Source organism: Bifidobacterium sp. W8114 (assembly GCF_016101165.1).
In the GTDB taxonomy this organism is placed as follows: domain Bacteria; phylum Actinomycetota; class Actinomycetes; order Actinomycetales; family Bifidobacteriaceae; genus Bombiscardovia; species Bombiscardovia asteroides.
The window spans coordinates 1-57,671 of the sequence record NZ_JACFRA010000005.1 but is presented as its reverse complement, the minus strand read 5'-3'; the positions used below and the strand labels follow the sequence as shown (position 1 = coordinate 57,671).

Sequence of the window (57,671 nt, the reverse complement as noted above, 5' to 3'; positions counted from 1 at the left end):
ACCTGGCCAAGGACTTGGACTCAGCTAAGAATATCTTCAATGACAAGAAGTCTGTCTTTAAGGCTTTCGCCAACGTCAAGGCCGATTTGGATGCCAAGGTCAAGTCGGTGAATGACGCAGTCTCAGCCAAAGCCCAGGCGGATGCCAAGGCTGTTGCAAGCGCTCCCTCTATGGTTGATAGCGGTTACGGCGCTACTGCGCGCCGGGGCGGCAACGGCTATCGAGCCCCCTCCCAGAACGGCGGCAGCAACTATTGTGCACCCTCCGGAGGAGGCGACACAACTGCCCCCAAGGGCGGCAACGGTGACAGCAGTGTTAATCGTCACCCTGCTTGGGTTGGCACAACCGATGGTTCAGATGGAGAAGCTCATTGGGAAGGTGATCATCTGATTGGCCATCAGGATTTCTAATATTCCTAATTCCTATTAAAATATCTGGTTCTCTCATAAAGCGATGGTGTTGAAACTTGTATTGAACCAAAAACTGCTTCCACAAGTAGCTTCGCTGGAAATTTTATAAAACGGCTTGGTGAGGGTGGGTATGCATTCAGTGGCACGGAGATAATAGCGAAGTCGTATCTTGCCGCATGAGCTTCGGCTTCTGACTTGCTCACTTCGCGGCATCATTACCAGCCACCCACGGTCAACGTCGATACGGTTTTCAAGAGACCTAAAAATTTACCGGTGGAGCTAGCCGGATTCGAACCGGCGACCCTCTGCTTGCAAAGCAGATGCGCTACCAGCTGCGCCATAGCCCCGTGAATGTGTAAAGAACTTCAACAGCGCAAGAATGCGTGGGCCTGGGAGGACTTGAACCTCCGACCTCATCCTTATCAGGGATGCGCTCTAACCAGCTGAGCTACAGGCCCATGCCGTGTGACCGAAGAATCACACAAATGGATAGCTTACCATAGTGTCCCCTCAAGTCAATCTCGGCGGCGTCGCGTCGCGTCTTGGCGGAAGAATGGAGGTCATGAGGCGGAAACGGCGTGCGGAACCAGTCAGGTCGGAGCAGCTGGAGGTCAGTGGTGAGACGGTTTTGGTCATCAGGAAGCGGATCGCCAACGTCTATCTGCGGGTCAAGCCGCCTGACGGCCATCTGGAAGTGACGGCGCCTCTAAAGCTGGACGATGACCAGATTCGTGCCTTTATCGACGGCAAGCGCCGCTGGATCGCAACCACTAGAGAACGTCTGGCCCGTTCGCGTGATGTCTATGCCCAACCCGGAGCCGATGGTCAGTTGCAGTCAGGACGATCCGAGGCCGAAGCCAAAAGAATTCTCCACGAGAGGCTGCCGACTCTGCTTGATCGGTGGGTCCCCGTGGTGGGTCGTCGGCCCGAGCGCATCAGTCTGCGGAAGATGAAAACCCGCTGGGGCTCCTGCACCCCCGCCACTGCCAGCATCCGGCTCAACACCGACCTGGCTTGGCTGGATCCGGATCTGCTGGAGTATGTGCTGGTTCACGAGCTGACCCACCTCTACGAGCATGGTCACGGTCCCGGCTTCCGTGCGAGGATGGATCGCTATATGCCCGACTGGACTGAGCGCCGTCGTCGACTCAGCCGCTACCTGGCTCTGTGACTACAGAAGCTTAGATATCGGCAGCTATGACTTCGAGAGCCATGAATTCCGGAGCAATCAACTCCACGTGATTTCTGAATTTGTGCAATGCAAGCTTGTAAATTACGAACCTGTGGCATAATCCGTGCGGATGATTTCGCGTCCGAACCTCTGCTGTGTCTTTTGGAGCGAAGTCGGATTGGTTTTTGATGCGTTCTGTCTGTGCAGATCTAGCCTGCCTATGCGGTCTGATTCAGACCGAACTGACTGTGAGCTGTTCTGACTCAGCTGATCTGCATTTGATTCGTGCTGACTCTACCCGAGGCTGGTTTAACGCACCACATTTGTCATCGAAGACCGACGGGAGACTGCCGCAGTCTATGATGGTGCGCTAGCGTTGAGGAAGAAGGGCGATCCTGCAGCAGCTAGGCAGGCTCCCTGCGAACCGGAGGCAAGCGTGGAGTCAATCCGGGGGAATAGATCATGAAGGAGCGGATGAGATGGCGGAATCCAAGAAAACAATCAAGCGTGCCGTGGTGACCGGCGCCTCCAGCGGCATCGGCCAGGCCAGTGCTCGGGCCTTGGTGGACAAGGGCTGGAAGGTGGTCGGCCTGGCCCGGCGCGAGGACAAGCTCAAGGCTCTGGCCGACCAGCTGGGTCAGAACTTCACCTATGAGGTCTGCGATGTGACCGACGAGGACTCCACCCAGGCGGCCGTCGATGCCGTGCTCAAGGACGGTCCAGTCAAAGCTCTGGTCAATTGCGCCGGTGCGGCCTTCGGCAAGGACTCGGTGGCTACCTCCAGCTTGGACGATTGGCGCGGCATGTACGAGCTGAACGTCATCGGCACTCTGCGGGTCATCCAGAAGCTGCTTCCGGCCCTGAAGGAGTCGGAGGGCACGGTCCTGGTCATCTCCTCGACGGCAGGCATCGAGCCCTACGAGGGCGGTGGCGGATACTGCGCCTCCAAGGCGGCGGAACGGGTCATGGCCCGTATTCTGCGGCTGGAGCTGATTGGCCAGCCGGTGCGCGTGGTAGACATCGCCCCGGGACTGGTTCACACTGATGAGTTCTCCCTGAAGCGGTTCGGCGGGGATAGCGACAGGGCCGATGCGGTCTACGCCGGAGTGCCCGACCCGCTGACAGCCGATGACATCGCCGGATGCGTCACCTGGGCTCTGGAGCAGCCCGACACTGTGGACATCGACCAAATCGTGGTCCGTCCCCGTGCCGAGGGCTCCTACACCAAGCTTTACCGTCGCAGCTGAGCCTGGTAAGGGATTGATTCTGTCAAAACTGATTTTGTCAAAACCGAGTTTGGCAGGTTGGTTCCGGCGGGAACCGGGTCTGGCAGAGGTTGGGTCTTGGCAGCTAAGCCTATGCGTGCCTGGCGGAACGTAGTCGACCGGGGATAGTGCCCACGGCCACGACGAGCACGGACAGGACCGACCCTGCCAGCACGCCCAGTAGGGCTGACTCCAGATGCGGGGAACCAGCGAAGGCCAAGTTGGCGATCAGGAAGGACATGGTGAAGCCGATTCCGCAGAGCTGGCAGAGGCCAATCATGTTTCCGGTCGTGGAGCCGGCAGGCCGCTGCAGCCCCAGATGACTTGCCAGGTTCACCATGGTCATAATTCCCAAGGGTTTGCCCAAGGCCAGACCAAGCGTGGCCCCCCAAAAGACCCGGTCCGTCAGCAGTCCGGGTCCCAGCTGATCCAGGGAGATGGACAGCGAGAAGAAGGCGAACACGGGCAGGACCACCAGGGCGCTCAAGGGTGTCAGCAGGCGATCCAACAGTTCAGCAGGCGATGATGCTTGGATGTGGCTCGGTCCAATCCCTGTTGTCTCGGTTCCAGCTGGATTGGCCCCAGTAGATTCTGTTCCGGATGGTTCAGCCTCGCGTGACCTGGTGACAGGGGTCAATAGGCCCATCGCCACTCCCGCCAACACCGGGTGGATCCCAGCCTTGAAGAGGCCGTACCAGGCCAGCAGTCCGCCGGTAAGGGCACCCAGCAGGAACAGCGGCATCAAAGGTCGCCAGAGCCGTGAGGAACGGCTCCCCGCTCGGATCAGCAGGGCCCAGACCACAAGGCCGGCCAGGCAGACAAGTAGCCAGTTCGGTTGTCCCAAGCTGGAGTAGCCAAGTGCGATCAGCAGGACGCCGATCAGATCGTCGAAGATGGCCAGGGTCATCAAAAACGCCTGCAGGGCGGGTCCGGCCTTGGGCAGGAGCAGTTGCAGAGCCGCTAGGGAGAAAGCTACATCGGTGGCCGTTGGGACAGCCCAGCCACGCAAACCGGCAGGGGAGCCGAGGTTGAACAGGCAGTAGATCAGAATCGGAACGGCTACGCCGCCCAAAGCGGCCAGCATGGGCAGCAGGACCTGTTTGTGGTTGCGCAGAGTGCCCGTGGCAGCCTCCTGGCGCAGGTCAAGACCCATGGTCAGGAAGAATATGGTCAGCAGCCCGTCCTGTATCCAGTCCTTGAGAGACAGGTTCAGTCCACCGGGTAGATCCAGAGGAATCCAAGCGGCAAGAGCATTCAGCCCCGGCCCGGTCTCTGGCAGATTGGCCAGGATCAGCCCGGCCAAGGCACAGGCCATCATGAATAGCCCGGTGATTCGATCGTTTTCAGTCAGCGACGACAGGGCAGTGAAGAAGTTTGAAAGATGGAGTCGTCTGTGCCGGTCCCTGTCAGATCCGCCCTGCCCACGCTGAGGATTTGATGGTTGGGCATTCGATGGCCTGGAATCTGACGGTCCGGAATTCAGTTGGGGGTCTGAGGGTTGGGGGCCCGACTGCCTTGGATTGAACAGTTTAGGATTCTGTTGCGAATTCGAATCGTCGTAAACTTGACGCCGTGGATTAACTGGGAATGCTGGGAATGTGGACGTGGGCGGCATGATGCTCCTGGTCGGGCGGATAGGGTTCGGTCTTCCTTGGCCGACCAGTCTTCCCGGCGTGAGGCGGCGCCCGGCCGTCTCCCAATCGTCAATTCTATCCTGAAGCGCAGAGTCTATCTCGGTCAGAGAAAATGCCAGCGGCCCCGCACCTTTCACGATGCAGTGCCGCTGGCATATCGCCTATCGGAGCGGCGATGAGCTCTCAGAACTCAGAAACCGAGTAACTCAGTAATTCAGAACAGGTGGCTGCGCATGAACCACTGGAAGTGCTCCAGCTCCTGCACATGGTCCTGCACGATGTTGGAGCTGATGGCGTCCAGGTCGTCCAGCTCCTTGATGGCCTCACGGTCGCGCTTGATGAAGGTGGTGTAGTAGGTGTCCAGGGCCTTCAGGTAGTCCAGGGCATCCTGACGCCCGGTCATGGTGATGCCATCCCAGTCGCGGTTCTTCATGATGTCGTCAGGGCGCCCGGCGGGGGAGCCGCCCAGGGTGGCGATGCGCTCGGCGGTCTCGTCGGCCATGTTCAGCACCGAATCGACCTCGGGGTCCATCATCTCATGAATGCCGATGAATTCCTTGCCCTTCATGTTCCAATGGGCGTGCTTGAGGATCAGGGCAGTCTCCTGTTCCTGGCTCAGACGGCTCTGCAGGATGGCGACGACCTTCTCGCTGGTCGCTTCGTCGAGTCCCGGTACGGTAAAGTTCAATGCCATAATCGCTCCTTAAATATGAAATTATGCCTGCGGTCGGGTCAGTCCGGCCTTGTATCTCCAGACTAGAGGAAAAAGCAAGGAAACGCTTGGATTTTGCGGGAATCAACCAGTGAAATCATTCACGGACCATCGGCTACGCTGATAGTCATTTTTTCTTGACTGGCGTCAGAGCGGTCACCGGCTGACTACCAGCCCAGCACTGGCTAGAGGATAGAAGGGATTCAGTTAGACGATAGCTAGGCTCTGGTCGCAGTATCGTCTCGGCCCGCCTTGGATTGTCGTCTTCCTTCCTGGCTTCGACCAACCTAGGTCGGGTTAGAGCCGGCAAAGCTATCCTCGGTCAAGTCAGTCTTGCTCAGATTAGATCCGGTCCGGTTATCCTCGGTCCGCTCCTGCTTCGGAATTCGACCTGTCTTCACCCTTGCCATCCGCGTCGGCCTCGTCATCATCGGCGACCTGGTCCTCGTCCTGCCGGCGCCTGACCTCGATGGTCTCGATGCGCCGCCCGTCCACCTTGGTCACCACCATGTCATACCCGTCGTCGGAGTGGATCACGTCGCCGACCTGCCCCATCCGCCCGGTCTGGGCCAGGAAGTAGCCGGCCAGGGTCTCGTAGGGGCCATCCTCCAGCTCGATTCCGGTCAGGTCCGCGAAGTCCTCGATGGTCATGCCGCCGTCGACCGTGGCAACCCCGTTGACGAAGGCGGTTGCCTGGGGATGGGCAGGGTTCTGCTCCTCGGGCAGGTCGTACTCGTCGCGGATGTCGCCCACCAGCTCCTCGGTCATGTCCTCCAGGGTGACGATGCCGTCGGTGCCCCCGTACTCGTCGATGACCACGGCCAGGTGGATGCCCTTCTTGCGCAGCTTCTCCAGGCTGGGCAGGAGCCTGGAGGTGCCGGGCAGGGCGATGCCGGGCCTGGTCACGTCGGCCACGGTCCTGGCCTGGGGATTGCGCACGTCCATCAGGTCGCGCACGTGGACGAAGCCCAGCACATCGTCAAAGTCGCGTCCGGTCACCGGGTAGCGCGAGTAGGGCTCGTCGTGCACGAATTCGACCGCCTCCTGCAGCGGCATGTCCCCGGCGATGAAGACCACGTCGGCCCTGGGGCGCATGACCTCGGCCACACTGGTCTCTGAGGCATCGAAGACGTCGCCTAGGATCATCCGCTCGTCCTTGCTCAGGTTGGTGTTGGAGGAGACCAGCATCCGCAGCTCGTCGTCGCTGACCTCGGTGTCGGTCTGCTGGGGGTCGAAGCCCAGGATGCGCACGATGAGGTCGGTGTTCTTGCCGATCAGCCAGATCAGTGGCCTGCACAGGGTGGTGAAGACGTCGATGGCTGGAACAACAGCCCTGGCGATGGCTTCGGTGCGCTGCATGGCGATCCGCTTGGGCACCAGCTCGGAGATGACGATTGAGCAGTAGGAGATGATCAGGGTCAGGATCACCGTGGTCAGGGTGCTGGCCAGGCCCTCATGCACGCCCCACCTGGTCAGGACGGGCACCACGTAGGGGGCGATTGATGAAGCGCCGAAGGAGGCCGAGAGGAAGCCGGTCAGCGTCACGCCGATCTGTACGGCGGAAAGAAAGGTATTGGGGTCGCGGGCGATGCGGGCCACCCGGGCGCCTCGCGCGTCCTGCTGCTCCATCTGCTCCAGCTGCGAGCCTCGCAGGGAGACCAGCGCCAGTTCAGTCCCAGAGAAGACGGAACCGAGCAGGAGGAAGAAGAGAATGAGCAGGATGTTCAGCCATAATGCCATGCCTCCAATGCTAGGGTATGGGCGCCCCATGTGCCCTATGTCACACCCCAGCGGCGAACCTCCGTCTTCCCCATACAGCGCTTCCTGACTAGCATGAAATACGGAGACAGGTTCGGCTTCAGGCCGACGTTCCCAATGCTCCCGAAAGGATTTTTTTCATGTCACAGCTTCAGCACGAATTGACTGAGTTCACCACGCAGGCCTACCAGGATAACAAGACCTTCCCGGTCTCCAAGAAGGATCTGCTGGGCCACTGGTCCCTGCTCTTCTTCTACCCTGCGGACTTCAGCTTCGTCTGCCCCACCGAGCTGGAGGATCTGGCCAGCAAGTACGAGGACTTCAAGAAGATCGGCTGCGAGATCTACTCCGTCTCCTGCGACACCGAGTTCGTCCACAAGGCCTGGCACGAGGCCAACGAGAAGATCGCCAAGGTCCAGTACCCCATGCTGGCCGATCCGACCGCAACCCTGGCCAAGGATCTGCAGACCTACAACGAGGCCGAGGGTAAGGCCGAGCGCGGCGACTTCATTCTGACTCCTGAAGGCAAGGTCGTGGCCTACGAGGTCATCTCCTCCAACGTGGGCCGCAACGCCGACGAGCTGCTGCGCCGCGTCCAGGCCTCCCAGTTCGTCTATGAGCACGGCGATCAGGTCTGCCCTGCCAAGTGGGAGCCCGGTGAGGACACCATCGAGCCCAGCCTGGATCTGGTCGGCCAGCTCTGATCCGCAGCTGCCAACATCGGGAACTCGCCGATCGGAAGCGACCAGGGCGGGTTCCCTTTTCTGTATTCACGACCAGCATCCAAAACAGCACATCCGTGCATTCCTTCGGAAGAGGCATTCATGACGGAAGACAAGAATCTTTATGACGTGGTCGTCATCGGCGGCGGCCCTGCAGGCCTGAGCGCAGGACTCTACCTGGCTCGGGCGCGGTATCGCACCCTGATCCTGGAGAAGGACGACTTCGGCGGCCAGATCACCATCACGGCCGACGTGGTCAACTACCCGGGCGTGGCCAGCACCGACGGCCGCAAGCTGACCGAGACCATGCGCCAGCAGGCCCAGAACTTCGGAGCCGAGTTCATGAGCGCCGAGGCCACAGGCATCGAGGCCCAGGGCGACATCAAGGTGGTCCACACCTCCCGGGGCGACCTGCGCACCTTCGGCATCCTGATCGCCACCGGCGCCAGCCCCCGCAAGATCGGCTTCCAGGGCGAGCAGGAGTATGCGGGCCGCGGTGTGGCCTACTGCGCCACCTGCGACGGCGAGTTCTTCACCGGGCGCGAGGTCCTGGTGGTCGGCGGCGGGTTCGCGGCCGCTGAGGAGTCGGTCTTCCTGACCAAGTACGCCACCAAGGTGACCCTGCTGGTGCGCGAGGAGGACTTCACCTGTGATGCCGCCGTGGCTGACGAGGCCCGGGACAACGACAAGATCGAGATTCACTACTCCACCGAGCTCAAAGGGGTCTCCGCAGGCCCCGGCGGGCTGGTCGAGGCCACCCTCCTGGACCGGAAGAGCGGGCAGACCACCACCTGGAAGCCCCAGGACGGCGGCACCTTCGGCGTCTTCGTCTTCGCCGGCTACGTGCCCCAGACCGGCATGCTCAAGGGCGTGGTGGATCTGGACGACCACGGTTACGTGCTGACCCACGACTACCTGGAGACCTCGGTGCCGGGCATCTACGCCGCCGGGGATCTGCGGGTCAAGAACCTGCGGCAGGTCATCACCGCCACCTCCGATGGGGCTGTAGCCGCCGTGGAGCTGGAGCGCTACGCCTCCAACATGTCGGACAAGACTGGTCTGGTGCCGCCGCGGCCCGAGGATTCCCCCTACGCCCGCTCCGAGCGTCAGGCCGAGAACTCCGCACTGGCCTCGGGTACCTCGCCCGCGCCTGTGGCCCAGGAGCACGACCAGGCCCCGGCCAAGACCTCCGGCTTCTTCGGGCCCGACATCCGCAAGCAGCTGGACATGGTCTTCGGCAAGATGACCGGAAAGCTGGAGCTGGCCCTGGATCTGGACGGCAGCCAGGTCTCCAAGGAGCTGGAGGCCTTCGTGGACGAGCTGGTCGGGCTCTCCGACGGCAAGCTGACCTCCAGGGTGGACTCCCGCACGGATGAGGACGGCAAGGATTACGATCCTGCCGGCGACCTGCCCGATGCTCGGCCCAGCGTGCGCATCTGCCGCGTGGACGATCAGGGCGTGTCCCAGCCGACCGGGTTGGCCTTCCACGGCGTGCCCAGCGGCCACGAGTTCAACTCCTTCGTCCTGGCCCTCTACAATGCGGCGGGCCCCGGCCAGCAGGTGGATCAGCCCACCTCGGACCGTATCGATGCCATCAAGGACCAGGTGGACGTGATGATGCTGGTCTCCCTGACCTGCACCATGTGCCCGACCACGGTGCTGTCCGCCCAGCGGGTGGCGGCCCAGAACGGCAAGGTGCGCGCCGAGGCCTACGACCTGGCCCACTTCCCCGAGCTGAAGGACCAGTACCAGGTCATGAGCGTCCCCTGCATCGTAATCCGCAAGGACGGCCAGGAGACCGTGGAGTTCGGCAAGAAGTCCGTTCCTGAAATGCTGGATCTGATTGGAGCCTGACCCTGGGTCCGGCCCTGAATAGAGTCTGAAAAGGCGCTGGCGTCAATGCTTTTGCGATGTGACGTCAGCGCCTCTTCTGATGTATGTCATCGGTTTGCACTAATGAAAACTATGGATATTATCCATGGTTTGATTGGTTTGCCGTATCAGCAACCGCAGGAGTGACGGATGACCAGATCCGCCTTGATCAGTTGCACGTCAGGGACCTGGTCCGGATCCAAGGCCGCATTCATGGCACAGGCGGCGATTTTATCGGTGTCCTGCTGCATGGTGGTCAGTTGAGGCCAGGTGTAGAGAGAGTCAACGGTACCGTCGAAGGAGACGATGGCCACGTCCTCGGGGATGCGCAGCCCGCGCTCATGAAGAGCCCGAAGAGCACCCATGGCCTCCATGTCGGAACCGGCGAAAATGGCCTCGGGCTGGTGGTCGCTGTCAATAAGTTCCAATGTGGCTTGGTATCCACCTTTACGTGTGAATGAAGAGTATGCTATTCGCCCCGGGAGCTTGTTCGCATCCTGATGAGCTGCGTACCACCCCTGAATTCTTGCGTCGGTTCGGTCTTCGGGAGAACCCCCGAACAGCATGTCAACGCTTTGATAACCATGGTTCAGCAGATGATTCGTCGCGGTTTTTGCCGAGCTGAACAAATCTGTCGAGACGCATTTGGCATTCGGCACTTCGTGTGGCTGATCCAGAAGCACGAAACGACTCACGCGCAAGTCCGCTGTTCTCAGCTGTACAACATTGCGAAGCGAGGACAGGAATATCGCGTCGACGTTGCGCTCTATCAGCTTGTCTATCGCAACTGTCTCCAGCTCCGGATTGTCTCGTACATTGATAAACGGTACCGTATAACCTCTGCGTGTAGCGCTGGCTTGAATATTGTCGTAGATGCTTGCATTGTATGGATTGGTCGAGTAGTTTCCAATGATGCCCAGAGTCTTTGTACGACCAGTGCGTAAGGCGCGGGCCGTTGAACTTGGCCTGTAATTAAGCATGGCAGCGGCTCTGCGCACTTTTTCCATGGTGGCTGGAGCCACTGTACGCGGGCCGTTGTTGAAAACATAGCTGACCACAGCTGTGGATACCCCTGCAAGTTTTGCCACGTCTGTTCTTGTAGCGCGCTTGCGATGGGTCTGGATATGATCGGTGATCTTCGCCATCGGAGCTTCTCTCTGTAAAAGGAGTACGAGGTAATCTTACTCCACTGTTTTATCTACACGAGTAAATAATGGACCGTAAGTTAGGCTTCGAAGCAGCTATGAAGAAATGGCGCAAACATGGGCTTTTCGCATACCTAAAGTTGAAATATACGTCAGAAAAGGTATGTTTTGACAGAAAATCTACTCGTGTATACTGAGAAGCGTCAAGTCCTTGGAGGCTTGGCAAATTGATGGAGTCGGCGATTATCCACGAAGGAGTGGTCGATGAAAAGAGTAAAGACGATGGCGATCGGCATTTGCTGTGCCTTGGCTATGACTTCTGTCGGTGCTTGCGGATCTTCTTCAGGGGGCGGAACGAAGACCATCGAGTTTATGACAATGCAAGCTTCTGGGACACAGCAGTTCAAAGCAATAGAAAAAATCGCTAAAAAATTCGAGGCAAAGAACAAGGACATAACTATCAAGCTGGATCCTGGGACCAGCAACAATGAGAACGACATCAAGGTTCGTCTGGCCGGACACAATCCTCCTGACATTTGGAATACCCATGGTTGGTCTCGAGACCGGTACAGCAAGTTCCTGGAGCCTCTGCAGAACCGTTCTTGGGCCAAACGAATGAAGCCGCTGGGTGATGACGTGTTCAAGACGTCCGACGGGAAGTTCTATGCGCTTCCGGCGGATATACAGGTTTCCGGTATCATGTACAACGAAACAGCCCTTGAAAAGGCCGGGGTGGATCCCAAGGGAATCACCTCATGGGACGAATTCGACCAAGCCTGTCAAAAGCTCAAGGATGCAGGTATAACTCCGATAATCTCTTCGGGCAAAGATACGGGTCTCAGCGCTAATCTGACCGATTACATGCTGCCAGGCATGTATAAGGATAGTGATCTTAAAGATCTCAAGAACGGGAAGTTCGATACCAAGGTTTATCAGCAACTGGCCGAAAAGGTTGCGAGCTGGACCAATAACGGTTTCTTCAATGAAGATTATGTCTCCGCGACACAGGACGATATCTCTCGTCTCATGGCCTCTGACAAGGCAGCATTCTTCTTCTACTCGAATCAGAACTCGGAGCTGATCAGAAATTACAATCATGATGTGAAACTGGGCATGATGCCTGTTCCGTCCTTGGTCGGCAAGCCTTACTTCTCAACCGGCGAGGATACGTTGACTTTCGGCGTGTCGAAGACGAGCAAGAACAAGGATGCCGCCCTGAAATTCATCGACTTCATGGCAGAGCCCGAGAATATGCAAGGCCTCGTCGATGTGAGTCTGAACGACTCAGCCCTGACCGGCGTGAATTCGGCTTTGGGCCAATTCCAGCCGACATATGATTACTGGGTTAAAGAGCAGAAAACTCCAATGGTGCCCTTCTTCGACAGGAAGTATCTGCCTAACGGAATGTTCAATACCTTGGGTAAGTCGACGGACGGCATCATAACGAAGCAACTGACCCCGCAGGCGGCTTCCGATCAGGTGAAGTCCTCGTTCAACAGCCTGTATGGCCAGAAGTAGTCCTTTCGTACCGCACAGTGCCGTAAGGACAAAGTTCCCGATGTAGTTCTTAGGCCGCCTGTGGTCTCGTTTGTCCACTGCAGGCGGCTCGGGAATCAATATCATCAAAGGCTAGGTGTTTAGCTTGAGAAGAACACAAGGAAACGCAGCAGAGCCAGGCGCTCGTCCAGATCATTCTCTCGGGAAGGGTTCTGGATCGGTGCGGGCCTCGGCGCGAATACAGAAGAGGCGCTCAAGATTCAGGGGCGCTTCCATCAACTTTTTCTACCTGCCTGCTGTACTTCTGCTGATTGTATTTATCATTTATCCGCTTATTTCCGGAATCAGGCTATCGCTCACCAACTGGGATGGCTATAGTGACGCGCAGTCTTTTGTGGGGTTGGCGAACTACAAGCAGATGCTCACTGATGCCAATTTTAAACAAATTGTTATCAACACCTTTATTTACGGGATCGGAAGCACTGCAATTCAGCAGGTTCTTGGTCTGGCACTCGCTTTGATGCTGAATAAAAGAATCAAGGGGAGAACGCTTTGGCGTGCGATAATCTATCTGCCGGCCTTGGTCGCTCCCGTAATTATGGGCATCATGTACTACTTCGTCTTCCAATATAGGCAAGGTGCTTTGAACGCCTTTTTGGGTATCTTCGGTATTCACAAAATTGCTTGGTTCAACAATGCCGGGCTGTCAGTAGCGATTGTGGTTATTGTGAACTCCATCCAATTCGTCGGCGTCTCTATGATTATTTATCTGGCAGGTTTGCAGACTATGGATCAGCAGGTAGTCGAAGCTGCCGAGGTGGATGGAGCCTATGGTTGGAAGAAATTCTGGAATATAACCCTTCCCTTGCTGGCTCCCTCTTTTACCACCAGTGTTGTGTTGAATCTCATCGGTGGGCTGAAACTGTACGACATGATCAAGGTCCTTACCGGTGGAGGCCCTGGGTACGCGACCAATTCCGTCTCGACGTATATCAGCACCGTGTATTTCGATAATCAGGCAGCCGGATATGCCTCCGCAATCGGCGTCTTCCTGTTCGTGCTGATTGCCGTAGTGACATGGCTTATCAATAAAGGCCTGGCCAAGTTGGATTGGGAGGCGTGATCATGAGTGGACGAAAATCGCCGACTATGACAGCGGCTGAACGCCAGTACCGTCGCGGGCATTGGCTTACCTATGCATTTCTTGCAGTCGTATGTCTATGCCAGATTCTCCCCTTTTACCTTGCGGTGACCACTTCGTTGAAGCCAGCGGATGATATGTCGCCTTCCTTGGTTTTCCGAACCCATGATCTTGCCTGGGACAACTGGTCAAAGGCTGTGGAAGAAGGACAGATACTGCGTTCGGTCCTTAACAGCGTTGTAGTTACAGTCGGAACTACATTGCTGGTGTGCGTTTTAGGAGCCGCAGCGGCCTATCCGCTGGCTCGCAGGCTGACTCGCTGCAACCGATTCGTCTCCGGTTTCATCCTGTCAATGATGATGATTCCTCCACTGAGCATTCTGGTGCCTTTGTACTCGTTCATGGTCAAAATTGGAGGTGTGAATAACTACTGGGGCATCATTCTTATATTGACAGCCACCAATCTGCCCCTATCAATTTTCCTGTATACAGCGTTCATCAAGGCTATACCTTCTGCAATAGATGAAGCCGGCGAAATAGATGGCGCCAACAAGTTACAGGTATTCGGACGGTTGATTCTACCAATGCTGAAACCGGTGACAGCGACAGTGGCAATTATGACGGGCTCTACGGTATGGAATGATTACGCCCTCTCCAGCTATATTCTTACCGATCCCAATTCACAGACCATTGCGCCTCGTGTAGCCTCCTTCTTCTCGGCCAACACCAATAATCTAGGTATTGCAGCAGCTGCGTCATTACTGGCTGCAGCCCCGATTGTTGTAGCCTACATGTTCCTGCAGCGGTACTTCATTGCTGGGATGGTGGCCGGAGCAGTCAAGTAGTCTATCAATCAGGAGCCGCCTGACTGCAGTGGAGCCGGCGGCTCACTGGTTCATCAAGCATCGTTGTTTTTGCACATTTGTGCCGTAGTTACCAAAGGATTTTTCATGTTCTTTCCACAGCCGGTCCATTCTGAACAGCCAGTCACCTATATGGCTCTGGGGCCCATTACGCCGGGTGCTGATATTCCTGACATCAGGGGACTGTATGCAGGCCCCGACCTGGATGGTTTGGAACAGACTCCCGCCTGGACCTCGACCCATTCGCCCCTGCTGTTGGAGCATGCGCAGAACACCTACCTGCATCCTGGCCTGACAGGGCATCGGATTGTATCAGGCCCCGAGGGCATCCAGGCTGGCCGTTCCTGGTCGCCCCGATTCCTGGTGGAGGGCAAGCCCGAGCAGACCGCTGACTCGCTGACCATCAAGGCCCGTGACGAGGATGCCCAGCTTGGGTTGGAGACCAGCGTGGAGGCAATGGCCGGCGGCTCCCTGCGGATTCGCCATACCCTGCGCAATCTGGGCGCCGATCCTTTCCTGTTGGAGGGTCTGGAGGTCCGTCTGCCCTTGGACGACCAGCAGACGCAGATTCTGGACTTCGCCGGAAGGCACGAGCGTGAGCGCAGCCCCCAGCGCCATGACCTGGCCGACGGGGCCTGGGTGCGTGAGTTCCGTTGGGGCCGTACCGGTTTCGAGGGGCCCGTGGTCATGGTGGGCACCCCAGGGTTCAACTTCCATCACGGCAGGGTGCTTTGCGTCCAGCCGGCCTGGAGCGGGAACACGGTGCTTCGGGTGGACCGGAACAGCGCCACCCCGGCCGGTGTCAGCGCTGGCGAGCTCCTGTTGCCCGGCGAGGTGGTCCTGGATCAGGGCCAGGAGTACAGCACGCCCTGGATCGTGGTCACGGCCTCCGACCATGGCATGGATCCGATCATGAACAGCTTGCACGCCTGGGAGCGCACCCTGCCCGAGCATCCGTGCGAGCAGCCGGTCATCCTGAACGTTTGGGAGGCCATCACCTTCAACCACGACTTCGACACCCTGCGCGACCTGGCCGACCGGGCAGCCCACATCGGGGTGGAGCGCCTCGTTCTGGACGACGGCTGGTTCCACCTGCGCCGGGACGACAAGGCCGGTCTAGGCGACTGGTGGGTGGATCCTGCGGTCTGGCCCCAGGGGCTGGAGCCTTTAGCTGATTATGTCCACAAACTGGGGATGCAGTTCGGCCTCTGGTTCGAGCCGGAGATGATCAACCCGAATTCGGACGCCTTCCGCGACCATCCTGAGTGGGTCATGAGGGCATCCTCCAGAAACCCGGAGCTGCAGCGCAACCAGCTGGTCCTGGACCTGACCAACCCTCAGGCCTTCAACCATGTGCTGGAGGCCATGACCAAGGTTCTGGGGTCCTGCCAAATCGACTACGTCAAGTGGGATCACAACCGCGACCTTCTTGAGGCCGGCTCCCAGGTCCATGGTGGCGCGCCGGCCATCCATGAGCAGACTCTGGCCTACTACCGTCTGCTGGACACCCTCCGCGCTCGCTTCCCCGAAGTCGAGTGGGAGTCCTGCGCCTCGGGCGGCGGCCGCATCGACCTGGGCGTGATCGAGAAGGTCCGCCGCTTCTGGAACTCCGACATGACCGACGCCCTGAGCAGGCAGCTGATCCAGCGCTGGACCGAGCAGACCGTGGCCCCCGAGTACATCGGCGCCCACATCTCCCAGCCCTCCTCCCAGCAGACCGGCAGAACCTACAGCCTGGATTTCCGGGCGGCCACGGCCGTCTTCGGGTCCATGGGCATCGAGTGGGACATCCGCCAGGCCAGCGAGGAGGACCTGGAGCGGCTCAAGGAGTGGGTCACCTGGTACAAGGCCAACCGTGGCTTCCTTCACTCCGGCCGTGTGGTCCGCCTGGACGTTGCCGACCCCTCGGTCCTGGCCCATGGCGTGGTGGCCCCCGACCGCAGCCGTGCCATCCTGGCCCACGTCCAGTTGGACGAATCCCTGCATAATCGTGGTGTTTATCTACGTATTCCCGGCCTGGACCCCAAGGCCCGGTATCGGCTGGCCTGGACCGGCCCCGCCAAGCCCAGGGCTTCGCTTGAGCCTTTGGATCCGACCGGTCCGCTGGGGACCGCCGAGGTCACCGGCACCTATCTGGAGCGCGTGGGCGTTCGCATACCCCGCTGCCAGCCCGAGACCATCCGCCTGATCGACCTGATCCGGGTCTGACCCGCCGCTATCAGCCACACCACGGGGATGAAGGAGCACTGAATCATGAACCCAACCAGCCTTAGCCTGGGAGAGCCGGACTGGATTACGCTGACCACCGATGCCGACAGGGAGACAGCGCCCGCAGGCAGGCCTTTCCACGCAGCCCCCGATGCGAGGGTCAGCCTCAAGGGCGAATCCGCTCTGACGGTCAGCCTGACCGCCGGCTCCACCCCCATCCGGTCCCTGGCGCTGCGCTGGACCAGGCCCATGTCCTCCGACGACCTCTACCTGGGCGATGCCTGGGAGCGTGGCTACGGCCGCATGGGTTTCCAGACCATGCGTGCCAACCGGTTCATGCCCTGGTACTTCCTGGCGGCAGGTCAGGAGCAGGCCCAGGGGTACGGGGTGGCCACCGGTCCCAACGCTTTCTGCTTCTGGCAGGTCGATACGGCCGGCATCACCCTCTTCCTTGACCTGCGCAACGGCGGCAGTGGTCTGGTTCTGGACGGACGGCAGCTTGAAGCGGCCACCATCATCTGCCTGCAATATCCGCTCCAGGAGCGGGCTGGCGGTCCGGTCTTTGCTGTGGCCAGTGACTTCTGCTCCCGGATCAGCCGCAAGGGCCTTATGCCCCCTGAGCCGGTCTACGGGAGCAACAACTGGTACTACGCCTACGGGGACTCCAGCCGTTCCCGGATTCTTGCCGATGCCGAGTATCTGGCCGACCTGACCCAGGGCAACGCCCACCGCCCCACCATGGTCGTGGACGACGGCTGGCAGGACCACCACCGGCTTGAGGACTACAACGGCGGCCCCTGGCGGCGTGGCAACCAAAAGTTCGGCGACATGGGCGCCCTGGCCGACCAGATCAAGGCCATGGGCATCAAACCGGGCATCTGGTACCGTCCGCTCCTCAACGAGGACGAGGCCATTGCCGACCAGTTCAGGCTCCCGCACAACGGATGCCTGGACCCCTCGAACCCGCAGGCCCTGGACTACATCCGCCAGGACGTCGCCCAGCTGGGGGAGTGGGGCTACCAGCTGGTCAAGCATGATTTCAGTACCTTCGACCTGCTGGGCAGGTGGGGATTCCAGATGAACCCCTGGCCCAGCCCGGACGGCTGGCACTTCTACGACCGGAGCCTGACCAGCGCCCAGGTGGTCAAGCAGCTCTACCGGGCCATATTCGAGCAGGCTACCAAGGCCGGGATGCTGGTCCAAGGGTGCAATGTGGTCGGCCACCTGGGCGTCGGCTTCATGCAGATCAACCGGACCGGCGACGACACCAGCGGCCTGCAGTGGGAGCGGACCAGGCAGATCGGAGTCAACACCCTGGCCTTCCGCCTGCCTCAGAACGGGAGCTTCTACGCCACCGACGCCGACTGCGTGGGCATATCCGACTCAATCGACTGGGAGCTCAACCGCCAGTGGATGGATCTCTTGGCGCGGACCGGCACCCCGCTCTTCTTCTCAGCCCGTCCCGGCGGTCTGACCGCCGATCAGGAGAACCAGCTCGGGCAGGCCTTGGCCTTGGCCTCGACCGGCGGCGCCCATGCCATCCCCTCGGACTGGCTGGTCAACGACTGCCCTGAAATTTGGACTGACGACGGCGGCGCTCGCCGATACTCCTGGTATGAGCCGGCTGGCCTGGAGTTCGCGGACATGCCCGAGCGCTACGACGGGTATCTTTCCGCCGTCTAGAAGTAGATGGCGGCCGTGCTCGGTTGGGATGGGCACAGCCGCCTGTTCGCCGGATTGCAGTGATGGGAATCCGGCCTTACTCGTGCGAAGTACAGTGGGGAATATCCGATAATGACATTTACAGAGCCTCCCAAGAGCTCTGCCGACTGTCTCCCCAACAGACGGTGCATGTCATCCGTTTCTGCGTCTTTGTACAGTTGATACAACCCTATCATCGCGCAATGACTATGACAGCCTGATCCAGTGTCGGCGGAACTCATGATTGACGGGATGAGTAAAGAGCGGCCAAGCAGGTTGGGGCTGTTAAGCCTCCTGGCCGGTCTGGCCGTGTTTCCTCCTCTCCCGGGCGGGGACGGGGGCGTGCATGTCTGCCCTCGGCTTCTGCCTGCAGAAGTGTGGTGGGGGCGCGGGAGGGAAGTGTCGGCTCTCTTGGGGTTTGAGCCTTAAAGTGGCACGTTCCTCCCTGCCCCCCTGTATGGGCCGGGGGCGGGGGATTGATACGCCGCCCGGCCGCTCTTACTCGTGCGAAGCGTGCAATAGTCGGCGTGTCTCCCTCCGGTGGCGGCGCGAGGCCAGGACCCCGCCCATGCCGGTCATGCCGGTGGCCAGGGCGAGCAGGATGCCCTCCCCTCCGGCCTGGGGGAGCACGCCTGCAGGCAGGTACGTGTACCTGAGGGAGGTGTCCGGTGTTTGGGGTGCGCCGCCCAGCGTGTAGTCCACGCTGACCGTGACCGTGCCCGGCTGGTGTGCGGGCGTGAACACGGTCACGTTATTGCTGTTACTGACAGGGGTCAGGTTCGTACCGGAGCCGGTGTCGAACTTGACGCCTGTGATCACCGGCTGCAGATTGAACACCACGGGCACGGGGGTCAGACTTTGGCTTCCTGCATTCGGATTGCCGAGCTCACCATACTGGTTACTCCCCCATACTTCTGTATTGCCGTCCGCGCCGATCGCCAGCGAATGATACCATCCGCCGCTGACCTGTACAGCCTTCAGCCAGGGGCCGCCTGAGCTCGTGGATTGCGCGGAGGCCAACACCCTCACAGGGGAGGAAAGATCGCTCGTGTCATCGTTGCCGAGCTGACCAGCAGTGTTGTCTCCCCATGACCATGTGTTTCCATCTTCGTCGATTGCCAGCGAATGATAGAGCCCGGCATTCACCTGCGAGGCTGTCACTGTGCCCGGATACCGTACCAGTCCCGGAACGGCTCTGTCGTCATTGTTGCCGTTGCCGAGCTCACCATGGTCGTTCCTTCCCCATGACCACGTTTTCCCATCTTCGTCGATTGCTAGCGAATGATCGCCTCCGGCGCTCACCTGGATGGCCTTCAGTCCCTTGTTTTTGTCGGTGTCCTGCACGAGCACGGGAACAGACGAATACTTATTGAAGCCGCTGATGTTGTTGCCGATTTGGCCCCAGTAGTTGAATCCCCAGGTGTACACATATCCGTCGCTGCCCACAGCTATCGAATGAAAGGCTCCGGCGCTCACCTGTATGGCCTTCAGTCCCTTGTTCTCGTCTGTGGGGCTACTGGGGTCGCGCACGTGCACAGGTAAAGGATTTGGAGTCGAATAGTCGCCAATGGTATTGTTGCCGAGCTGACCATCGAAGTTGCCTCCCCAGGCGTACACGTATCCGTCGCTGTCGATTGCTAGCGAATGATAGGCTCCGGCGCTCACCTGTATGGCCTTCAGTCCCTTGTTCTCGTCTGTGGGGCTACTAGGGTCGCGCACACGCACAGGAACAGATGAATCATTTGTTGCGTTGTTGCCGAGCTGGCCATAGTTGTTCCGTCCCCAGGCGTATACGTATCCATCGCTGCCCACGGCCAGCGAATGAGAGTATCCCGCGCTGACTTGCACATAGGTAAAATCTGCTGGCACGCCTGCAGGCTTAAGTACCATGACCGGCGTAGTCTGTTGAGTGGTCTTCCCGTCGCCGATTTGGCCATACACGTTGCCTCCCCAGGCGTAGGCGTTCCCGTCGCTGCCCACGGCCAGGGAAAAACTAGAGCCGTTCTTTTCGTCTTTCCCTCCGCTGATCTGGTTGAATTTGATGCCTTGGCCGGGTGGGGGGGTGATGGTGGTCTGTTGTCCGCCGAGCTGGCTGCCCTTGTCGGGGTTGATGGTCCAAGTGCCTGGCGTCCAGTGGGCGGTGAGAATGAGGTCCTTGGTGACGGGCTTGCTGAAGTCGTAGGCGATGTTGCCGGTGAACCATCCGTCGAACTGATAGCCTTCGCGCGTCGGGTCGGGGGAGGGGCGTTTGACTCTGCTGTTTGGGGTGGAGAAATTCTGATCTGCTGGTTCGGGGTTTCCTCCGTCCGCATTAAAAGTGACTTTGTAAGTGGATCTTTGCTGGTTGTTTCTGGTCAGTGTCTGGTCGACGGTGTAGCTGAGGCTCCTGGTGAAGGGTTGGCCGTCCTGCCTGCCGGCGAGTGTGATGGCGGCTGGCCCGGGCTTGCGGGCGGGGATTTCCGTCTGCCAGGAGCGGTCTTTCCTGCTGAGTGTCAGTGCCTGGCCGTCCATGCTGGCTGATTCCATGGTGGGTCCGGTGGCATTGTCGGTTCTGGCTGGCTTGCCCGGATTGTTTTGAGCGTCCAGGCTCCACGTGAACATGTCGCCCTGTCGGTTAATGGCGGTGATGCTGCTGCCGGCAGCGGCGGCCTGCGTGTAGGGTTGTTCCCCGTTGTCTGCCCGGATGGCTGTTGCGCCGGGCTTCCAGGTCCAGATGCGGCCGTCCGTGCTGGTGATCACGGCCTGGTCCTTGTTGGCGGCGATACGGCTGGCTTTTCTGTTTTCGGGCAGACCGAGGGTTGCGGAACTGGCTGTGTTGTCGTCCAGGTACCGGGCCTGCCCGTCCGCGTCCAGGAGGAGGAACCCCTGGTTGAGGGCCTGGGCCTGAACGGTGCGCATGCCCGGGTCCTGCTCGGCGCGTGAAGGCTTGGCGCTTCCGGCATTGGCCGTCTCCCAGGTCCAGGCCTGCCCGTCCGTATCCACGATGAGGATCCGGCTGCCGGATGCGGCGGCGAGGACGGCCTGCGCCTTTCCGGGCAGGCCGATGGTTTCCTGTGCTGCGGGTTTCGGGTTCGGGTTTTGGCTGTCGGCCTGTCCGGCCTGGTAGGCGTGGACCTGTCCCTGCCGGTCCACGGCCAGCAGCCGGTCGTCGTTGATGCTGATGCTCGTGAACCCGGCGTCCTGGCCGGTGTCCAGGAGCGTGGGCGCGGGCTGTCGGCTGTCCCAGGTGTAGATCCGCCGGTCGGATCCGAGTGCCGCCTGCCGTCGGCTGCCTGCCGCGGCCTGCAGGTAGCGGAACCCGTCGGGAGCCTGGGCCGGGAAGGGCACCTGCACGGGTGCGCCCTCCTGTGTCCAGGTGTGGATGCGGCCGTCCCCGGTCAGGCCCACAATCTGGTTACCTGCGGCCTGGATGCTCGTGTAGCAGGGCTCCTGCCTGTCGGGCGGGCTGATGGTCAGCCGGGCGCCGGTGGCGGGCCCGTGCTCCGGGCTCAGCGTCCAGTCCGTGGTTTTGGTCCACTGGGCTTTCAGGGTCGTGTCCTGCAGGATGGGGGTCTGGAAGTCGTAGGGCTGGCCGTCGAGCATCCACCCGTCGAACCGGAAGCCCTCACGTTGAGGGTTGTGTTGCGGGGGCGTGGCGAGGGTGCCGGTCTTCACGGTCTCCTGTGTGGGCGTGCCGCCGTCGGCCGGGTCGAAACGCACCGTGCGCGCGGCGCGATCAGCCGTCTTCTCTGCTGACTTGGCCGGAGCGGAGCCTGTGCCCTCAGGTGTTCCCGTCGGCGGTGACGGGGCGTGCGGGCTTGGCGTTGCTGGGCTTGACGGCGGGGTGGCTTGTATCGGCGATGGCGAGGAAAGTGGGATATTTGATGCGTTGCCGGGGACAGTGGCGGGGGTTTGCTCAGCTACGCGAGGGGTCTGACGACCCCCCCCCCCCGGTGAGTATGGGAGCGTCCGCCTGGGCGGACGCGACGCCCAGGCCTGCCAGCAGGCCCAGCAGGACGGTCGTCATCGCCGTGATGCGACGCAGACGGGAAACCAGATGCATGAAACCAAAACCCCTTCACCAAACACCAAGCGGTATCAACACCGCCTGCCTATAACATTAACGTCTTTCCTGTCGGAAAGCTGTCCAGTCTGTCAACACCATCCCGCACCGAATTGCAGTAACCATAACAGAAGCCAGCCGTCTTCTCGATTCCCCCTTCTCTCACCCTACCACCCAGCCAACAAGTGACATACAGCCGCATCAGGAGCACTCGAATACTACAGGATCCCGTCTCCTGCTATCTGCGGGAGGCGGGACCCTTAAATCGTCAAGCGGAGATCAGCCGGTGTTCTGCAGGCCGGCGGCGACTCCCGAAACGGTGCAGAGGATCAGGTAGATGAAGTCGGCCTGCTGGCTCTTGCTGAGCTCCTCCTTGTCGTTGCGACGACGCAGGGCCCGCAGGGCGCGCACCTGGGTCACCGACAGGGCGTCCACATATGGAGAGCGGATCCGGATGGCCTGGCCCAGCACGTGGCGGTGCTGCAGGGGCCACTCGTCGCCCACGATCTGCAGAACCCACTTGCGGGTCAGCTCCATCTCCGAGAGGACCTTCTGGCTCAGGTCGTCCCGGTCGCCCAGGGAGAGGTACATCTTGGCGATGCGCTCGTCCGTCTTGGCCAGGCTCATCTCGATGTTGTCGATGAAGGTGCTGAAGAGCGGCCACTCCTCGTAGGCCTGACGCAGGGTTTCCAGGTCGCCGAACTTCTCGCAGGCGGTGCCCAGCCCGTACCAGGCGGCCAGGTTGATGCGGGCCTGCGCCCAGGAGAAGACCCAGGGTATGGTCCGCAGATCGTCCAGGGACTTGGCGCCCAGACCACGCTTGGCCGGCCGGGAACCGATGGGCAGCAGGCCGATCTCGTTCAGAGGCGTCACGATGGAGAACCAGGGGGCGAAGTCCGGCGTGTGCAGCAGGTCCAGGAAGCGCTCGTGGGCGGCCTGGTCCAGCTCGTCGGCCATGTCCGCGTACTTCTCGGTCATGGTGGTGTTGCGCTCCTCCACGCTGGGCGCGGACTGGAGCAGGGTGGCCGCAGCCACCGACTCGATGTGGCGGATGGCCAGGACCGGGTTGCCGTAGCGGGCGAAGATGACCTCGCCCTGTTCGGTCAGCTTGAACCGGCAGTTGACCGAGCCCACAGGCTGGGCCAGTACGGCACGGTTGGCAGGGCCGCCGCCACGGCCTACGGCGCCGCCGCGTCCGTGGAAGAGGGTCAGATCGATGTTGTGGCTCTCGGCCCACTTGGCGATGCGCTCCTGGGCGGAGTGCAGAGCCAGGGTCGCCGAGACGGGGCCGGCATCCTTGGAGGAGTCGGAGTAGCCCAGCATGACCTCCATCTTGTTGCCGGTCTCCTTGAGCCGGGCCTGGACCTCGGGGATCTTGATGATCTCCTCCAGCACGTCCACCGAGTTCTGCAGGTCCTCCAGCTGTTCGAACAGGGGGATCACGTCGATGACCGGCACGTCCTCGGCATGCTCGAAGGCCAGCCGGTTGAGCTCGTAGACGTCCTTGACGTTCTGCGCCGACTTGGTGAAGGAGATGATGTAGCGGCGGGCGGCCTTCTGGCCGTTGCGCTTCTGGATGGCTCCCAGGGCCCGGAAGGTGTCGAGCACCTCGTGGGTCATGGACTGCAGCTCGCCGCGCTCGCCATGCAGGCCGTGCTCGCGGATGTCCTCCAAGGCGCGGGCGTGGACCAGGGAGTGCTGGCGGAACTCCATCTCCACCATGTGGAAGCCGAAGGTCTGGGCCTGCCAGATCAGATCCTGCAGGGGGCCGTAGGCCTGACGGACCGCGCCCGCCTTGGCCAGGGAGTCCTGGACCACGCGCAGGTCGGCGATGAAGTCGTCGCAGTCGGCATACATGAGGTCGGCGTCACGCTGGATGGTGGCCTGCAGACGGTCGGCGATGACCAGGACCACGGCCCGGTGCAGTTCGTTGTGCGAGATGGTGGTGGCCCGGTCGGTCAGGCGCTCGCTCATCTCCTTCTGGTGGCTCCACAGGCTCCTCAGCTCGGAGCTGGGGGGCGTGGTGGTCACCTCCATGGTCATATTGCGGCCCACGGTGGTGGTGGCCCTGACCAGTGCCTCAAGCATGTGGTCCGAGAACTTGCGCGCCACCTTGCGCGAGACCTTGGCGGTCACATTGGGGTTGCCGTCGCGGTCGGAGCCGATCCAGCTGCCCGGGTGGAAGAAGGCGGGGCAGACGGGCTTGACCATGCCGGCCTTCTTGCCCAGCATCCAGTCGTCGAAGCGGCGGTAGACCTTGGGAATGGTCTCGAAGAGCGTGGCGTCGAAGATGTCCAGAATGGTGTTGGCTTCTTCGACGGGCGTCGGCTTCTTGGCTGCGATGGGCGAGGTGCGGAAGAGGGCGTCGATCTCGTTGTGCAGCAGACGCTCGTTCTCCTCCAGCTCGGAGCCGCCCAGGCCGCGGCGGACGGCCAGCAGGTTGGCGATGCGCCGGATCTTGCCCTCCACGGCCTTGCGCCTCGCCTCGGTGGGGTGGGCGGTGAAGACGGGGTGGAACTCCAGCTTCTCCAGCAGCTCCGAGGCCTTGGCCGGGCCCATCTCCTGAAGGAGCTGGCTGTAGGCGCTGGTCATCTCGTTGATGGGGTCGGTGCCCTTGACCTTCAGATCCACCTTGCCCTCGCGCTCATGCAGGACCTTCACCCGGTAGTTCTCCTCGCAGAGGTTGGCCAGATGGAAGTAGGTGGTCAGGGCGCGGGCCAGCAACTGGGAATCCTTGACTGAGGTGTCGTCGATCAGGGCCACAGCCTTGGACAGGCCGTCCTCGTCAGGCACGGGGTCCGAGGGGTGGCGGTTGAAGTGCTCGGCGCTGGCCGTCATCACGTCCTCGCGCAGGGAGTCGAACCGCTTGAGCAGCTGTTGATCGAATTCCCCCAACACATCCCTGAGCAGCCGCAGGCACAAGGCCATGTCCTCATCCAACGATTGAGGCAGCTTGCGTTCCTCCGGCCCCTTGGTCCCGGTGCCGGATGTGACCAGGGTCGCATCGGCAGCCGTGATTTGCTGATTACTATCTGTCATCAGTCCTCCTTGTCGAATCGCAGGTTGCCCGGTCTTCGACCATTCCACGGCTCCTCCGCGGTTATTGGTGGTCGGCGTTGCAGGCCCACAGCCTTCGGTTCGATGGCTCGCGGCCCATTCTAGGACGCTTCCGGGTCGGATACGTTTCATGATCCCGTGCGGCGGTGCAAGGGCACGTGACCCGGGTGGAGTATGAATGTGGGTGTGAAATTCAAGAGCGGGAGTTCCAAGGACGGCTATCGCGGCAGGACCGCAGCCGAGGTCAGACGGGTAAGCAAGTACCACACCCATTCCATCCCACTGGATATGGAGGATATTGAACGCGACTACGACAAGCCCATCGTCGAGGCCTGCATCGCGGCCAAGACCAGCCTGATCGTGCGGGTGGGCATGCTGGAGCTGGGGGCTGGAACGGGAAGCTTCCGCGTGCGCGAGATGATGCACAGGATTGCCTACCCCATGGGCGTGCATGTGCGGGCCGACGTGAACCTGACCGACATCGAGGCCACCTGCACGGATGGCGTGTCTCGAATCACCGAGGTGGTGGACCTGCCCACCACCGGGGTCAACACCGAGCGGATCTGGCTGCTGGAACACTTCGCCGACTGGCTCAGCGTCAAGTGCGGGCAAGCAGGGACCTACCACGCCATGACGGTGGTCTCCCGGGAGCTGGTGGACAACCTGGACGAGCCGAACGTCTACGCGGCGGCCCGCAAGGCGGTCAAGGAGGTGCTGGCCCAGGACCAGGATGCGGCCAAGGCGCTCAAGGACGCGGTGGCCACTGCCGTACACAACGAGGACGAGATCAGCCAGAGCCGGATCGATGCGGCGGCCATGGACACCAGGACAGCCGCCGGTCTGGGAACCGTAGGCTCCACGCCTCGGCCGGGGGATTCCAACGATTCCAAGGCTGCTTCCGTTTCTGCTGCCGCCGCGATTGAGAATTCAGATTCGAGTGCCGCTGGTTCTGCAGTCACTGAATCTTCTGCAACCAGCCAAGGGAGCGATTCGGGGGCTGAGCGGCCTGCGTCCAGACAATCTGCGTCAACTCAAGGCGAAGCACATGAGAAGGCCAGGTCTTCCGAGAGCGCTGCGTCTTCTGAACAGTCAGCGTCTTCTGACCGGTCCACGTCTTTCAAAGAGGCTGTATCTGCCGATAAGCCTGCCTCCTCTGACAAGTCCGCGTACCCAGAGCCGCAGGCAGCGGGTGGCATCACAGTCCGGCAGGCGCATGAACGCCTGGACCTGATTGAGCGCCGCAAACCCCTCTATTCGCCCCTCTTCTCGGGCTTCGCTTCGGCCGTGGCCTGCGCAGCCTTCGTCTTCCTGCTGGGCGGCGGCCTCTACGATATGGCCGGGGCTTTTGTCGGCGCTGGCATAGGCCAGTGGGTGCGTCGACAGATGCTGGGCAGGCGGATCAACCAGTTCTTCGCTACCGGGGTGGCGGTCATCATTGCCGCCCTGGCCTGCGTCGGCACGCTGAGACTGGTGGGTATCTTCGACCCGGTGGCTCTCAAGCACGACACGGCTTATATCGGCGCCATCCTCTTCGTCATCCCCGGCTTTCCCCTGGTCACCGGCGGCCTGGACATCGCTAAGCTGGACTTCCCTTCGGGGGTGCAGCGCATCACATACGCCTTCTCGATCATCCTGGTGGCCACACTGGGTGGCTGGGCCGTGGCGCGGATGGTCATGCTCAACCCCCAGGGCTTTGAACCGATGAACCTGAGTCCCTTGCTGATGGCCGGACTGCGCATGATTGCAGCATTCTGCGGGGTCTGGGGCTTCTCGGTCCTCTTCAACTCACCCCAGCGCATGGCCCTGGTGGCCGCCGTCATCGGCGCTCTGACCGACACCATGCGCCTGGAGATGCAGGACCTGCTTCATGTCCCTCCGGAGATGGCCGCTTTTCTGGGTGCCTTCCTGGCCGGCATGCTGGCCACGGTCTGGCGCTCCTCGGTCCGCCACGGCCTGCTGCCGCCCCACCTGGGCTATCCAAGAATCAGCCTGACCGTGCCATCCATCGTCATCATGGTACCCGGTCTGTATATGTACCGAGCCATGTTCTACCTGGGGCAGTTCAATACGCTCAACGCCTTGGACTGGGCCTTCCGGGCCTTCATGGTCATCATCTGCCTGCCCATAGGCCTGGTCACGGCCCGGGTGCTGACCGACCGTTCCTGGCGGTACGACGTTTAGTAGCTCATGCCCATGGCCGAGCGGACCTGATCAAGGGTCTCCTCGGCTATCTGGTTGGCGCGCTTGTTGCCCTCGACCAGGATGTCGCGCACAGTGTCCATGTCCTTGGCCAGCTCGGCACGGCGCTCGCGGTGGGGTGCCAGGAACTCGTTGACCGACTTGGTTACATAGGCCTTGAGGGCGCCTGAGCCGGCATTGCCGATCTCCTCAGCGATGTCCTCGGGCTTCCGGTCAGTCACCAGGCCGGCCGTGGTCAGCAGGGCCGAGACCTGGGGGCGGTTCACAGGGTCGAAGGTGATTTTGCGCTCGGAGTCGGTGGGCGACTTGCGAATCAGCTTGGCGGTCTCCTCCGCGGTGGCGCCCAGCATGATGGAGTTGCCGTAGGACTTGCTCATCTTGCGGCCATCCAGGCCCGGGATCTCAGGGGTGTCGGACAGGATGGCATCAGGTTCGGGGAAGACCGGGGCCTGGCCGGGGTAGCGCTCGTCGAAGCGGCGGGCGATGGTCCGGGTCAGCTCCACATGCGGCAGGTTGTCCTTGCCGATGGGCACCACGTTGGCCTTGCAGAAGAGTATGTCGCAGGCCTGGTGGACCGGGTAGGTCAGCAGCAGGCCGGTCAGGGCGTGGCCGCTGGCCTCCATCTCGGCCTTGACGGTGGGATTGCGGTGGAGCTCGGCCTCGGTCACCAGGGAGAGGAAGGGCAGCAGCAGCTGGTTCTCTGCGGGGGTGGACGAATGGGTGAAGATCATGGTCTTCTTGGGGTCGATGCCCGCAGCCAGATAGTCCAGCACCAGGTTGAGCACGTTGTCGCGGATGTGCTCCGTGGTGTCCCGATCGGTGATGACCTGGTAGTCGGCGATGACGATGTTGGTAGGTACGCCGCGGTTCTGCATCTGGACACGCTCGCGGATGGAGCCGAAGTAATGGCCCAGATGAAGCCTGCCGGTCGGGCGGTCGCCGGTGAGCATGGTGTAGCGGCTCGGATTCTTGTCCAGCTCGGCCAGCACCTGGTCGGACCGATGCTTGGCGGCTCTGAAGCTGTCGCTGATCTCATTGCCTGCCGCTGTGACTTCTTCCTGCATGGTCCCACCCTCGTCGTCGTGCCGAATGTCCTTCTGGGAATTGCTTTTATGGTAAAAGTCCGAGCCGACAAGATGCTCAGGTGGTACTCTCATAAATGATGCAAATTCACATTCAAGTTGCCTAAGTGCACGTTACCTGGCGAAGGGGGTCGGATGGGCCGCGGACGTCAGAAGGCTAAGCAGACGAAAATAGCCCGGAAGCTCAAATATCTGACAACGGACACGGATTACGACGAGCTGGCCAAAGAGCTCAGCAGCAAGGAACCCGGAACCAAGGGCAAAGATCCCTTCAAAATGGTTGAAGAGGAGTACTCCAAGCCGGATTCGCGCAAATCGGGGGGCCAGGCTCCCGAGGATTCCCCGGACGATGATCTGGACGATTACGCCCGGTGGGCCGCCGAGGCTGCTGCCAAAGCCACCTCTGGGGAGATGCCAGCCACGCCCAAGCCGCACAAGCGTATACCCATTCCCGTGCCCAGCGCGCTCAAACACCATAAGGACCAGAAGACCGCAGCCAAGGGGTCGGCGAGCAAGTAGCCGACCGCCGAGGTAGCCGGCTATTGGTCATACCAGCGGCAGCAGCTCGTGCAGATCGTCGCGTTCGCCCACGGCGCTGATATGCCCGGCGGCGGCTTCTTCGCTCCAGTCGGTGATGCCGGCGGCCAGCCGCAGCCAGACATCCGGGTCCAGCTCGATTACGTCGGGCGGGGTCAGGTTATGCGGGTCGGATGCAGGACCGTCCAGAATCTTGACGGCTCCCCAGGGGGCCACCCTGACCTCCACACCGGGGCCGGGGGCCTTGATCTCCAGCATGTGCAAGGAATAGCGGACCGCCATGGCCTTGCTACGCCTATCCGTTTGTGGGGCCACTGACAGGCGGTCGCCCTCCGGGCCCAGATTATTCGCGGCCTCCTTGGCCGCATCGCGCCAGGTCAGAAAATCCCGGCGGCCCTCTTCCATGTCTGCTTCCCGTATGGCACTCATGGCTCCATTGTGACGCGCCGCCCCAACAGGCGTGTCCAACAGACTGTGGTCAGGCCGAAGTCAGGCATGAAAAAAGGAATCCGTTGCCCTCACGTCCTTGACGCTGGGTCGGATTCCTTCCCGACCGGAACAGTCAGGCCTGTGCGCCCGCTTGCAGAGGGGTCTCGGGATCCTCGGACCCCTTGTCCTCCTCATCCTTGGCCAGGCCCAGGTCGACTGGCGATGAGCTGTTCTCCCAGGGCTCCTCCCAGGGATCATAATCCGGGTTCTGCTGCTTGTATACGAACAGAGCGACAACGCCGGCCAGCAGCGTGCCGAAGAGCAGTGCAAAGAACTTCCAGCCGTTTGAAGATGAATTCTCCATGTTTGGCTCCTTTCGACGACTTTCGTCGGTCCTGCCCACTTCGACCGACCTAGTCAACATCCTAGTAGAAAGCGGCGAACTGTGGGGCGCATCGGTGCCATTGCGGCACGGAAACCGCACACCCGGGCTGGGCTGTCAGGTAAGGTATGGTTCATGGTCAATGGCATGGGCACCAGTTTCACAGGCGGAGGGAACGGTCGGGGGCCGCGGGGATGGATCCGGCGGTACTGGGGTGACCATGCTCCGGTGGTGACCATAGCCATCACCCTGATCTGCATAGTTGCCTGGGTCATCCAGATGGCCCTGTATCTGCTGGCTCCGCTTCGGTACCAGCGTCTTTTGCTGGGCTACTGGGCCTTCGTGCCGATTGCAGCCATTCATGAGCCCTGGATGTTTGTGACCAACATATTTCTGCATGCCACCAATGTTTCGCACATCCTCTTCAACATGATCACCCTCTGGGTTGTGGGGCCGGTGCTGGAAAATCTGATAGGGCATGGGCGGTTCCTGGCCCTCTACATAATCAGCGGGCTGGGCGGAGACCTGGGGCTGATGGTCTATGCGGTCCTGGCGCCCAACGGATGGGGCACGTCGGCCATCGGGGCCTCGGGCGCGCTCTTCGGGCTCTTCGCCGCCATTCTGGTGGTCTACCGCCGTCTGGGGATTGACATCATTTCCATGGTGGTCTGGATGGCCATCAACTTCTGCATGCCTCTGTTCGTGCCCGGCATCGCCTGGCAGGATCATGTGGGCGGGTTCATAGTCGGCGGCCTCTTCATGCTGGTCCTGCTGCACGTGGGCCGGCCTGGCTCCCGGGTGCATGGTCTGCTCTCCTGGCTGTTGCCCACGCTGATCTTCCTGCTGGCTCTGGTTCTGCTGGCTCTGGGCTGCAACATGTTCAACCCCTTGCGCTGAAAATCAGCATCTGCCTGCTGTCGATTGCCTGCCGTTGACTGCCGACTATTTCGTCCTCGTTTTGGGTCCGGTAATTGATAAATGACATGGATGTCATCTATCCACATTTGTTGACAATCTTGTGGATAACCTGGGAATAAGTATTCAGAACTGGTGTATATATACCTGTAAAAAGTGGATAAGTGAATGCAGAACTCAATCAGCAGTAGGGTTGTGGACGAGTGCCTTAAGCCGTCCACGAGGAATTCGGGCGATTGTGGATAACTTTAGATTGAGTTTCGGATCGGTGGATGAAATAGGTGGAGCTGGATGCTTGAATCCACACATGCCTGACGCTCAGGTGTGGATGGGCATACAAAGAACCCCACAGCCATGCCTGGACGGTTGCGGGGTTCCTGAAGAGTAATGCTGTTGGATCAGTGCCACCACATGGTCATGAGGAAGCCGACCAGCAGAATGCCAAAGCCCACGGCAAGGTTCCAGTTGCCAATGCCGGGGATGGGGAAGACGCTGCCTCTGACGGAGGAGATGTAGTAGACCACGATCCAGATCAGGCCCACCACCATCAGCGTGACGAAGAGGGGCACGAACCAGCGCGGATTGGCCTTGGTGCTCTTGATGGTGTCCTCCACGCGACGGGTGTTCTCCTCCTGACGCTGCACGATGCGGCGCATCTGCGGAGTCATGTGCTTTTTGTCAACGCTCTGGTTGAGCACGGCCTCCACCTTGTCCATGGACAGGCCGTACTCCTCGTCCTCGGCATCCTCGCCAGTGCCAGCGGTCTTGTCCTCGGCCTCGGTCTTCTTGGCCTCGTCCACCGCATCGTCCTCGTCATCATGGAGTTGATGCTCTGCCATGAGGTTATTCTCCTTCAGTAGATCTACTAAGCCATAGTAGCGGTTAGACTCGAACGTAATACTATCGCAGACGAGGATGAGGGTATGCCTATGACCAGACGGACAGGACGGCACGGTGCGCGCAGGTCCCTGGTCGGCACAGTGGCCGTGGCTGTGGTGCTGGCCCTGGTCGGGTTCATGCTGACCACCAACATCCGCGTCAACAGGACGGTCACGGTCACCTCGGATACGGCCGGGCTGGTGGAGGAGCGCGAGAACAAGGCTGCTGAGCTGCGCAAGGACATCAATGATATGAGCTCGCAGATCAACGCGCTGAAGACCCTGACCGACGACAAGGGCAGCTCGGACCAGGCCCGCGAGGACCCCGGCTCTGGTACGGTGCTCAAGGCCGTCCAGGGGCCGGGGCTGACGGTGACCCTCAATGATTCCCCGCTCTGGCAACAGAAGGTTGGTTCCGACGGGTCGACGGCCAACATCAACGATTACGTCATCCACCAGCAGGACGTGGAGAGCGTGGTCAACGCGCTCTGGGCCGGGGGAGCCGAGTCCATGAGGATCCAGGATCAGCGGGTTCTGCCCACCACGGCTGTGCGATGCGTGGGCAATGTGTTGCTGCTGCACGGCCGAAAGTACTCGCCGCCATATAAGATTTCAGCCATAGGACCAGTCGATCGGATGACCAAGTCCCTGAATGCTTCGCCATCCATCCGAATTTACAAGGAGTATGTGAATACGGTGGGTCTGGGTTGGGATGTCGAGTCTTCGGACAATCTGAGATTCCCTGAGACGACGGCTGTCCTGCAGCCACTCCAGTACGCATCGCTAGATGAGAAGGCACGGTAAATGACGACAGAGGACTCGGGAAACGACAAGACGTCGGTCGATGAACCGGCGGATAAGCGGCGAACCTGGCTGGTGGGCATTGCAGAAATCGTAGGGGAGCTGCTGATTACGCTGGCCGTCGTCTGCGCACTTTACGTGGTCTGGCAGCTCTGGTGGACCGGCGTGCAGTCCGAGCATCAGCAGTTGGAGGCCCGTGCCTCGACCTCCTGGAGTAACCCGGGATCCGGTGACTCCCGCAAGGTAGCCAAGCCTCAGAAAGGGGCGCCACCAGTGCAGCCCAAGCAGGCCTCCGAGGGTGAACTGATGGCCCAGGCCTACATTCCTCGTTTTGGACAGAATTGGGAGCGCAACGTAGTTCAGGGCACATCGCCCCGGGAGCTGGCTTACGCGGGACTGGGACACTACCCCAATACGCAGATGCTGGGCGAGATAGGCAACGTAGCCCTGGCCGGACACCGTGCCGGTTATGGTGAGCCGCTGGGTCATGTGGATGAGCTACGGGTAGGCGATGCCATCGTTTTGCGCACCAAGGATTACTGGTACGTCTACCACTACACCCGCTACAAGATCGTCGCTGCCGACGAAGTCAGCGTTATCGCTCCCAACCCTTATTCGCCCAACGAGTCTCCTGATCGGCGCATGATCACGCTGACCACCTGTGAGCCCAAGTACACCACGGCCACCCACCGCTGGATAAGCTGGGGCGAATTCGGCTACTGGGCCAAGGTGTCCGACGGAGTGCCCAAGGAGCTTTTGGGTGACCGAGGCAGCAAAGTGGCCTTTGCGGACGACAAGGGCTCCGTCGTGGCCAAGCTGGGTTCTCTGCAGCCGATCTTCATGGTTTTGGTAGCAGCCTATCTGATCATCTACCTGGCGGCCCTGGCTGCCTGGCGTTACCCCTTGCTGCGGCAGATTCGCAAGGGCGAGAAGCCCCAGCCCATGATCAGCCTCTACGGCTGGCTGCTGCGGCATCAGTCCGGTATAGCGCCGATCCGCTGGCTTCTGCTGATTCTGCTCCTGTTGGCTCTGGCCTGTGCCCTGATGGAATGGGGCTTCCCATGGCTGGCCAGTAACGTGCCCATGCTCAGACAGATGTCCAACTACTCCACCTTCTGACCTAGGCGGCATGGAAAAGCGGCGGGACCGCGGAATACAATGCGATTCTGCGGCCCCGCCGCTTATTGGTGTCATGCATTGCCGACTGCCAGAAGCAATTGCCCGAGGTTTACCCAAGACTCTTCTGCGGTCATGGTCTGGTAGATGCCGCTATGTTCACCCCGTATTAACTCTGACCGGTCCTATATGACCAACGATATGGCTCGGCGGCAAGACTTTGGCCGCCGAGCCATGGGGTCAGTTGCTGGAGCTTACGGTGGTCACCGTGATGGGGGTGCTGTCGTCCACCCTGCTGCCGGCCCCAGGACTGACCGCGGTCACCTTGTCCGTGTCCTTGCCGATGGAGGTCACCCTGTCGGCGCTGACACCGCTGTTGGTCAGCTTCTGCCGGTAGCTGCCCAAGGTCTCGCCCTGGGAGAAGGGCGGGATGCGGATGGCCGTGGTCAGGGTGATGGTGTCCTTGGACTTGTCGAAGGAGGAACCTGAGGTGGGATCCTGGCCGGTTACCTCGGCGTTGTCGTTATTGGGGCCGTTGACCGTGATGTTGACCCCCTGGCCCAGGTTGCGTTTGGCCTCGCCCAGGGTCATGCCGATGTAGTTGCTCAGCTGCATGCCGTTGCTGACGGTGACCGTGATCATGGCTCCCTGCTGGATGGAGGACCCGGCAGCCGGATCGGTGCTGATCACCATATCCTTGGCCACGGTGTTGGAGGCCTGCTCGCGGATGGTGATGTTGAAGTGCAGGTTCTGTAGAATCTTGGTCGCGTCGTCCTTGGTCTTGCCAGACAGATCGGGCACCTTGGTCATACCCGAGGAGATGTAGATCAGGATGCTGGTCCCCTTGGCCACGCTTTGGCCTGCAGCGGGATCCGTGCGGGTCACATGGTCCTTGGGTACATCCTGGCTATCTTCCACTGATGCAGCGGGAGAGACCTTGAATCCGGCCTTCTCCAGGGTTCTGCGGGCCTCCTGCTGGGTCTTGCCCTTGACATCGGGGATGGCCGAGTCCTTGGGCCCGGAGGAGAACCAGACGGTCACTGTGGAGCCCTTGGGAGCCATACTTCCGCCCTTGGGGCTCTGCTTGGTGAAGGTCCCCTTGGGCTCGGCCGAGTCGTTGTCTTCCTTCTCCTGGTATTGGAAGCCTGCGGCGGTGACCTTCTCACGGGCTAGGATCCGCGACATCTGCGCGTTGATGGTGGGTACCTCGGCCATCGGATGACGGTTTCGGCTTAGGACGTTCCACGCGCCCAATCCAGCAAGCAATAGGACCAAAGCCGTCACGATGGCGCCGATGATGATTTGCTTGCGCCGTTTGGACTTCTTCTGGGCCGCCCTGGTGGCCGTGCGCTCAGCCGTGGCTACATCGGTGGCGGCGGCCGGATTGAGCGGGTCCTGAACAGGGTTGAAGGCCTGGGTGGCTGCCGTCTCCTCTTCGGTCAGCGGCAGGGTTGCCGTTTCGGTGCCCTGCTCGGCATCCTTGCGGGCCTTGACATTGGCCAGGTCGGTCAGCGGGTTGAAGGCGGCAGCTACCGGGGTTCCGCCGTTCATGAAGGCCAGGATGTCGCTCTTGAAGGCGGCGGCCGTGGCGTACCGGTTCTGGCGGTCCTTGGCCATGGCCTTGGCGCAGATGGAATCCCACATCTTCGGCAGGCCGGGCACGATGGTGCTGGGTGGGGTGGCCACCTCGGTGACGTGCTGGTAGGCGATGGCCACGGCCGAATCCCCGTTGAAGGGCGGCCGCCCGGTCAGCATCTCGTAGAGGACGCAGCCGGCCGAATAGAGGTCGGAGCGCATGTCCACGCTCTCGCCGCGGGCCTGTTCAGGGCTCAGGTACTGAGCCGTGCCCACCACACCCTGAGACTGGGTCATCGTGGCGGCCGAATCGTCCATGGCCCTGGCGATGCCGAAGTCCATGACCTTGACGATGCCCTGCTCCGAGATCATGATGTTGCCGGGCTTGATGTCCCGGTGGATGACGCCCATGTGGTGGGAGTAGTCCAGAGCGCTCAGCATGCCCAGCATGACCTGCTCGCTGTCGCGCTGGCTCAGAGCACCGTTCTCCTTGAGGATGGACCTCAGGGTCTGTCCCTTGACGTACTCCATGACCAGGTAGGGCACCCGCTCATGGTTGCCCTGGTCGTCGGTCAGTATCTCCTCGCCCGAGTCATAGATGGAGACGATGTTGGGGTTGTTGAGCAGGGCGACCGAGTGAGCCTCCCGCCGGAACCGCGATAGGAAGACCTCGTCGTTGGCCAGATCGGAACGCATGATCTTGACCGCGACCGTCCTTCCAAGACGCGTGTCCACAGCCTTGTGGACCTCGGCCATGCCACCGCGTCCGATCAGCTGTCCCAGACGGTAGCGTCCGTCCGCTAGGGATGGCGGCAGTGTGATGCTCATAGGGTATCCCCTCCGTTCGTCGCTTCAAGGCCGCGCTGTGCGCTTCCTCCTCCATAGTGCCCCCAGAAGGGCCTGAAGATGTCTTTTGCCGCGTGTGGCCTGCTCATAATGCGTCGAGGCATGGGCGCGCGCGGGTCGATGACCTCCGTCTCGCCCAGCTGCTGGTCCAGCAGCCGCTGTTCGATCCTGGCCAGGGTGTGCGAGACTACCAGGGCATTTGCCGGGCGGTCTCGCGGGTCCTTGGCCAGCATGGACATGACGAAGTTCATGAGTTGGTTGTCCACCGAGTCGGGCAGTGGCGGCACAGGGTCGTTGACGTGTGCTGCGGCGATGTCCACCGGGGTGGCGCCGGTGAAGGGCCGGTGCCCGCAGAGCCCCTCGTAGGCCACCACACCCAGGGAGTAGATGTCGGACTGGGGGGTGGCCTGGAGGCCCTGGGCCTGCTCGGGCGAGATGTACTGGGCCGTGCCCACCACCATGCCGTCCTGGGTGATCTGCCCCTGGTTGGTGGAGTAGGAGACCCCGAAATCGGTGATCTTGACCTCGCCGGTGTCGGAGACCATGATGTTGGCCGGCTTGACGTCCCGGTGGATGACCCCGTGGGAGTGGGCCACGTAGAGCCCTCGGGCCGTCTGTATCAGGATGGGCAGCAGCTCGATGGGGTCCAGGGCGCCCCGGTCCCGATAGATGTCTGCCAGGGATTGGCTGGGCACGTATTCCATGATCAGGAATCCGATGCCGTCGTGCTCGTAGTACTCGAAGAGGGCGGCGATGTTGGGGTGGGCCAGGTTGGCGGAATTGTGCGCCTCGGCCCGCAGCCGCAGCAGCTTGGACTCCTCGTTGGTCAGATCCTCGCGCAGGGCCTTGATGGCCACAACTCGTCCCAGTTCGATGTCATAGCCCTTCCAGACTTCGCCCATGCCCCCTTGGGCCAGGCGACGGTCCAGACGGTACCGTCTATGGATGAGCTGTCCTTGTACCAGTTTCACTTGGCAGCCTCCTGCATGATGCGTTTCATGATTGGCCCGGCAATGTCTATGCCATAGGAGGAGATTCCATGCACCACGACGGCTACGGCTACCTTGGGTTTGTCGGCCGGAGCGAATCCTACCATCCACCCGTCATTTGCCGTATTGCCCGTGCCGATCTGGGCTGTGCCGGACTTGGAGGCCACCTGCACTCCTGGAATCTCAAGCTCCGGGTAGCTCTTGGTGGTTACTGCCTCCATCATGGTGGTCAGGGCCTTGGCGGTGTCCGATGAGAAGGCCTGTGAGTAGACCGAGGGCGTTGTCTCACTGATGACGCTGAGGTCACTGGAGCGCACCCGGTCCACCAGGGTCGGTTGCATGAGCTTGCCGCCGTTGGCCACGGCGGCGACCGTCATGGCAGCCTGGAGTGGGGTGGATAGGGTGTCCCCCTGGCCGATGGAAGCTAGGGCGATCCGGTCCTGGGACTGGTCCTCGGGGAATTTGGAGGCCACGGCCTTCATGGGCCGTCCTGTGGAGGTGGTCCCGTCCAGGGTGATGGTGGAGCCGTAGCCGAACTTGCGGGCCTGCGCTGCCAGCGTCTTGCCGCCCAGGGCGACCCCTAGCTGGGAGAAGGCCGTGTTGGATGAGTAGGCCAGGGCATTCTCCAGGCTGATCTTCCCGTTGACCCCGCCGGCCGCTGTAGTGGTGTTGGTCAGATTGTAGTTGGTGCCGGGCAATGTGTATGAGGCCCCGGCCGGCAGTTGGCTATCGGGGTGATACTGGCCGGACTCCAGGGCGGCGGCGGCCACAACCACCTTGAAGGTGGACCCGGGCGGATACAGCTGCGAGGTGGCCCGGTTGAGCATGGGGTTGTCGGAACGGGAGGCCAGCTTCTGGTAGGCCTGGGAGGCATCGCCGCTGTCGTGGGCGGTCAGGTCTTCGGGGTTGTAGCTCGGTGTGCTGACCATGGTCAGGATGCGGCCTGTGGAGGGCTCGATGGCCACCACCGAACCGGACAGGTTGCCCAGCATGGCGTAGGCGGCCTCCTGCATCTGGGGATTGATGGAGGTCTCGATGGATGCGCCCTTGTTCTGTGTGCCGGTGAAGAGGGACTTGAGCCGGTCCATCCAAAGACTGTCCGATTGGCCGCTCAACAGGCGGTCGCGCGAAGCTTCGATTCCCCGGTCTGCCGGGCTGGTGATGGAGTAATAGCCGGTGATGGGTGCGTAGACGGGCCCCTTGTGGTAGTGCCGCTGGTACTGGAAGGAGTCGTTGATGGGGTCGGACTGGGCCATGACGGCACCGTCCGATGTCAGGATGGCCCCCCTGGGCGCCGCATACTCGTGGTAGAGGGCGCGCAGATTGCGGGGGTCCGAGTTAAGGCTGCCCGCCCGGATCACCATGATGATGGAACTGGAAAGCCCCAGGATGACGAAGAGGACGATGACGGCGTTGAAGAGTTGACGCAGGGCCTTGTTCACTGTCCACCTCCTCGAACTTGGCGGACGGGGATGCGACCGGTGGCTGGCAGATCGGTCTCCTCGTCCTGGTCGGTTGGCTCGATCGGCCCGGCATGATGACCATGGGGCTCTTCGGAGTCCGAGTCGTCCTGTTCGTCGCGTTTGCTGGTTTCCTGCTGGCGCAACACGGCCAAGGCCTCGTACTTGAAGGTGTCCGAGCTGACCTCCGGCGCAGGCTTGTTGGCCGCGTTGGAGATGATGATCAGCAGGACGGCCAGGATGCAGTTGGCCACCAGGCTGGAGCCACCCGCCGCCATGTAGGGCATGGTCAGGCCGGTCAGGGGAATGACCAGGGTGATGCCGCCCACCACCGTGAAGACCTGGAAGGCCATGGTGAAGACCAGACCGGAGGCCAGAAGCTTGCCGAAGCCGTCCTTGATCTTCATGGCCGTGATCATGCCCGAGGCCACGATGACCAGGTAGAGGGCCAGGACCACCAGCAGGCCGCTCAGCCCCAGCTCCTCGCCCACCGATGTATAGATGAAGTCGGAGTTGGCCAGGGGGGTGATCCAGGGGCGTCCCTGGCCCAGGCCGGTGCCGGTCAGCCCGCCGGCGGCCAGGCCGAAGATGCCGCGCACCAGCTGGCCGGATCCTCCGAAGGCCTTGCTGAACTCAGCATCGCTGAAGGGGTGCAGCCAGGCGTCCACACGGGCACCCACGTGGGCGAAGATCATGGATGCCGCCACAGCCCCGATGACGAAGAAGACCGAGCCGATGGCAATCCAGCTGGTGCGGCCGGTGGCCACATAGAGCATGGACACGAACATAGCGAAGTACATCAGCGAGGTGCCCAGATCATGCTGGATGACCAGGACGGCCAGCGAAATAAGCCAGACGATGATGATGGGGCCAAAGTCCTTGATTCGGGGCATCCGCATGCCCAGGACTTTCTTGCCGCCCACGGCCAGCTGGTCCCGGTGGTCGAATAGGTAGGCGGCGAAGAAGAAAGCCAGGAAGAGTTTGGCGAATTCGCCGGGTTGCAGGGTGTGCGACCCCACGCCTATCCAGATGCGGGCGCCGCCGATTTCACGGCCGATGCCGGGCAGCATGGGCGAAAGAAGCAGGACCAGGCCCACTACCATGCTTACATAGGAGAAGCGGCGCAGCAGCCTATAGTCCCGGAGCAGCACCACCAGCAGTCCACACAGGACCAGGGCCAGACACAGCCAGATCAGCTGGGTGAAGCCCACCCGTGTGGGCTGGCCGATTTGGGCGTTGCGCAGATCTATGCGGGTGATCAGGGTGATTCCCAGTGAACTCAGGATGACGATGCCGGGCAGGATGGCCTGGCTGCCGTAAGGCTGAAAAATCTCCAGCAGGACCCAGAGGGCGATGAAGAGGGCGGCTGTGACTGCCAACAGGGCGGCATAATCCTTGGGGAAGTGGCCCGCCACACGGGCGAACATCTGGAAGAAGCAGATGAACCCCACCAGCAGGGAGAAGAGCAGAAGGCCTATGCGGCGCAGACGGGTGATGATCATGACTTCTGCCGCCCGCCCTGATCGGTTTCCGACGGTGAGGGCGAGGCTGAGGGAGAAGCCGATGTCTGGTCGGACTCGTCCTTGGCCTCCTTGGCGTGCTCGCGTTTGAGGTCGCCGGCCTCCTTGCGAATCAGACGGGCGTGCTCCTTGGCGTCGTCCATGCTGGAGACGGTGATGCCCTCTTCCAGCTGGTCACGCCAGGACTGGGGCAGACCCTTGACGGCGATGTCCGTGGTCTGCACCGGGTGGGACAGCGAGAGGGCGAAGGCCTTGGTGGGCACGCCCTGGTAGATGACAACTCGGCCCTGGTCCGTGCCCAGGTAGTACTGTTCCTGGCTCCAGCGGTAGGCAGCCGCCGTGCCTCCGGCCAGGGCAAGGATTACCAGCGTGATGATGCCGGCCAGGATCAGCCGAATCCGCCGGTGCCTTGAGCGCTGACGCTTGCGCTGCTCCAGGTGCTCCTTGTGGATGGCGTCGGCCACGTCCGGGTCGTAGGGGTCGGCAGAGTCCGAGCCGTCCTTCTTGTGGACGACGGGGATCTCGCTGGTGTCGGGCACATGTCGTTCGCCGCTCTCTTCGCGTGCAGCCGAGGGTTGGGCGGTGCGGACATCGTCATCCTCGTCCTCCTGCTTGCCGGCATCCCGGTCCTGGGCCAGGTCGGCGGCCCGCTTGGCGGGGGATTCCCGGGACTCGTCGCGTAGGCGCGGTGCGGCCGCTACTGGCTCATCCAGAATGTCGGCCAGGGCCTCCAGGTTGGAGCTGGCCGCGCCACCGACCAAGGGGGTCTGATGGGGCAGATCGAAGGCATCGGCGTCCAGGGCCAGCGTGGCATCGGCGATGACCACGGTCACGTTGTCGGTACTGCCGGCCTTCAGGGCGAAAGTGACCAGCTGCTGGGCGCACTCTGCCTGGTCCGAGACCGAGGACAGCACTTCGGCGATGGTCGAGTCCTCCAGAACGCCGCAGAGGCCGTCCGAGCAGATCATCCAGCGGTCTGCGGGCAAGGCCTTGGAGATGGAGATGTCCGGACGGGGGTCGATGTCGAAGTCCCCCAGGACCCGCATGACCACGTTGCGCTGAGGGTGGTTGCGGGCTTCTGCCGGGGAGATGCGGCCGGTGTCGATCAGGTGCTGCACGTAGGAGTGGTCCTGGGTCATCCGGATCAACTTGCCTTCCCGCAGCAGGTAGCCTCGGGAGTCCCCGATATGGGCCAGCACCCAGGAGTCGTCGGCCAGAGCCAGGGCCGTGACCGTGGTGCCCATGCCTGACAGGCGGTGTTCGCGCTTGGCCTTGCCTACGATGGCGTCATGGGCCGCGATGACTGAGGTCTCCATCATCCGGGCCAGGGATTGCACGTCCTGTTCCCGGTCGTCGCGTTCGATGTGGGCCAGGGATCGGATGGCTATGGTCGAGGCTGTATCCCCGCCTGCGTGGCCGCCCATGCCGTCGCACATAGCCACCAGGCGCTCGCCGGCGAAGGCCGAATCCTGGTTGTTGCTGCGCACGTACCCCACGTCTGAAACCGCCGTGGAGTAGAGGAACAGCTTTTTACTCGCATCGTTCCTGGTCATGGGCGGCTACCTCAACTCGAAGGTGGTGGCTCCGATGCGCACGGGAACCTCCGCCGGTAGGATTGTCGGTGCCGTGATTTTCTGCCCCGAGACGACGGTGCCGTTGGTGGAGCCCAGATCCTCGATGGCCCATCGGCCCGATGCGGGATCCTGGTAGACCCGCGCATGATGGCCGGAGACGAACTCATCGTCCAGCACCAGGGTGTTCGAGGAGGAGCGGCCCAGGGTGATGGGTCGTCCGGACAGCGGCGTGGAGGAGCCGGCCAAAGGTCCGTCAATGACCACCAGCAGGGAAGGCTCGTTGTTTGCGGGCTCCGTCTTGCTGACCGGGGCGATGGGTACGGATCTGGCGGCCGCCGGCAGCTTGCCCTGGGCTGCGCGTTCGCTACGTCGGCGGGTATGAGAGGTTTTGGGGCTGAAAGTTTCGATGTCTTTGCGGAGTGAACGGATGGCCAGCCATACGAATACCCATAACAGAGCCAGGAATCCGTATTTGAGGATGGCGAATGTCAGTTCAGTCAGCATAATGATTCGACCTTACTTCAAGGTCTGGGCGGCTTACGAATCCTGTTCCTGCGACGATGCCCAGTAAAGGATGCGGGTACGGCCGATGGTGATGGTATTGCCGTCCAGCAGGGTGGCTGCGGGAACCTGATGTCCCTCTACATAGGTGCCGTTGGTGGACCCCAGATCGCGGGCTACCACGCCCTTGTCAGTGATTTCGATCTGCAGGTGTCGGCGGGAGATGCCTGCGTCGTCGATGACGATGTCGCAGGAGGATCCACGGCCGATGGTGGTGATGGGTGCGGTCAGCAGGTACTGGCGACCGTTGATCTCCAACACCGGGCAGTCCTTGGACTCTTCGGGTGTGGTGACGGGTGCCGCGTTGCCCTGGACCGACTCGGCAGACAGGTGGAAGTCACCCTTGTTCAGGTTGAGGTCCTCCTCGAAGATGACCACGACCGGGCCGACGAAGGCATAGTGCTGGCTTTCGGCGTACTTGGTCAGGTTGTCTGCCAGCTCGTTGGCCAGAGCCTCCGAACCCCACTGCTCGATGCGGTCGAAGTCTGGTGTGGATAGTCTGAATCGATACTCGTTGGGCGCCACGGTGCGGTCGCGACCGACGGGCATGGCCTGTGAGTCTATCTCACGCTCGAGGGCGCTCGACAGGTCGACGGGCTGTAGGTCCTTGGAGCCGAACTTCGAGAAGACACCGTTAACGGCGCCTTCCACGCTCTTCTCGAAACGATCGAGAACGCTCATAGTCATCCCTTTCCATATAACCCTTTCATAGTACGTGACCCTGCCGTAAGGGGGTAATGGGCGGTCGGATGCTTGCAATTTCTTCAATGAACAGGTTCGAACGACCGCGACTGCCGGATATGGATAAGGCCCCGTGGCCGCAATGGACCAGGGGCCTTTGGGCTTCAATCATCATAGGTCAGGCTGAAGCCTGCGGGTTCACAGAGCCAGCTTGCGACGCAGACCCAGGGTGATGCCGGCAGCCAGGCAGAGGCCAGCGGCGATGGCCAGAGGAGCCGTGGCGTCGGCGCCGGTCTGGGCCAGTGTGTTGTTGTTCTTCTTGGTGTCCTGCTTAGCCGGATCCTTGGCGGGAGCCTTGTTGTCCTTGGCAGGCTGCTTGGTGTTGTTGTCAACCGGAGCGGTCTGACCAGACTGGTCAGGCTGGTTGGGAGTGGTCTGGCCAGGCTGGTCAGGCTGGGTGGGAGTGGTCACCTTGTCATACTTGGCTATGAAAGTAGTATCTGAGGTGTAGGGAGCGCCAGGGACAAGAGGACCCCAGCCATTGGTGTTATACCAGCCGGCGAAAGTGTAACCGTCGTAGTCGACGATCTTGGGGTCTTCAGAAAGCCTGCGTTTACTATTGGTTACAAGTAGTTGCGAGTAGGAATCTTCTGGATTTTCCGGATTCGTACTGATGAAAGTAATGTTGTAGGTGGTGGGAGTTTTCTCGGCGTAGCGAGGATAGAGTGTGGTGTCTCCGGTGAAAACGTAGGTATCGAAGTCGATTGCCGGTTCCGGGCTTCCGTACTCGAAGTTCCAGCCGTCACCTTTCATAGTGTCTACCAATGAATTCGGCACCTTAACTTCTGGGACTTGGTCGGGGCTCAGCTTGCCGTTTTCATCGGTAGTTTTAGTCACCTCGGTGGGGTGTTCCATATCTACGCTTGGGTCAATGAACGTGATTTTGTAGCCAGCGGCCTTGGTCTGGACATTCTTGCTCTCGACAGCCTGGGCCACGGTAGGCAGCAATGCCAAGCCGCCTGCCAGGGTGGCGCCGGCAGCGAGTACTGCGCATGCGCGTTTGAAACGAACCATGATGTTCATCGGTTACCTCTGTTTTCTCTGTTGTCAGTTGCTCCCCAGATACATTCATGAGGTGTCCTGCCTTGACACCCCTACTCCGGGGAAACAGGCATCATCGACCAATCTTTGGCGATAACACGCCACAATCCTACCGCAGGGAATGGTCATCGGCCGGTCGTAGTCCGGGAATATGCCTTATTCGACGATAAAAGTTTCTCACGTAGAACGATTAACGTCCGTTGCAGGCAGAGCGGCAGATCGCAGTTGACCTATTCGAATTCCCCTTTGGCACCTGGGCGCTTATCATCGTGGCAGACGCATGGTCATGGGGATCATGTCAGAGATATTCGAGGAGCGAGCATGGCCGAAGAGGTGGATCGGGCGATGGAGGCATATCCGCGGGCCAAGGCCCGGACCCTGCGGTTTACGTTGGGTGCGCCACGGTCGGCCCTGGCGGTGGGGGACGGTTCGCGAGCCGTATTCCTGCGCTCCGACGGACCCGAAGATCTGGTGACCGGGCTCTGGCTGTCCGTCTTTGACCACGAAGGTCGCCACCATGAGGTGCTCCTGGCCGACCCCAGGGCCCTGCTGGAGGATGCGGACCAGGAACAGGTGCCGGCCGCCGAGCTGGCTCGCAGGGAGCGTTCGCGGGAAGGCGGCGAGGGCATTGTCGATTACAGCGTGGATGCTGCAGGGGATCGGGTGGTCTTTGCCTTGGGCGGCCGGCTCTGGCTCTCGCTGATAGCTCCTGACGGTCTCACCGCCTCCACACGTGCTCTGAGCTTGGAAGACAGCGATTCGGCTGTGCTCAATCCCGCCATCAGCCCGGACGGCACCATGGTGGCCTATACCACTGGCGGCCGGCTGATGGTGGTCACCATCGGGCAGGGTGGCGGGCAGGATCGTGAACGGGCTGTCCTGTCCCTGCGCCCCGGCACCGATGATCGGATGCGGCTGGGACTGGCCGAATTCGTGGCCGGCGAGGAGATGGACCGCTACCAGGGGTTCTGGTGGTCTCCGGATTCCCGGGCCCTGCTGGTCGAGCACACCGATTCCTCCGATGAGCCGATCTGGTACATCAGCGATCCGGCCAATCCCCAGGTTGGACCGCGTGCCCGGCGGTATCCCCAGGCACTGACCGCCAACGCCCGCGTCGGGCTGAGCCTGGTCCTCCTGGGCCAGGATGACGCCGACCCCTGGGTGGGCGAGGTGGATTGGGATCATCAGGCCTTCGAGTACCTTGCCGTGGTCCGCTGGCAGGACGGGCATCGGCCCCTGCTGCTGGTTCAGAACCGTCGACAGACCGAGGACAGGATCCTGGATGTGCAGGTGCCGGACACCCGTCAGGGCTTGGAGCCAGGGCAGAATATGACCCTGCTCGATCCCGAGGCGGCGCCCAAGGTGGCCACCAGGGTGCTGCAGACGCATGACAACGATCAGTGGATCGACCTGGTGCCCGGGTTGCCGGCCTACCAGCCCCAGGGCGGGCTGGTGGATGCCTTCATCGATACAGAAGCCGACACCACGCGGCTACGTTTGGACGGGAGGGTATTCTCCCCGGCTGGCTGCCAGATTCGGCAGGTGCTGTCTGTGGGGGACCGCGATGTGCTGGCGGTCGTCTCCACTGACCCCCGGAGCTTCGACCTGATGCGTCTGAGCTATGATGGCTCCATTCATGTACTCAACCGTCTGCCCGGAGTGTGGACTGCCTCCCGAGCCGGCCATGGGATCGTGGTCAGTGGCCGGACCATGGCTTCGGCGCAGGGACAGGTGCGCCACTGTTACCTGGGGGCTGACGGGGATTTGGACCGCCTGGGCGCTGAAGGGCTGGGCCTGGTGGGCGAAGCCCGCCCCGACAGCAGCGCTAGACAGACCGGCGAACCCGTGCGGCCTGAGCATCAGGACCGTCCTGATCGCCGGGCTGTGGATGCCGGTCATATCAATAGCCAGGGGGCCATGAGCGCCATCCTGGCCGACACCAGCAGCGATCCCGGGTTCACCCCCAACGTGGACTTCGTGCGCATCGGCCAGCACGAGCTGTTCGCAGCCATCGTCAGGCCGTCCGAATCCAGCCCCTACGCCAGCGCCGACAGCCTGCCCGTCCTGCTCAAGCCTTACGGCGGGCCAGGTGCCCAGCAGGTGGTCTTCAACCAGTCCTACTACTGGGAGTCCCAGTGGTGGGCTGATCAAGGCTTCCTGGTCCTGACCGCCGACGGCCGGGGCACACCTGGTCGTGGTCCCGCCTGGGATCGGGCCATCTTCGAGGACATGGCCCAGGTGACTCTGGATGACCAGCTTGAGGCTCTGGAGGCCCTGCCGGACTTTGCTCCCGAGGCCGACCTGGGGCATGTGGCCATGATCGGTTGGTCCTATGGCGGCTTCCTGTCGGCCCTATCCGTTTTGCGGGCTCCCGACCGGATCCATGCGGCCTGTGCAGGCGCCCCGCCCACGGACTGGACTCTTTACGACACCCATTACACCGAGCGCTATCTGGGTCTGGACCCGGCCGTCTACCGCCGTAACGGAATCATTGATGATGCCCCCTCGCTGCGCCGCCCGCTGATGCTGATCCATGGGTTCGCGGACGATAATGTTTCCGTGGCCAATACCCTGAGGCTCTCCGGTGCTCTGATGGCGGCCGGCCGTCCTCATACGGTCCTGCCGCTGACCGGCATCACCCACATGACCAACGACGAGACCGTGGCCGAGAACCTGCTTATTCTGCAGCGGGACTTCCTGCGGGAGGCCCTCAAGAACAAGACGGACTGACAGAAAGGCTGCTTGCGCTGACGCCCTGCTGGCGGTTGCTTCCGCTAGATTGGGGTTGTGCATATCCAACGAAAGCCTGACCAGACTCCAGGGCCCAATCACGGACTCCGGCTTCCCCGTAGCTGGGGTCTGGCGGTCTCGGTGCTCTGCCTGGGCCTGTTGGTCGGACTTTCCTCAGGCCTGCTGACAAGGTTCTTCGAGTTGACACAGGTCGGCCTGTTGGGTTTCGCTGAGACTCCAGAGGCTCCCACGGCTGAGGTGGTGTCGCCGATCAGGAGGCTGGCCTCGGTGACCATTGCCGGACTGGTGGCTGGGCTGGTCTGGGCCTGGCTGCGGACGAGGACCAGGCTGGTTCCCTCGGTTGGCCAGGCCGTCAAGGGTGCGCCCATGCCCCCGGGGCGGACCGTGGTTCATGTGCTCACCCAGATTTTCTTTGTGGCTGCCGGCGGTTCCATAGGCAGGGAGGTGGCCCCTCGCGAGGCCGGGGCCCTTCTGGGCGGTCTCTGGACCAGGATGGGTCGACGGCTGGGGCTGCGTGATCAGGACGGTCAGCTGCTGGTGGCATCTGCAGCTGGTGCAGGATTCGCCGGCATTTACATTGCACCTCTGACTGGGGCCTTCTTCGGCATTGAGGTGTTGCTGCGGCGGGTGGATGCCGAAGTGGTGACGGTCAATCTGGCCATGTCAGCCCTGGCTACCCTGGTTGGCGGCTCTATCAAGGGGTTCGCTCCATACTATAAGGTCGGCTCCGAGCCCTTCCGGCCATGGCTTATGGCAGTGGTCCTCTTTATCGGACCGGTCATGGGACTGCTGGGTGCCGGATTCCGGCGGATGACCTCCTGGGCGGAGGCCCATAGGACCAATGGTCCTGCGGCTATCTGGCAGCTGACAGGGGTTGCCCTGCTGACCGGTCTGGTCGCTCTGGCTGTCCCCCAGGTCATGGGCAACGGCCGGGCCCTGGCCCAGATGGGCATGGATCAGCGGTTGCCTGTCGGGTTCTCAGGGCTCCAGCTGGCTCAGTCACTTGCCCTCTTGGCCCTCTTTGCGCTGGCCAAGGCTCTGCTGACCACAGCTACCATCCGTGCCGGGGCCTTCGGTGGCACCCTGACGCCGTCCATAGCCCTGGGATCCGCCATGGGCGCTGTTCTGGGTCTCTTGCTGGCAGGTCTTGCGCCCGGCCTACCGGTTTGGCAGTGCGCTGTAATCGGCGCCGCCTCCCTGCTGGCAGCATCCCAGCAGGCCCCGCTCATGGCCATGGCCATGTTGATGGAGGTCTGTCAGCTGCCGGTCATGGCCTTCATGCCCATGGGCCTGGCTGTGGCCCTGTCGATGGCGGTCTCGCGTCTATTCGTGGCTAAAGCATAAACCGTCGTCGGAAGCCCTTGTTGCCCTGACGGTCCGGTCTTGCGTGATGCCGAAAGATTCCGTCCTCGCTCATATACGATGAAACCACCACTGGTCACATGTCTGCCCTAGCGCCTCCAGCCTTGAGTGGGCATTCACGGTCAGCTGACCGGTCTGGGCCAGTAAGGAAGGGTGGCTATACTCAGGCCGGACGTAAGTCCCGGGAGGATGCAGCCAATCCGAGCGGAGCAGGCCAGTGCCGTGATCCCCCGGACAGACAAGAAGGAGGTGCCTGGCGGTGAAGACCGTGTTGGCCATCTTCAGGCGAGATCTCTGGCGGATACTGCGCAATCCCGTGGCCTTGGTTGTGACCATCGGGGTGGCCGTGCTGCCCTCCCTCTATGCCTGGTTCAACATCATGGCCCTCTGGGACCCCTACAGCAATGTCAAGAACCTCCCTGTGGCCGTCGTCAGCATGGATCGAGGCGCACAATCCGCGCAAACCGGCAGGATCAACGCCGGTAGATCGGTCATCCAGGAGCTGCGCGGCAACAACAGCCTGGGCTGGAAGTTCATGGATGATGACCAGAGAGCCATTGACGAGGTCCATTCGGGCCAGTGCTATGCGGCCATTGTCATCCCCGAACAGTTCAGCGCCGACCTGGTCGGCATCGTTGAGGGAACCGGGAGCAGGCCTGCTCTGAACTATTACGTCAATGAGAAGAAGAACGCCATCGCCCCCAAGGTTACCGACACCGGCGCATCCACCATCGACCAGGAGATCAACACCGTCTTCGTCTCGGCCGTCAGCGATGCCCTGGCAGGGAAGGTCCTGCAGACCGCCGGCGATGCCCAGGGCGCGGCTGAGCAGAGCCGCAGCCAGGTGGTGGGCGACCTGGGGGACATCATCGACCAGCTGGATCGGACGGACGGCCAGCTCGACCGAATTGGTTCCACCATGGGTCAGGCCCGACAGACCGTGGCCGGCTCCAGAAACGACATCAAGGACCTGCAGAGTCAGATATCGGCCACCCAAACCACCCTAAGCAAGGCCCAGGATCACATGGCCAGGACCCGCGACGACAGTCTTCGATTCTCTTCCGCCCTGAACCAGGCCCTGGCGGACGGGTCGGTACGGCTGTCCAGTGCGGTCACTGATGTGAATACGGTGGCGGGCGGAATCACCGCCGATCTGAACGCCACCCAGGACAAGGTGGACCGGGTCAATTCCGGCCTTGGTCAGCTGGTCGATGCCAACGGAAAGGCCGTAAACCGGATCCAGTCTGGTCTGGACCATTCCGGGCTGCATCCCGGGGATCCGGCATATCAGAGCATCCAGCGGCAAATCGACGATCTGAAAAAGACCAACCAGCAGCAGCAGGCATCCCTGGATGCCTTCAAGAAGAACTCTTCGACGGCCCTGGACTCGGGCAAGCAGGCCGCATCGGACCTGAGCTCGGCCATGACCGACACCGGCGACACAGGCATCAAGGCCCTGACTGCGGCCAGCCAAAGCCTGACGGGAACCACCATGCCCAACCTCCTTACCGGGCTGGACAACCTCAATGCCTCCAATGGCTCGCTCCAGGGCGCCCTGAGCAGCCTGGCCACCACGGCCGCCCAGACCGATGCCCTGCTGGATCAGCTGGATTCCACCATTGGTCAGGCCCAGTCGACCCTGACCACCACCAGGGCCTCCCTGGTCTCGGTCAGGTCCGACCTGGAGGGGGTTCGCACCGATGTGGCAGCCCTGGGATCCTCGGCCGCCTGGAACCGGATGTCCCAAACCCTTGGGTTGAGTCCGGAATCCTTCGGGAAGGCCATGGCCTCGCCGGTGGAGCTGGCCTCGCACACGGTCTATCCGGTCAGCAACTACGGGTCATCCGTGGCACCCTTCTATACCAATCTGGCCCTCTGGGTGGGCGGGTTCATCCTGATAGCCATCTACAAGCTGGAGGTCGACAAGGAGGGCATCCGCAAGTGCACCGCCACCCAGGCCTACCTGGGCCGCTGGCTTCTGCTGGTCTTCGTCGGCTTCTTCCAGGCGCTGATCGCTACAGTGGGCGACCTGATGCTGGGCATCCAATGCCAGCAGCCGGCCCTGTTCGTCCTGGCCGGGGTCTTCGCCTCCTTCGTCTACATCAACATCATCTACGCCTTGGCCGCCTCCTTCAGGCACATCGGCAAGGCCCTGGCCGTGGTCCTGGTCATCCTGCAGATACCCGGCTCCTCGGGCATGTATCCCATTGAGATGATGCCTGACTTCTTCCGTAATCTGAACCCCTGGCTGCCCTTCACCTACGGGATCAATGCCATGCGCGAGACCATCGGCGGCATGTACGGTAACCACTATTGGCAGGACATGCTCCACATCTTCTGGTACCTGCCGGCGGCCCTGCTGATCGGACTGGTGGTGCGGCGGTACCTGCTCAACCTGAATGCCCTCTTCGACCGGCGGCTCGGCGCCACCGACCTGATGCTGACCGAGCAGAACCATTCCGCTGACCGTCGTCTGAGCTTGGGCAGCCTGGCCCGCTCCATCCTGGGCGAGGGCGACTACCGTGCGGTCATAAGGCGGCGGGCGCATCGCTTCCTGGCACTCTATCCAACACTGATCCGGGCTGGTCTGGCCCTGGTTCTGCTGCCGGTCCTCTTCCTCATCCTGCTGTTCAGCACCGAGGCCAAGATCGTCATGCTGATCGCCTGCATCGCATCCATCGTCCTGATCGATGCCTACCTGATCATCGTCGAATACATCTGTGACAGCTATGTGCAGCAGCTGGGCCTGGCCGAACGTCCCGGCATGGACTTTCACACCCTGATTCGCACGCGCAGGCAGGGGCCTTCGGCCATGACCAGGCTGACCACGGCCGTGCGCGAATCAGTCCTGAATCGTGATGGGGAGGGCGCTCCCGAGGATGGTGATCGCCGATGAGGAACATCTGGAGGATCCTGCGCAAGGACCTGGCCGATGCCACCAGCAACGTCATCGCCATCATCGTCCTGATGGGTCTGATCATCGTCCCGGCCCTCTATGCCTGGTTCAACATCGCCGCCAGTTGGGACCCCTACAAGAACACCAAGGCCATCAAGGTGGCCGTGGCCAACACCGACAAGGGGTACAAGTCCGACCTGATTCCGGTCAGGATCAACGTAGGGGAGACGGTCACCAGCACCCTGCGGGCCAACGACCAGCTGGACTGGAGGTTCGTCAACCGTGACCAGGCCCTGGAGGGGGTGCGCTCAGGTGAGTACTACGCCGCCATCGTCATCCCCAAGGATTTCAGCGCGGACATGATGACCCTCTTCTCGCAGGACGTGAAGCACGCCAACCTTGAGTACTACCTGAACGAAAAGAAGAATGCCATCGCTCCCCATGTCACTGAGCAGGGGGCCGACACCGTGGCCACGACCATTGACAAGACCTTCGTCAAGACCGTGGGTCAGGTGGGAATCGACCTGGCCAGCCAGGTCTTCACATACTCCCAGAGCCCCCAGGTCCAGGATTATCTGGCCAGGACGACAGGCCACATTGACCAGATGTCACAGCGGCTGACCACCGCCTCCAGCCAGGTGAATGCCTATGCGGGCCTTCTGGACTCCTCCGGAAAGATGATTGACTCCACCGGCAGGATTCTGGGTCGGTCCGACTCCGCCATGGCCGATGCCAGGAATGCCCTGAACCAGGGCACCAAGGGGTCCAAGGATCTGGGCAAGTCCCTCTCCGGGTCGACCCAGGCGGTCGACGCTGCCCTTGACCAGGCCTCGGGCGCCTATGACACCATCGGTTCCAAGATTGACGACGCTTTTGACAAGGTGGGTCAGCAGAGCGACGCCGTCAGTAGCCAGCTGAACGATTTGAGCGAACGGATCAGAGACTCGGCGGCCGACTACGACGGGATGATCGCCAGCCTGGAGGGTCTGCGCAGCACTGTGGAATCCGATGCCAATCTGACAGCCGACCAGCGCCAGGCTCTTCTGACCGCCATCGATCAGGCCCAGGCCGGAATGCGCGCGGCCCAGGCGGTCCAGCGCGACCTGGCCGATCGGATCAGCCAGGCCTCCCAGACAGCCAGTGAGGGCAAGGACAAGCTGGCCGGTCAGCGCCAGGACCTGAAGAACAGGATTGCCCAGGCCCGCGCCTCGGTCGACCAGGTTCGCACCCAGTACCGCAATGACCTGAAGCCACGCCTGGACGACCTGGCTTCCTCCATGGACACCGTGGTCACCTCGACCGACCGGCTGCTGACGGGTCTGGATGGAACCGTCAAGGGCGCCTCCGGGCTGACGGGACCCATGACCAACGACATCAACCAGGCCAAGGACCAGCTGGGTGAAATCTCCCAGCGTCTGGACCAGGCCTCCAAGCGGCTGACCGACCTGGGAGGACACCTGACCCAGGCTTCGCAGGGCAAAGATACACAGGAGGTCAAAACCCTGCTGAGCGGGGATTCCGAAACTCTGGCTGTGCTTTTGTCCTCGCCGGTCGGCATCCATCGGCATGTGGTCTTCCCCGTAATGAACTACGGGTCGGCCATGACGCCCTTCTACACCATCCTCTCCATCTGGGTGGGTGCCACCATTCTGGCTGCCATGATGAAGGTGGCCCTGTCCGACAAGAAGAAGGCCTTCGTCCTGCACCTGGACTCCCTGCAGGATGCCTGGAAGAGGGCCGATGACCTGGATGAGGACTCCGACGGCCGCCGCGCCTGGGGAGCCTTCCGCCCGGAGTCGCCGGGCAACGCCCGCCGCTTTGGCCTTCAGCTCTACCAGGAGTACTTCGGCAGATTCGCGGTCTTCGCCCTGATGGCCATCCTCCAGGGCTGCCTGATCGCCCTGGGAGACCTCTTCTACCTGAAGGTCCAGTGCGTACATCCGCTGATGTTCGTGCTGGTTGCGGTCTTCGCCTCCTTCGTCTTCATGAATCTGATCTATACCCTGGTCGTCTCCTTCGGTGACATCGGCAAGGCCATCGCCGTCATTCTCCTGGTCATGCAGGTGGCCGGTTCGGGCGGCACCTTCCCCATGGAGACCCTGCCCGGCTTCTTCCAGGGGGTCTATCCCTTCCTGCCCTTCGTCCACGCCATCGGGGCCATGCAGTCGGCCGTTGCCGGAGCCTACGGCATGGAGTTCTGGCGTGAGATGGCCATCCTGGCCCTCTTCCTGGTGCCTTCGCTGCTGCTGGGGCTGGTGCTGCGCAAGCCCGTCATCCGCTTCAATGACTGGATCGTCAGAAACCTTGAGAGCACCCGGCTCATGTAGGGCTGAGTCCAGCAGAGGGTGGTATAGGGTGAGAGCATGAGCGTCCAACTGGTTGAGGAGCGCCGCTACGACCAAATCATGAAGGATCGCGTCCTTCCTGACCTGGCCTCCTGTCGCAGTGACGGATGGATGATCTCCCATGACGGCGGCGAGGATGGGGGAACCGTGTTGGACAAGGCCCATCTCAGCGGTGTGGACCCATCCCGGCTCTTGCATTACGTCTGCTATGACCGGACGCTTTTCCGTCAGGGCGCAGTGGAGTCCGGCTCGGCTCGTGTGCGCGGGGCCGTAATCATCTCTTTCGGTTTTTCGGAATTCGCCGACAAGTACCAGGAGATGGCCTGGTATTTCCTGATGCAGGGGTACTCCGTCTGCATTCCCGAGCATTGGGGACACGGGTTCTCGGGCCGGGGCGTAAACGATCCCAGCCTGATATGGGTGGATCATTGGCAGCGGTATGTGGCGGACCTGGCCGCTTTCTGCTCCCAGGTGGGCCAGCAGTATGCCCAGGACAATCCCATGGTCCTCTATGCCCACTCCATGGGCGGCGGCGTGGCTGCGCGGATGCTGGAGACTTTTCCTTCGCTTATCGATAAGGCGGTCCTGTCATCGCCGATGATTGCGCCGCGGACCGGGTTCATGCCCTCGGTGGCCTGGACGGCGACAAACGCCGCCTGCATGATGGGCCGCTCGCGCAGCATGGCTCCGGGGTTCGGCCCATTCCGCCCCGAGCTGGACATGGGCAAGTACCCCAATGGCAGCCAGGCGCGGGTGGCCTGGACCCATAAGTTACGGGCCAAGGAACTGCACTACCAGACAAGCGCCGCCACTTTCGGCTGGGTCAGGGAGAGCCTGGAGATGAGCCGGGCCATACTGCGTCCCGACCGGTGCAGCCGGGTGGAGACCCCTCTGTTGCTTTTCCAGGCGCAGCCTGACCGATTCGTGTTGCCGATGCCCCAGAACCGTTTTGTCGACCAGGTCCAGCAGGGCGGCTGCCAGGCCACGCTGGTGCGCATCCCAGGCAGCATGCACGAGCTCTACCAGATGCCGGACAAGGTCCTGAGGCCATACTTGGAGCGCATCTTCGACTTTTTTGACCAGCCCTGGCAGCTCGCTGACGACCGCTGATCAGACGAAGAACGCGCAGTTCTACTTGTTGAGCACCTTCTGCGGATCGGTATCGAAGGTATCGACGCAGTTCTGCGAGCAGAAGTAGTAGGTCTTGCCCTGGTAGTCGCGCTTGGCTGCGGCCGTGCTGGGGTCGATGGACATGCCGCAGACCGGGTCGGTGACCTTGTCCGTCGCTGCCTGATCCTCCTGTTTGTCGTCATGATGATGGAAGAGTCCCATCTCATTTCCTTTCTCTTGGTTGTGTTCTTGGTGGTTGGAAATACTGAGGTCGCGGGTCAGGGCATCCATGTCGATTGGCTTGGCCTCCTTGACCGGCCTGGCCTTCAGGGGCGTGTGCCGAAGCCGGTTGGCGTTGAGCACCACTGATAGGGATGAGAAGGCCATGGCTGCGCCGGCGATCATGGGGTTGAGCAGGAGGCCGATGAAGGGGTAGAGCACGCCGGCGGCGATGGGGATGCCCAGGCCGTTGTACCCGAAGGCGAACCAAAGATTCTGGTGGATGTTGCGCATGGTTGCGGCAGACAGGTCGATGGCCTTGACGGCCGCGTTCAGGTCGCCCGAGACCAGGGTCACATCGGCGGACTCGATGGCCACATCCGTTCCGGTACCGATGGCCATGCCCAGGTCGGCCTGGGCCAGGGCCGGGGCGTCGTTGATGCCGTCGCCGATCATGGCCACCTTGTGCCCTTGGGCCTGAAGGGCCTTGACGATGCTCGCCTTGTCCTCGGGATGAATTTGCGCCACCACCCGGGTGACTCCTACCTGGCCCCCGACCTGCTCGGCGGTGCCCTGGTTGTCGCCAGTCAACATGATGGTCTGGATGCCACGCTCGTTCATGTCGTGGATGGCCTGCTTGGAGCCGGTCTTGACCTGGTCGGTCACCGCCAGGACCCCGGCAAGCCTGCCGTCGATGGCCACAAAGATGGTCGTGCGGCCCTGATCCTCCCAGCTGCGAGCGGTGTCGAAGAGGGATTGCGCGCCTGCCTGGTTCGCTGTTTCGTTCTCCAGGTCGATTCCCTTGCCCTCAAGCAGCCTGCGGTTGCCGACAAGGACGTGCGAGGTGCCCTTGCTCCCTTCGAAAGATCCTGAGGGGAAGGTCGCATCGATGCCGGCGCCGGTGACCGAGTCGAAGTCCTTGGCCGGGACCAGTTCCAGGTTGCGGTCCTTGGCGGCCTGGACGATGGCCTGGGCCAGGGGATGCTCCGAATTGCTCTCGGCGCTCGCGGCCGCCCTGATCAGCAGGTTTTCATCCAGTCCCTGCACACTCAGGGCATCGGCCAGTTCAGGCCGGCCCTGGGTGATGGTGCCGGTCTTGTCAAGGACGATGGTATCGACATCATGCGCCCCCTGCAGGGCCTCTGCCGAGCGGTAGAGCACGCCGGCACGGGCGCCACGTCCGGTCCCGATTGTCACGGATAGGGGAGTGGCCAGGCCCAGGGCGCATGGGCAGGCGATGACCAGGACGGAGACCGCCGCCACGATTCCATATACTCCTCGGGGCATGGGGCCGAACGCCCACCAGGCCACGAAGGTCCAGAGCGCCACCAGGATTACCCCGGGGATGAAGATGGATGATATTCGGTCGGCCAGCTTCTGGATGGGTGCCTTGGATGTCTGGGCCGTCTTGACCAGCCGGATGATCTGGGCCAGAACCGTGTCCTGCCCTACCTGGGTGGCCCTGTAGCGCAGGGAGCCCGTGCCGTTGACGGTGGCTCCGACCAGGGAATCACCCTCCTGTTTGAGGACGGGCATGGGCTCGCCGGTCACCATGGATTCGTCCACTGAGGATGATCCGGAGATGACCTGGCCGTCTACTGGCAGCTTCTCGCCCGGATGGACCTGAATCACGTCTCCTACGGCAACATCGTCGACGGCGATCTCTTGGGTGGTCTCCCTGCCGTCTTGGTCGGCCCTCACCACGGTGGCGGTCTTGGGCCTCAGACCGACAAGGGCGCGGATGGCATCGCCGGTGCCGCGCCGGGCCCGTGCCTCCAGAATCTGACCGAGGATCATCAGGGTGATGATGGTGCCTACGGCCTCGTAATACGGCTCGCGACTTCCCTCAGGTAGAAGCTGTGGAGCCACGGTGACCACCAGCGAGTAGAGGAAGGCCGTGGCAGTGCCCAGGGCAACCAGGGAGTTCATCTCTGGAGCCCGGTGTGCCAGGGCCAGCCACCCGGTGCGGTGGATGGGCCAGCCGGAATAGAACATCACTGGCAATATCAGGACCAGCTGGACCCAGGGGTTCATCAGAATGTGGGGCATGGGCAGGAACATGCCGAACATGGCCGGGATGAAGACCGGGAGCGTGAAGACCAGGGCTACGATGAATCGCCTGGTCAGGTCGCGGATTTCCGCTGTGCGCTCCTGATCCGCCTCGTCCTGGTCGCTGCCGCCAGTGGTCTGGGCGGTTTTGGTGGCCTCGACAGGTTCGGCTTGCGAATGTTCGGGTTGTGCCTCGGCACTGCCGGTCGTCGGTCCATCGGTGGCCCGGAGCATTCCGTGGAGCATGTTCATCCCGCAGGCAAAGGGGTAGTCGCCGGCCTTGGGCGGGGTCAGCTGGATGGTCGAGGACTGGAAAGCGGGCAGGGTCTTGTCGATGTTGAAGTCGTTGAAGACCACGTGCGAGGAGCATTCCCCGCTTTCCTGGCGGTCGAAGACCAGCTTGACCGGCCGTCCGGCCTGAACCTGGATCAGCTGAGGGCTGTATCCGCCCTTGACTGTGATGTGGACGGTCTGAACGCCGCCCTCATCCTTGGCCTGGGTGGCCTTTCTGGGCGCGAAGAAGTACCAGATGATGCCTGCCGTGATGGCCAGGGCTGCGATAAGGACCAGGATGCTGCTCATGTGGCCTACTATACCCCCCAGGGGTATACTGATAGTGAATTTCGATATGGGTTTCATGGATCCGGGCCGGTCCTGGCTCCGCCATGAAGGCCATTGACCAGGAATGGAGTAACTCTTGCCCGGATATGCCAACGATAAAAAGCGGACCATCACCAGACTCCGGCGTGTCGAGGGCCAGGTCAGAGCCATTGAGCAGATGGTCGAGTCGGACACCTACTGTATCGACATCCTCACCCAGATTGCCGCCTCGACCAGCGCCCTGAAGTCGGTGGCCCTGACCCTGCTGGACGACCACATGAACCACTGCGTCCGCGAGGCTGCCGAAAAGGGGGGCGAGGAGGCCGACGAGAAGATGGAGGAGGCTTCCGAGGCCATCGCCCGCCTGGTCCGCTCCTAGGCGGGGGGGGGGGGGGGGGGGGGGGGGGGGGGGGGGGGGGGGGGGGGGGGGGGGGGGGGGGGCGGGGGGGGGGGCGGGGGGGGGGGGGGGGGGGGGGGGGGGGGGGCAGAGGCGGG

41 protein-coding genes and 2 tRNA genes (1 of these 43 running past the window's edge) are annotated in these 57,671 nt (G+C 61.8%); 21 read left to right on the top strand and 22 right to left on the bottom strand.

All coding sequences use genetic code 11. The features are described from left to right. Positions 1-410, top strand: the 3' portion of a protein-coding gene (locus H3T89_RS07670) for a hypothetical protein (protein ID WP_198216713.1). The gene continues 583 nt to the left of window position 1, outside the view; 410 of the gene's 993 nt are visible here — the last part of the coding sequence; its start codon lies off the left edge, out of view; its stop codon occupies positions 408-410. 274 nt (positions 411-684) lie between these two features. Here H3T89_RS07670 and H3T89_RS07665 read toward each other — a convergent pair. Further along, a tRNA-Ala gene (locus tag H3T89_RS07665) sits at positions 685-757 on the bottom strand. Positions 758-794: 37 nt separating this feature from the next. Then, a tRNA-Ile gene (locus tag H3T89_RS07660) sits at positions 795-868 on the bottom strand. A 104-nt stretch (positions 869-972) separates the two neighbouring features. Between H3T89_RS07660 and H3T89_RS07655 the strand changes: the two genes are divergently transcribed. Next, positions 973-1,581: a M48 family metallopeptidase gene (locus tag H3T89_RS07655; protein ID WP_198216712.1), complete on the top strand. Its 609-nt coding sequence runs from the start codon at positions 973-975 to the stop codon at positions 1,579-1,581. A gap of 479 nt (positions 1,582-2,060) precedes the next feature. Beyond that, positions 2,061-2,828 (top strand): SDR family oxidoreductase, encoded by a 768-nt coding sequence (locus H3T89_RS07650; RefSeq protein ID WP_198216711.1) that lies wholly within the window; start codon positions 2,061-2,063, stop codon positions 2,826-2,828. A 109-nt stretch (positions 2,829-2,937) separates the two neighbouring features. Here H3T89_RS07650 and H3T89_RS07645 read toward each other — a convergent pair whose 3' ends face one another. The 3 genes from H3T89_RS07645 to H3T89_RS07635 form a co-directional block, all read right to left on the bottom strand. Next, complete coding sequence (locus H3T89_RS07645; protein ID WP_269749222.1) at positions 2,938-4,461, bottom strand: Na+/H+ antiporter NhaA; 1,524 nt, start codon at positions 4,459-4,461, stop codon at positions 2,938-2,940. A gap of 233 nt (positions 4,462-4,694) precedes the next feature. Then, a complete protein-coding gene (locus tag H3T89_RS07640) occupies positions 4,695-5,174 on the bottom strand; it encodes a Dps family protein (RefSeq protein WP_198216709.1) in 480 nt (159 codons plus the stop codon). A 375-nt stretch (positions 5,175-5,549) separates the two neighbouring features. After that, entirely contained in the window at positions 5,550-6,932 is a 1,383-nt protein-coding gene (locus tag H3T89_RS07635; RefSeq protein WP_198216708.1) for a hemolysin family protein, read from the bottom strand. 158 nt (positions 6,933-7,090) lie between these two features. Here H3T89_RS07635 and H3T89_RS07630 point away from each other — a divergent pair, with 158 nt between their 5' ends. Both H3T89_RS07630 and H3T89_RS07625 read left to right on the top strand, forming a co-directional pair. Beyond that, positions 7,091-7,654 (top strand): peroxiredoxin, encoded by a 564-nt coding sequence (locus H3T89_RS07630; RefSeq protein ID WP_015021096.1) that lies wholly within the window; start codon positions 7,091-7,093, stop codon positions 7,652-7,654. 120 nt (positions 7,655-7,774) lie between these two features. Continuing rightward, positions 7,775-9,526, top strand: coding sequence for an FAD-dependent oxidoreductase (locus H3T89_RS07625; protein ID WP_198216707.1), 1,752 nt, complete (start codon positions 7,775-7,777; stop codon positions 9,524-9,526). Positions 9,527-9,672: 146 nt separating this feature from the next. On the opposite strand, the gene H3T89_RS07620 is transcribed toward H3T89_RS07625, so the two are convergent. Continuing rightward, positions 9,673-10,689, bottom strand: coding sequence for a LacI family DNA-binding transcriptional regulator (locus tag H3T89_RS07620; protein ID WP_015021098.1), 1,017 nt, complete (start codon positions 10,687-10,689; stop codon positions 9,673-9,675). 264 nt (positions 10,690-10,953) lie between these two features. Here H3T89_RS07620 and H3T89_RS07615 point away from each other — a divergent pair, with 264 nt between their 5' ends. The 5 genes from H3T89_RS07615 to H3T89_RS07595 all read left to right on the top strand — a co-directional run bounded on the left by H3T89_RS07615 (position 10,954) and on the right by H3T89_RS07595 (position 18,081). Then, complete coding sequence (locus tag H3T89_RS07615; protein ID WP_015021099.1) at positions 10,954-12,207, top strand: ABC transporter substrate-binding protein; 1,254 nt, start codon at positions 10,954-10,956, stop codon at positions 12,205-12,207. A gap of 124 nt (positions 12,208-12,331) precedes the next feature. Continuing rightward, positions 12,332-13,309, top strand: a complete 978-nt coding sequence (locus tag H3T89_RS07610) for a carbohydrate ABC transporter permease (RefSeq protein WP_198204127.1) — start codon at positions 12,332-12,334, stop codon at positions 13,307-13,309. Between the two features lie 2 nt (positions 13,310-13,311). After that, positions 13,312-14,172, top strand: a complete 861-nt coding sequence (locus H3T89_RS07605; protein WP_015021101.1) for a carbohydrate ABC transporter permease — start codon at positions 13,312-13,314, stop codon at positions 14,170-14,172. A 105-nt stretch (positions 14,173-14,277) separates the two neighbouring features. Next, entirely contained in the window at positions 14,278-16,398 is a 2,121-nt protein-coding gene (locus H3T89_RS07600; RefSeq protein WP_198216706.1) for an alpha-galactosidase, read from the top strand. Positions 16,399-16,443: 45 nt separating this feature from the next. Then, positions 16,444-18,081: a glycoside hydrolase family 36 protein gene (locus tag H3T89_RS07595; protein WP_198216705.1), complete on the top strand. Its 1,638-nt coding sequence runs from the start codon at positions 16,444-16,446 to the stop codon at positions 18,079-18,081. A gap of 516 nt (positions 18,082-18,597) precedes the next feature. Here the strand turns inward: H3T89_RS07595 and H3T89_RS09130 are convergent. The 3 genes from H3T89_RS09130 to H3T89_RS07580 all read right to left on the bottom strand — a co-directional run bounded on the left by H3T89_RS09130 (position 18,598) and on the right by H3T89_RS07580 (position 25,180). Beyond that, positions 18,598-21,753, bottom strand: coding sequence for an RCC1 domain-containing protein (locus H3T89_RS09130; protein ID WP_332461490.1), 3,156 nt, complete (start codon positions 21,751-21,753; stop codon positions 18,598-18,600). Positions 21,754-21,994: 241 nt separating this feature from the next. Beyond that, the gene (locus H3T89_RS07585; protein WP_198216703.1) at positions 21,995-22,141 is read right to left on the bottom strand and encodes a hypothetical protein; all 147 of its coding nucleotides are present in this window, start codon (positions 22,139-22,141) and stop codon (positions 21,995-21,997) included. A gap of 279 nt (positions 22,142-22,420) precedes the next feature. Then, the gene (locus H3T89_RS07580; RefSeq protein ID WP_198216702.1) at positions 22,421-25,180 is read right to left on the bottom strand and encodes a phosphoenolpyruvate carboxylase; all 2,760 of its coding nucleotides are present in this window, start codon (positions 25,178-25,180) and stop codon (positions 22,421-22,423) included. A 306-nt stretch (positions 25,181-25,486) separates the two neighbouring features. Here H3T89_RS07580 and H3T89_RS07575 point away from each other — a divergent pair, with 306 nt between their 5' ends. Further along, complete coding sequence (locus tag H3T89_RS07575; protein ID WP_232348553.1) at positions 25,487-27,379, top strand: threonine/serine ThrE exporter family protein; 1,893 nt, start codon at positions 25,487-25,489, stop codon at positions 27,377-27,379. Here H3T89_RS07575 and trpS read toward each other — a convergent pair. Further along, on the bottom strand, positions 27,376-28,461 hold the full coding sequence (gene trpS, locus H3T89_RS07570) for a tryptophan--tRNA ligase (protein ID WP_198216700.1): 1,086 nt from the start codon (positions 28,459-28,461) through the stop codon (positions 27,376-27,378). The two genes, H3T89_RS07575 and trpS, sit on opposite strands and share 4 nt — an antisense overlap. Positions 28,462-28,614: 153 nt before the next feature. On the opposite strand from trpS, the gene H3T89_RS07565 reads away from it, so the two are divergent. Further along, positions 28,615-28,998 (top strand): DUF3073 domain-containing protein, encoded by a 384-nt coding sequence (locus H3T89_RS07565; protein ID WP_015021108.1) that lies wholly within the window; start codon positions 28,615-28,617, stop codon positions 28,996-28,998. A 27-nt stretch (positions 28,999-29,025) separates the two neighbouring features. Here H3T89_RS07565 and H3T89_RS07560 read toward each other — a convergent pair whose 3' ends face one another. Both H3T89_RS07560 and H3T89_RS07555 read right to left on the bottom strand, forming a co-directional pair. Then, on the bottom strand, positions 29,026-29,445 hold the full coding sequence (locus H3T89_RS07560; RefSeq protein WP_198204118.1) for a sterol carrier family protein: 420 nt from the start codon (positions 29,443-29,445) through the stop codon (positions 29,026-29,028). A gap of 133 nt (positions 29,446-29,578) precedes the next feature. Beyond that, positions 29,579-29,809, bottom strand: coding sequence for a hypothetical protein (locus H3T89_RS07555; protein ID WP_015021110.1), 231 nt, complete (start codon positions 29,807-29,809; stop codon positions 29,579-29,581). Positions 29,810-29,962: 153 nt separating this feature from the next. Between H3T89_RS07555 and H3T89_RS07550 the strand changes: the two genes are divergently transcribed. Then, positions 29,963-30,724, top strand: coding sequence for a rhomboid family intramembrane serine protease (locus H3T89_RS07550; protein ID WP_232348546.1), 762 nt, complete (start codon positions 29,963-29,965; stop codon positions 30,722-30,724). Between the two features lie 416 nt (positions 30,725-31,140). Here H3T89_RS07550 and crgA read toward each other — a convergent pair whose 3' ends face one another. Continuing rightward, positions 31,141-31,581 carry a cell division protein CrgA gene (gene crgA, locus H3T89_RS07545; RefSeq protein WP_015021112.1) on the bottom strand — a complete coding sequence of 147 codons (441 nt, stop codon included), beginning with the start codon at positions 31,579-31,581 and terminating at the stop codon, positions 31,141-31,143. A 90-nt stretch (positions 31,582-31,671) separates the two neighbouring features. Between crgA and H3T89_RS07540 the strand changes: the two genes are divergently transcribed. Next, positions 31,672-32,424 carry a DUF881 domain-containing protein gene (locus H3T89_RS07540; protein WP_015021113.1) on the top strand — a complete coding sequence of 251 codons (753 nt, stop codon included), beginning with the start codon at positions 31,672-31,674 and terminating at the stop codon, positions 32,422-32,424. Beyond that, positions 32,425-33,540, top strand: a complete 1,116-nt coding sequence (locus H3T89_RS07535; RefSeq protein WP_198216699.1) for a class E sortase — start codon at positions 32,425-32,427, stop codon at positions 33,538-33,540. A gap of 237 nt (positions 33,541-33,777) precedes the next feature. Here the strand turns inward: H3T89_RS07535 and pknB are convergent, their stop codons facing one another. The 8 genes from pknB to H3T89_RS07495 all read right to left on the bottom strand — a co-directional run bounded on the left by pknB (position 33,778) and on the right by H3T89_RS07495 (position 43,826). Next, positions 33,778-35,940: a Stk1 family PASTA domain-containing Ser/Thr kinase gene (pknB, locus tag H3T89_RS07530; protein ID WP_198216698.1), complete on the bottom strand. Its 2,163-nt coding sequence runs from the start codon at positions 35,938-35,940 to the stop codon at positions 33,778-33,780. Beyond that, positions 35,937-36,929 (bottom strand): serine/threonine-protein kinase, encoded by a 993-nt coding sequence (locus H3T89_RS07525; protein ID WP_198216697.1) that lies wholly within the window; start codon positions 36,927-36,929, stop codon positions 35,937-35,939. The genes pknB and H3T89_RS07525 overlap by 4 nt, the downstream gene beginning before the upstream one ends. Next, positions 36,926-38,389, bottom strand: coding sequence for a peptidoglycan D,D-transpeptidase FtsI family protein (locus H3T89_RS07520; protein WP_198216696.1), 1,464 nt, complete (start codon positions 38,387-38,389; stop codon positions 36,926-36,928). Before H3T89_RS07520 ends, H3T89_RS07525 begins: the two co-directional genes overlap by 4 nt. Beyond that, a complete protein-coding gene (locus tag H3T89_RS07515) occupies positions 38,386-39,909 on the bottom strand; it encodes an FtsW/RodA/SpoVE family cell cycle protein (RefSeq protein ID WP_198216695.1) in 1,524 nt (507 codons plus the stop codon). Before H3T89_RS07515 ends, H3T89_RS07520 begins: the two co-directional genes overlap by 4 nt. Next, positions 39,906-41,480 (bottom strand): BofC C-terminal domain-containing protein, encoded by a 1,575-nt coding sequence (locus tag H3T89_RS07510; protein ID WP_110416667.1) that lies wholly within the window; start codon positions 41,478-41,480, stop codon positions 39,906-39,908. The genes H3T89_RS07515 and H3T89_RS07510 overlap by 4 nt, the downstream gene beginning before the upstream one ends. Before the next feature lie 6 nt (positions 41,481-41,486). Next, positions 41,487-42,002, bottom strand: a complete 516-nt coding sequence (locus H3T89_RS07505; RefSeq protein WP_099327452.1) for an FHA domain-containing protein FhaB/FipA — start codon at positions 42,000-42,002, stop codon at positions 41,487-41,489. Positions 42,003-42,038: 36 nt separating this feature from the next. After that, positions 42,039-42,743: an FhaA domain-containing protein gene (locus H3T89_RS07500; protein ID WP_015021121.1), complete on the bottom strand. Its 705-nt coding sequence runs from the start codon at positions 42,741-42,743 to the stop codon at positions 42,039-42,041. Positions 42,744-42,941: 198 nt separating this feature from the next. After that, positions 42,942-43,826 (bottom strand): LPXTG cell wall anchor domain-containing protein, encoded by an 885-nt coding sequence (locus H3T89_RS07495; protein ID WP_198216694.1) that lies wholly within the window; start codon positions 43,824-43,826, stop codon positions 42,942-42,944. Between the two features lie 339 nt (positions 43,827-44,165). Between H3T89_RS07495 and H3T89_RS07490 the strand changes: the two genes are divergently transcribed. The 5 genes from H3T89_RS07490 to H3T89_RS07470 all read left to right on the top strand — a co-directional run bounded on the left by H3T89_RS07490 (position 44,166) and on the right by H3T89_RS07470 (position 54,308). After that, positions 44,166-46,574 carry a S9 family peptidase gene (locus tag H3T89_RS07490; protein WP_198216693.1) on the top strand — a complete coding sequence of 803 codons (2,409 nt, stop codon included), beginning with the start codon at positions 44,166-44,168 and terminating at the stop codon, positions 46,572-46,574. Between the two features lie 57 nt (positions 46,575-46,631). Further along, positions 46,632-47,939 (top strand): chloride channel protein, encoded by a 1,308-nt coding sequence (locus H3T89_RS07485; protein ID WP_198216692.1) that lies wholly within the window; start codon positions 46,632-46,634, stop codon positions 47,937-47,939. Between the two features lie 277 nt (positions 47,940-48,216). Beyond that, entirely contained in the window at positions 48,217-50,853 is a 2,637-nt protein-coding gene (locus H3T89_RS07480) for a YhgE/Pip family protein (protein WP_198216691.1), read from the top strand. Next, positions 50,850-53,180: a YhgE/Pip domain-containing protein gene (locus tag H3T89_RS07475; RefSeq protein WP_198216690.1), complete on the top strand. Its 2,331-nt coding sequence runs from the start codon at positions 50,850-50,852 to the stop codon at positions 53,178-53,180. Before H3T89_RS07480 ends, H3T89_RS07475 begins: the two co-directional genes overlap by 4 nt. 36 nt (positions 53,181-53,216) lie before the next feature. After that, entirely contained in the window at positions 53,217-54,308 is a 1,092-nt protein-coding gene (locus H3T89_RS07470; protein ID WP_198216689.1) for an alpha/beta fold hydrolase, read from the top strand. Positions 54,309-54,329: 21 nt separating this feature from the next. Here the strand turns inward: H3T89_RS07470 and H3T89_RS07465 are convergent, their stop codons facing one another. Further along, positions 54,330-57,158 (bottom strand): heavy metal translocating P-type ATPase, encoded by a 2,829-nt coding sequence (locus H3T89_RS07465; protein ID WP_198216688.1) that lies wholly within the window; start codon positions 57,156-57,158, stop codon positions 54,330-54,332. A 115-nt stretch (positions 57,159-57,273) separates the two neighbouring features. On the opposite strand from H3T89_RS07465, the gene H3T89_RS07460 reads away from it, so the two are divergent. After that, positions 57,274-57,555, top strand: a complete 282-nt coding sequence (locus H3T89_RS07460) for a metal-sensitive transcriptional regulator (protein ID WP_110416674.1) — start codon at positions 57,274-57,276, stop codon at positions 57,553-57,555. Positions 57,556-57,671 lie beyond the last annotated feature (116 nt).

What these genes read in the sequence shown, in the direction of transcription:
- H3T89_RS07555 (WP_015021110.1), bottom strand. Translation starts at nt 29,809, where the DNA reads ATGGAGAATTCATCTTCAAACGGCTGGAAGTTCTTTGCACTGCTCTTC.
- H3T89_RS07600 (WP_198216706.1), top strand. Translation starts at nt 14,278, where the DNA reads ATGTTCTTTCCACAGCCGGTCCATTCTGAACAGCCAGTCACCTATATG.
- H3T89_RS07515 (WP_198216695.1), bottom strand. Translation starts at nt 39,909, where the DNA reads ATGATCATCACCCGTCTGCGCCGCATAGGCCTTCTGCTCTTCTCCCTG.
- H3T89_RS07620 (WP_015021098.1), bottom strand. Translation starts at nt 10,689, where the DNA reads ATGGCGAAGATCACCGATCATATCCAGACCCATCGCAAGCGCGCTACA.
- H3T89_RS07500 (WP_015021121.1), bottom strand. Translation starts at nt 42,743, where the DNA reads ATGAGCGTTCTCGATCGTTTCGAGAAGAGCGTGGAAGGCGCCGTTAAC.
- H3T89_RS07585 (WP_198216703.1), bottom strand. Translation starts at nt 22,141, where the DNA reads ATGCATCTGGTTTCCCGTCTGCGTCGCATCACGGCGATGACGACCGTC.
- H3T89_RS07470 (WP_198216689.1), top strand. Translation starts at nt 53,217, where the DNA reads ATGAGCGTCCAACTGGTTGAGGAGCGCCGCTACGACCAAATCATGAAG.
- H3T89_RS07565 (WP_015021108.1), top strand. Translation starts at nt 28,615, where the DNA reads ATGGGCCGCGGACGTCAGAAGGCTAAGCAGACGAAAATAGCCCGGAAG.
- H3T89_RS07575 (WP_232348553.1), top strand. Translation starts at nt 25,487, where the DNA reads ATGGAGGATATTGAACGCGACTACGACAAGCCCATCGTCGAGGCCTGC.
- H3T89_RS07630 (WP_015021096.1), top strand. Translation starts at nt 7,091, where the DNA reads ATGTCACAGCTTCAGCACGAATTGACTGAGTTCACCACGCAGGCCTAC.
- crgA (WP_015021112.1), bottom strand. Translation starts at nt 31,581, where the DNA reads ATGGCAGAGCATCAACTCCATGATGACGAGGACGATGCGGTGGACGAG.
- H3T89_RS07475 (WP_198216690.1), top strand. Translation starts at nt 50,850, where the DNA reads ATGAGGAACATCTGGAGGATCCTGCGCAAGGACCTGGCCGATGCCACC.
- H3T89_RS07635 (WP_198216708.1), bottom strand. Translation starts at nt 6,932, where the DNA reads ATGGCATTATGGCTGAACATCCTGCTCATTCTCTTCTTCCTCCTGCTC.
- H3T89_RS07490 (WP_198216693.1), top strand. Translation starts at nt 44,166, where the DNA reads ATGGCCGAAGAGGTGGATCGGGCGATGGAGGCATATCCGCGGGCCAAG.
- H3T89_RS07495 (WP_198216694.1), bottom strand. Translation starts at nt 43,826, where the DNA reads ATGAACATCATGGTTCGTTTCAAACGCGCATGCGCAGTACTCGCTGCC.
- pknB (WP_198216698.1), bottom strand. Translation starts at nt 35,940, where the DNA reads ATGAGCATCACACTGCCGCCATCCCTAGCGGACGGACGCTACCGTCTG.
- H3T89_RS07650 (WP_198216711.1), top strand. Translation starts at nt 2,061, where the DNA reads ATGGCGGAATCCAAGAAAACAATCAAGCGTGCCGTGGTGACCGGCGCC.
- H3T89_RS07615 (WP_015021099.1), top strand. Translation starts at nt 10,954, where the DNA reads ATGAAAAGAGTAAAGACGATGGCGATCGGCATTTGCTGTGCCTTGGCT.
- H3T89_RS07560 (WP_198204118.1), bottom strand. Translation starts at nt 29,445, where the DNA reads ATGAGTGCCATACGGGAAGCAGACATGGAAGAGGGCCGCCGGGATTTT.
- trpS (WP_198216700.1), bottom strand. Translation starts at nt 28,461, where the DNA reads ATGCAGGAAGAAGTCACAGCGGCAGGCAATGAGATCAGCGACAGCTTC.
- H3T89_RS07645 (WP_269749222.1), bottom strand. Translation starts at nt 4,461, where the DNA reads ATGCCGCCCACGTCCACATTCCCAGCATTCCCAGTTAATCCACGGCGT.
- H3T89_RS07510 (WP_110416667.1), bottom strand. Translation starts at nt 41,480, where the DNA reads ATGACCAGGAACGATGCGAGTAAAAAGCTGTTCCTCTACTCCACGGCG.
- H3T89_RS07655 (WP_198216712.1), top strand. Translation starts at nt 973, where the DNA reads ATGAGGCGGAAACGGCGTGCGGAACCAGTCAGGTCGGAGCAGCTGGAG.
- H3T89_RS07595 (WP_198216705.1), top strand. Translation starts at nt 16,444, where the DNA reads ATGAACCCAACCAGCCTTAGCCTGGGAGAGCCGGACTGGATTACGCTG.
- H3T89_RS07640 (WP_198216709.1), bottom strand. Translation starts at nt 5,174, where the DNA reads ATGGCATTGAACTTTACCGTACCGGGACTCGACGAAGCGACCAGCGAG.
- H3T89_RS07580 (WP_198216702.1), bottom strand. Translation starts at nt 25,180, where the DNA reads ATGACAGATAGTAATCAGCAAATCACGGCTGCCGATGCGACCCTGGTC.
- H3T89_RS07625 (WP_198216707.1), top strand. Translation starts at nt 7,775, where the DNA reads ATGACGGAAGACAAGAATCTTTATGACGTGGTCGTCATCGGCGGCGGC.
- H3T89_RS07605 (WP_015021101.1), top strand. Translation starts at nt 13,312, where the DNA reads ATGAGTGGACGAAAATCGCCGACTATGACAGCGGCTGAACGCCAGTAC.
- H3T89_RS07550 (WP_232348546.1), top strand. Translation starts at nt 29,963, where the DNA reads ATGGTCAATGGCATGGGCACCAGTTTCACAGGCGGAGGGAACGGTCGG.
- H3T89_RS07465 (WP_198216688.1), bottom strand. Translation starts at nt 57,158, where the DNA reads ATGAGCAGCATCCTGGTCCTTATCGCAGCCCTGGCCATCACGGCAGGC.
- H3T89_RS07535 (WP_198216699.1), top strand. Translation starts at nt 32,425, where the DNA reads ATGACGACAGAGGACTCGGGAAACGACAAGACGTCGGTCGATGAACCG.
- H3T89_RS07540 (WP_015021113.1), top strand. Translation starts at nt 31,672, where the DNA reads ATGACCAGACGGACAGGACGGCACGGTGCGCGCAGGTCCCTGGTCGGC.